At 45.8% G+C, this 57,671-nt stretch carries 39 protein-coding genes and 1 pseudogene (2 of these 40 cut by a window edge); 23 read left to right on the forward strand and 17 right to left on the reverse strand.

What is annotated here, in order from left to right:
* The 16 genes from KN811_RS12045 to KN811_RS12120 form a co-directional block, all read left to right on the forward strand.
* Positions 1 to 395, forward strand: the 3' end of a protein-coding gene (locus KN811_RS12045; RefSeq protein WP_247716474.1) for a gliding motility-associated protein GldE. Its footprint begins 940 nt before the window's first position; 395 of the gene's 1,335 nt are visible here — the last part of the coding sequence; its start codon lies off the left edge, out of view; its stop codon occupies positions 393 to 395.
* A gap of 66 nt (positions 396 to 461) precedes the next feature.
* The gene (gene gldD, locus KN811_RS12050) at positions 462 to 1,025 is read left to right on the forward strand and encodes a gliding motility lipoprotein GldD (protein ID WP_187963810.1); all 564 of its coding nucleotides are present in this window, start codon (positions 462 to 464) and stop codon (positions 1,023 to 1,025) included.
* 113 nt (positions 1,026 to 1,138) lie between these two features.
* Positions 1,139 to 2,338, forward strand: coding sequence for a glycoside hydrolase family 88 protein (locus KN811_RS12055; protein ID WP_187963811.1), 1,200 nt, complete (start codon positions 1,139 to 1,141; stop codon positions 2,336 to 2,338).
* 335 nt (positions 2,339 to 2,673) lie between these two features.
* Positions 2,674 to 3,705, forward strand: coding sequence for a LacI family DNA-binding transcriptional regulator (locus tag KN811_RS12060; protein WP_187963812.1), 1,032 nt, complete (start codon positions 2,674 to 2,676; stop codon positions 3,703 to 3,705).
* 241 nt (positions 3,706 to 3,946) lie between these two features.
* Positions 3,947 to 4,702, forward strand: a complete 756-nt coding sequence (locus KN811_RS12065; RefSeq protein WP_187963813.1) for a sulfite exporter TauE/SafE family protein — start codon at positions 3,947 to 3,949, stop codon at positions 4,700 to 4,702.
* A gap of 121 nt (positions 4,703 to 4,823) precedes the next feature.
* Complete coding sequence (locus KN811_RS12070; RefSeq protein ID WP_187963814.1) at positions 4,824 to 6,233, forward strand: hypothetical protein; 1,410 nt, start codon at positions 4,824 to 4,826, stop codon at positions 6,231 to 6,233.
* Positions 6,208 to 6,564 (forward strand): response regulator, encoded by a 357-nt coding sequence (locus KN811_RS12075; RefSeq protein ID WP_187963815.1) that lies wholly within the window; start codon positions 6,208 to 6,210, stop codon positions 6,562 to 6,564. Before KN811_RS12070 ends, KN811_RS12075 begins: the two co-directional genes overlap by 26 nt.
* A 4-nt stretch (positions 6,565 to 6,568) precedes the next feature.
* A complete protein-coding gene (locus KN811_RS12080; protein ID WP_187963816.1) occupies positions 6,569 to 9,115 on the forward strand; it encodes a hybrid sensor histidine kinase/response regulator in 2,547 nt (848 codons plus the stop codon).
* Between the two features lie 620 nt (positions 9,116 to 9,735).
* A complete protein-coding gene (locus tag KN811_RS12085) occupies positions 9,736 to 12,879 on the forward strand; it encodes a SusC/RagA family TonB-linked outer membrane protein (RefSeq protein ID WP_187963817.1) in 3,144 nt (1,047 codons plus the stop codon).
* 18 nt (positions 12,880 to 12,897) lie between these two features.
* On the forward strand, positions 12,898 to 14,547 hold the full coding sequence (locus tag KN811_RS12090) for a RagB/SusD family nutrient uptake outer membrane protein (protein ID WP_187963818.1): 1,650 nt from the start codon (positions 12,898 to 12,900) through the stop codon (positions 14,545 to 14,547).
* Between the two features lie 82 nt (positions 14,548 to 14,629).
* Positions 14,630 to 16,210 (forward strand): discoidin domain-containing protein, encoded by a 1,581-nt coding sequence (locus tag KN811_RS12095; protein WP_247716475.1) that lies wholly within the window; start codon positions 14,630 to 14,632, stop codon positions 16,208 to 16,210.
* A gap of 223 nt (positions 16,211 to 16,433) precedes the next feature.
* Positions 16,434 to 20,261 (forward strand): polysaccharide lyase family 8 super-sandwich domain-containing protein, encoded by a 3,828-nt coding sequence (locus KN811_RS12100; protein ID WP_187963820.1) that lies wholly within the window; start codon positions 16,434 to 16,436, stop codon positions 20,259 to 20,261.
* 10 nt (positions 20,262 to 20,271) lie between these two features.
* The gene (locus KN811_RS12105) at positions 20,272 to 22,254 is read left to right on the forward strand and encodes a heparinase II/III domain-containing protein (protein WP_187963821.1); all 1,983 of its coding nucleotides are present in this window, start codon (positions 20,272 to 20,274) and stop codon (positions 22,252 to 22,254) included.
* 4 nt (positions 22,255 to 22,258) lie between these two features.
* Entirely contained in the window at positions 22,259 to 24,412 is a 2,154-nt protein-coding gene (locus tag KN811_RS12110) for an alginate lyase family protein (RefSeq protein ID WP_187963822.1), read from the forward strand.
* A gap of 176 nt (positions 24,413 to 24,588) precedes the next feature.
* The gene (locus KN811_RS12115; protein ID WP_187963823.1) at positions 24,589 to 24,894 is read left to right on the forward strand and encodes an ArsR/SmtB family transcription factor; all 306 of its coding nucleotides are present in this window, start codon (positions 24,589 to 24,591) and stop codon (positions 24,892 to 24,894) included.
* 151 nt (positions 24,895 to 25,045) lie between these two features.
* On the forward strand, positions 25,046 to 25,960 hold the full coding sequence (locus tag KN811_RS12120; protein ID WP_187963824.1) for a DMT family transporter: 915 nt from the start codon (positions 25,046 to 25,048) through the stop codon (positions 25,958 to 25,960).
* Between the two features lie 170 nt (positions 25,961 to 26,130).
* On the opposite strand, the gene KN811_RS12125 is transcribed toward KN811_RS12120, so the two are convergent.
* Positions 26,131 to 28,200 (reverse strand): insulinase family protein, encoded by a 2,070-nt coding sequence (locus tag KN811_RS12125; protein ID WP_187963825.1) that lies wholly within the window; start codon positions 28,198 to 28,200, stop codon positions 26,131 to 26,133.
* Positions 28,201 to 28,307: 107 nt separating this feature from the next.
* A complete protein-coding gene (locus KN811_RS12130) occupies positions 28,308 to 29,630 on the reverse strand; it encodes a M16 family metallopeptidase (protein ID WP_187963826.1) in 1,323 nt (440 codons plus the stop codon).
* Between the two features lie 242 nt (positions 29,631 to 29,872).
* Here KN811_RS12130 and KN811_RS12135 point away from each other — a divergent pair, with 242 nt between their 5' ends.
* The 4 genes from KN811_RS12135 (at position 29,873) to KN811_RS12150 (ending at position 34,178) form a co-directional block, all read left to right on the forward strand.
* Positions 29,873 to 30,337: a DUF4199 domain-containing protein gene (locus KN811_RS12135; protein WP_187963827.1), complete on the forward strand. Its 465-nt coding sequence runs from the start codon at positions 29,873 to 29,875 to the stop codon at positions 30,335 to 30,337.
* A gap of 108 nt (positions 30,338 to 30,445) precedes the next feature.
* A complete protein-coding gene (gene rplU, locus KN811_RS12140) occupies positions 30,446 to 31,105 on the forward strand; it encodes a 50S ribosomal protein L21 (protein ID WP_187963828.1) in 660 nt (219 codons plus the stop codon).
* A gap of 74 nt (positions 31,106 to 31,179) precedes the next feature.
* Positions 31,180 to 31,440 (forward strand): 50S ribosomal protein L27, encoded by a 261-nt coding sequence (gene rpmA, locus KN811_RS12145; protein ID WP_187963829.1) that lies wholly within the window; start codon positions 31,180 to 31,182, stop codon positions 31,438 to 31,440.
* Between the two features lie 287 nt (positions 31,441 to 31,727).
* Positions 31,728 to 34,178, forward strand: a complete 2,451-nt coding sequence (locus KN811_RS12150; RefSeq protein WP_187963830.1) for a TonB-dependent receptor — start codon at positions 31,728 to 31,730, stop codon at positions 34,176 to 34,178.
* A 93-nt stretch (positions 34,179 to 34,271) separates the two neighbouring features.
* On the opposite strand, the gene KN811_RS12155 is transcribed toward KN811_RS12150, so the two are convergent.
* The 4 genes from KN811_RS12155 to KN811_RS12170 all read right to left on the reverse strand — a co-directional run bounded on the left by KN811_RS12155 (position 34,272) and on the right by KN811_RS12170 (position 40,862).
* The gene (locus KN811_RS12155) at positions 34,272 to 35,687 is read right to left on the reverse strand and encodes a purine-cytosine permease family protein (protein ID WP_187963831.1); all 1,416 of its coding nucleotides are present in this window, start codon (positions 35,685 to 35,687) and stop codon (positions 34,272 to 34,274) included.
* Between the two features lie 122 nt (positions 35,688 to 35,809).
* The gene (locus tag KN811_RS12160; protein WP_187963832.1) at positions 35,810 to 37,222 is read right to left on the reverse strand and encodes an FGGY-family carbohydrate kinase; all 1,413 of its coding nucleotides are present in this window, start codon (positions 37,220 to 37,222) and stop codon (positions 35,810 to 35,812) included.
* 110 nt (positions 37,223 to 37,332) lie between these two features.
* Positions 37,333 to 38,607, reverse strand: coding sequence for a sugar isomerase (locus KN811_RS12165; protein WP_187963833.1), 1,275 nt, complete (start codon positions 38,605 to 38,607; stop codon positions 37,333 to 37,335).
* A 146-nt stretch (positions 38,608 to 38,753) separates the two neighbouring features.
* Positions 38,754 to 40,862, reverse strand: coding sequence for a bifunctional aldolase/short-chain dehydrogenase (locus tag KN811_RS12170; protein WP_187963834.1), 2,109 nt, complete (start codon positions 40,860 to 40,862; stop codon positions 38,754 to 38,756).
* 456 nt (positions 40,863 to 41,318) lie between these two features.
* Here KN811_RS12170 and KN811_RS22125 point away from each other — a divergent pair.
* Positions 41,319 to 41,506: pseudogene (locus KN811_RS22125) on the forward strand (IS200/IS605 family transposase); the annotation flags it as partial.
* Positions 41,507 to 41,542: 36 nt separating this feature from the next.
* Entirely contained in the window at positions 41,543 to 42,472 is a 930-nt protein-coding gene (locus KN811_RS12180; RefSeq protein ID WP_187963835.1) for a DUF6807 family protein, read from the forward strand.
* 22 nt (positions 42,473 to 42,494) lie between these two features.
* Here KN811_RS12180 and KN811_RS12185 read toward each other — a convergent pair whose 3' ends face one another.
* The 6 genes from KN811_RS12185 to KN811_RS12210 form a co-directional block, all read right to left on the reverse strand.
* Positions 42,495 to 43,421: an alpha/beta hydrolase gene (locus KN811_RS12185; RefSeq protein ID WP_187963836.1), complete on the reverse strand. Its 927-nt coding sequence runs from the start codon at positions 43,419 to 43,421 to the stop codon at positions 42,495 to 42,497.
* A 262-nt stretch (positions 43,422 to 43,683) separates the two neighbouring features.
* Positions 43,684 to 44,892: a glycoside hydrolase family 130 protein gene (locus KN811_RS12190; protein ID WP_282097917.1), complete on the reverse strand. Its 1,209-nt coding sequence runs from the start codon at positions 44,890 to 44,892 to the stop codon at positions 43,684 to 43,686.
* 48 nt (positions 44,893 to 44,940) lie between these two features.
* Positions 44,941 to 46,764: a sodium:solute symporter family protein gene (locus KN811_RS12195; protein ID WP_187963837.1), complete on the reverse strand. Its 1,824-nt coding sequence runs from the start codon at positions 46,762 to 46,764 to the stop codon at positions 44,941 to 44,943.
* A gap of 924 nt (positions 46,765 to 47,688) precedes the next feature.
* Positions 47,689 to 49,293, reverse strand: a complete 1,605-nt coding sequence (locus tag KN811_RS12200; protein WP_187963838.1) for a RagB/SusD family nutrient uptake outer membrane protein — start codon at positions 49,291 to 49,293, stop codon at positions 47,689 to 47,691.
* A gap of 105 nt (positions 49,294 to 49,398) precedes the next feature.
* Complete coding sequence (locus tag KN811_RS12205) at positions 49,399 to 52,425, reverse strand: SusC/RagA family TonB-linked outer membrane protein (RefSeq protein ID WP_187963839.1); 3,027 nt, start codon at positions 52,423 to 52,425, stop codon at positions 49,399 to 49,401.
* A 527-nt stretch (positions 52,426 to 52,952) separates the two neighbouring features.
* On the reverse strand, positions 52,953 to 53,549 hold the full coding sequence (locus tag KN811_RS12210) for a Crp/Fnr family transcriptional regulator (RefSeq protein WP_187963840.1): 597 nt from the start codon (positions 53,547 to 53,549) through the stop codon (positions 52,953 to 52,955).
* Positions 53,550 to 53,796: 247 nt separating this feature from the next.
* Between KN811_RS12210 and KN811_RS12215 the strand changes: the two genes are divergently transcribed.
* Complete coding sequence (locus KN811_RS12215) at positions 53,797 to 54,327, forward strand: SgcJ/EcaC family oxidoreductase (RefSeq protein ID WP_187963841.1); 531 nt, start codon at positions 53,797 to 53,799, stop codon at positions 54,325 to 54,327.
* Between the two features lie 193 nt (positions 54,328 to 54,520).
* Here KN811_RS12215 and KN811_RS12220 read toward each other — a convergent pair whose 3' ends face one another.
* The 5 genes in view from KN811_RS12220 to KN811_RS12240 are tightly spaced (at most 40 nt apart) and all read right to left on the reverse strand, a layout consistent with a single transcriptional unit that may run on beyond the window.
* On the reverse strand, positions 54,521 to 55,498 hold the full coding sequence (locus tag KN811_RS12220) for an aldo/keto reductase (protein WP_187963842.1): 978 nt from the start codon (positions 55,496 to 55,498) through the stop codon (positions 54,521 to 54,523).
* Between the two features lie 27 nt (positions 55,499 to 55,525).
* Entirely contained in the window at positions 55,526 to 56,356 is an 831-nt protein-coding gene (locus KN811_RS12225; protein WP_187963843.1) for a hypothetical protein, read from the reverse strand.
* Positions 56,357 to 56,384: 28 nt separating this feature from the next.
* Positions 56,385 to 56,813, reverse strand: a complete 429-nt coding sequence (locus KN811_RS12230; protein ID WP_247716477.1) for a GNAT family N-acetyltransferase — start codon at positions 56,811 to 56,813, stop codon at positions 56,385 to 56,387.
* 40 nt (positions 56,814 to 56,853) lie between these two features.
* Positions 56,854 to 57,504, reverse strand: a complete 651-nt coding sequence (locus KN811_RS12235; RefSeq protein WP_187963845.1) for a CGNR zinc finger domain-containing protein — start codon at positions 57,502 to 57,504, stop codon at positions 56,854 to 56,856.
* Positions 57,501 to 57,671 carry the 3' portion of a dipeptidase gene (locus KN811_RS12240; protein ID WP_187963846.1) on the reverse strand. It continues 1,215 nt past the right edge of the window, so the window shows 171 of its 1,386 coding nt (coding positions 1,216-1,386); its start codon lies off the right edge, out of view; it ends in the stop codon at positions 57,501 to 57,503. The genes KN811_RS12235 and KN811_RS12240 overlap by 4 nt, the downstream gene beginning before the upstream one ends.

The following is a 57,671-nucleotide window of genomic DNA, read 5'->3' on the forward strand; positions in this document are numbered from 1 at the left end:
AAATGCACCTGGCCATTGTGGTAGACGAATACGGAGGAACCTCCGGCCTGGTTACACTCGAAGATATCATCGAAGAAATTGTCGGCGATATCAGCGATGAGTTTGACGACGAAGACCTTATTTTCTCCAAACTGGACGAAAACAACTACGTTTTCGAAGGCAAAACCGCCCTGAAGGATTTTTACCGGGTGCTGCGGCTCGAAAACGAGGACATATTCGAAGAAAAAAAGGGGGAGTCAGAGACCATCGCAGGATTTGTACTGGAAATCGCCGGTAAATTTCCCCGGGTACGGGAAAAAATAAACTTCCACAATTTTACGTTTGTCATAGAAGCCCTGGATGAAAAACGTATCAAGCAGATCAAGGTCACCGTTAACAATACCGTAAACAATTAGACCTCACGTTTACACGTTTAAAGGAATTACCTGCCACCTGGTCCGGCGGGAAAAAAGAACCCGAGAGTGAAGAAAAACATCCGTATTATATATGCCGTTGTAATAACATTGTTGCTCACTGCCTGCGGCAGGGACCCTATGCCCAAGCCCCAGGCCGTACTCCGGCTCGAATACCCCGAAGCCCGTTACAGCCCCGTAAAAACGGACTGTCCTTTTCAGTTCGAAAAAAACACCCTCGCCCTGGTGAAACATACGGGCAATTGCCGGTTCAATATCGAATACCCGGAGATAAAGGCCACGATATTCCTCACCTATATGCCCGTGCAGAACAATCTCAAATCCCTGGTTCGCGATGCGGAAAAACTCACTTTCGACCACGTGATCAAAGCCGATGAAATAGGCGTGGGCGGACAATTCGAAAACGAAGGGGAACACGTATATGGCAGGCTGTATGAAGTGGCAGGAAACGCAGCATCCCAGGCCCAGTTCTATGTCACGGACAGCACCTCCCATTTCCTCACCGGATCGCTCTACTTCAACACAAAACCCAATTACGACTCCATTCTCCCCGCGGCAGATTACCTCAGTAAGGATATCCGCAAACTCATGGAATCCCTTCAATGGAAATAAAAAAACAATACAATCGATTGTTTTTTGATGAAAATGTATATATTTGTTGTGTTCGACAACATGTAATGCATTTATATGCTGACCTATAAAACTAACCAAAACACGGTATTATTATGAAGTATAAGCTCGCCCTGCTACTCTTTACAGCCCTGGCCTGGACCGGCTGTTCCGAAAAGCCTTCCCAAAAAAAGGCACCATCCATCCTGGAACTCTCACAGGTCCATTATGATTCGCTCTATAAAACTATCACTCCCCTGAAGAACAGTGAAAAAATGATGCCCCGGACCACCCGCAACGGAAAACTGGTCACCGTAGGCATCTATGACTGGACCAGTGGTTTCTTCCCGGCTTCCCTGTGGAACCTTTACGGGCTTACCAAAGACAAAAAATGGAAAGACCGTGCTGTGGAATACACCGAAAAGCTCGATTCTATACAGTACTGGGAAGGAAATCACGATGTGGGCTTTATCATGGAGTGTACATATGGTAACGCCTTGAAATATATGGATTCCCCGGCGTATGATTCTGTCGTGGTACAGACCGCAAGATCACTTTCTGCCAGGTTCCGGCCCAATGCAGGTGTGATCCAGTCCTGGGAATGGTCTAAAAAATGGGACTGCCCCGTGATCATAGACAATATGATGAACCTGGAGCTTCTGTTCCACGCCACAAGGATCACCGGCGATTCTACTTACTACAATATTGCGGTTTCACATGCCGATAAGACCATAGAAAACCACTACCGGGAAGACAACAGCTCCTTTCACGTAGTAGATTATGATACCGAAACAGGAGAAATCATTAAAAAGAACACCCACCAGGGGCTTAGCGATGATTCTGCCTGGGCCAGAGGACAGGCATGGGGCCTTTATGGCTTCACCATGTCCTATCGGGAGACCGGGGATCCTAAATACCTGGAGCAGGCACAAAAAATAGCCGATTTTATTCAAAACCACCCCAATCTTCCGGAAGATAAAGTCCCCTACTGGGATTACAATGCCCCCGCTTCCAAAGACACTCCGAGGGATGCTTCTGCCGCTGCAATAGCCGCGTCTGCCCTTTACGAATTAAGCACTTTTGCAGACAACAAAAACGCACAAACTCATCAGGATTTTGCCAACCTTATCATGGAAAGCCTTCGTTCTCCCGCCTATTTTGCCAAAGTGGGGACCAATGCAGATTTCCTCCTCATGCATTCCGTAGGAAGCAAGCCCCACGATGTGGAGGTCGACGTTCCCCTGAACTATGCAGACTATTATTTTCTGGAGGCCTTGCTCAGAAAAAAGGACATAGACGGAGAAAACAAGTCCTGATCCGGTATATACTTCTATTGAGTTATACACATAGATACTATTCGTACTAAATATTCACAAGCAAATGATGAAACATCTGCAAACTCGTAAAATGAATGAGCATTTCAAAAGAGCTTGACTTTGTGACCTTTGTGCCTGCTTTGTGGCTCTTTGTGGTTTTCCCCTGTCATGGGCCTCATTTTACCACAGAGACTCACAAAGTAGACACAGAGTATTGTTTAGAAATTAAATGTATAACTCAATACTTCTATCTATGACAACAATTTACAGACAATTCTCTTTTTCAATCGGCAGATGGTAGTAAATTTACACCTCCCATCAGACAGTACACGATCATGAAAAAAGGGAATCCGACCATACACGAAATAGCCAGGGCTCTGAATATCAACAGCTCTACGGTGTCCAGGGCTCTGAACGACAGCAGCAGGGTAACCCAGAAGACCAAAGAAAAAGTCCTGGCCAAGGCCAAGGAACTTGGTTATCAGCGCAATCTCCTGGCCTCCAACCTGCGCCGGAGCCGCAGTAATACCATAGGAGTGGTTGTCCCAAGGATCTCGCGCCATTTCTTCTCCTCCACCATTGCAGGAATAGAAGAAGCCGCCTTTTCTGCGGGTTTCAATGTTATTATCTGCCAGTCTCTCGAAGCACTCGACCGGGAGCAACGCATCGTAAAAAACCTGATAGCAAACCGAGTAGACGGCATCCTCATTTCTGTCTCCATGGAGACCACGAACAGCAAACATCTCGAATACTTTCGCGATAACGGGATCCCCCTGGTTTTTTTCGACCGTCATTGTGCCGACATGCCCGATGCCAGCAAAGTTCTCATAGACGACCGCCAGGCCGCTTATGATGCCGTGACACATCTTATCGGCAAAGGCTGCCGGAAAATAGCTCATTTTTCAGGGCCCCAGGAACTGCGGATCTACAAAAACCGGCTAAAGGGATACAAAGAGGCACTCAGGGATAATCAGATAACCTACAACCCCAAACTCGTTCTCACCTCCAAGCTCATGGAAGCAGACGGATATGCATCTGCACAAAAGCTCCTGGAAAGCTCGAAAGATGTTGACGGTATCTTTGCAGCCAACGACGTATCGGCCATCGGCGCCATCAAATACCTGAAAAAACAGGGAAAACAGATCCCCGAGGACATGGCCATTGTAGGATTCAGCAACGAACCCATCTCAGAAGCCATCGAACCCTCGCTCACTACGATAGACCAGTCCGGATTTGAGATCGGAAAGATTGCCTGCGATCTGCTGGTCGACAATATCCGCAGCCGGGAAAGTACCGGAATACACAACAAAACCATCTTCATAGATACCACCCTCATAGAAAGAGGCTCTACCCAAAAGAACGGGTAAAAGATCTCCCGTGCCTTATCTCAAATTGTGACCAAACTGTACATAATTTACACACGTTGTATAATTATTGTATATCCCGTAAACGGTCAATCCGCCCCAAAACGTACAAAAATGAGATAAAAAGCTGTTTTGACCGTAAATCTTCACCTTTTAAAGTTAAAAATAACTTAAATAAAAAGCTACTGCACGCTAATTGCTAATCAATCCCAAAACTTAAGATGTTTTATTTAAACAAAGCCTGATGAAGATTATCATACTTATCATAGGTGGGTTCTTAATTTTTGCCCTGAGCACATTAAGTGGTGGTGGAGCGAGTTTATTGTTAATGCCACTCATCATCTTTGTGGTAGGGGCAAAATCCGTAGCACCTATAATGACCCTGGGAATTGCGATGAGCAGTAGTTCCCGTGTGTTTTTGTTCTTTAAGAATATTGACTGGAACCTGTTTAAATGGCTGTTGCCCTCTACCATTGTAGGTTCGGTTCTGGGAGCACGGCTTTTTGCTTCTTTGTCTTCGGACTGGATACAACTGATCATTGGTGTATTTCTCGTATTTACCGTGGTCCAGTTTTTTCAGAAACCCAAAGACGTTAAGAAGAGACACATTAAAACCTGGCATTTTGTACCCATTGGGTTTGGTATTTCGTTCTTGTCCGGGCTCATCGGTGGTGTCGGCCCTTTAATGAATTCGGCCTACATGAATTACGGAATGACCAAGGAAGAACTGATCGGCACCCGCTCTGCCAATGCCGTGGTACTTCACATCTCAAAATTAGCGAGCTATGCTTATTTCGGTTATATGACCGGAGATGTTTTGAAGTTCGGCATTATTCTGGGTATTACTGCCATTGTGGGCAATTATTTCGGAAAGAAACTTCTGAAAATGATCTCGGAACTGTTCTTTAGAAAAATTGTTATCACAACAATGGTCATAAGCGGTGTGTTAATGATTTACAAGCATAAGGATTTTATTCTGAACATTATTCATTCTATTTAATACAATCTGAAAATAACAGATATGAAATGTCCATAAGCAAAGCAAACATCCTACTGATCGATATGATTATTCTGATGAGCATTTCATATAACCTGATATAAACAAACAAAAAAACAGACAGATGAAACTGAGTATAACAGATCACGTACATTTGGTCGAGCCTGGTGATTTCGAACCCTCGGAGCACTGGTACCCCAGGGTTCTCAATTCAAATATTCATCCGCTGGTGAGTCATTTCCTGCATCTCACCACCGAACAGTACATAGAAAGATATTGCCGTTTAAATCCTCAAGCCAATCCCGGGGCATTGAAAGAGATATTGAACTATCAACCCCGGTATTTTAAGTGGTCGGGAACGGATATGATGCATATTACCAACAACATCGGAGCAAAAAAACTGACGGTCATAGAGACCAACTCCTGTCCCTCCGGGCAAAAATCCATGCCGCTTCTGGACCTGAATGTCGAACAAGGCGGTTATAAGCGATTGATCGAAGACACTTTTTTGCCTCAGGTTGAAAAACACGATGAAGAAGGGGCATTAGCCGTGATCTACGACAAGAACCCCATGGAAAATGTGGGGTATGCCTCTACACTGGCAGATGCATTCGGGGAAGATGTATATTTGGCAAAATTCGATAAGAACGACCCCGATCCACCCGCAAAATTCGAGGACAAAAAACTGTACATAAGATCGGAAAACGACCAGTGGATCCCTATCCGGGCCGCATTCAGGTATGTGACCCAGGAACCCTGGAACCGGATCCCTGTCGGTTCAAAGACCTTACTGCTCAACCCTATTGAAGCGTGCCTGGCCGGCGGCCGGAATAAATCTGAAGCCTTCCTGGCCTATTCAGACTTCAATGAAAAGTTCAAAGCAGACGGAATCGGTATCAACACCCCGGAAACTTTTCTGGACGTTGAACTGAATGACATCCCGGAATATTTCGAAGCCCTGGGTAAGAGCATGGTTATCAAAGTGCCCGACAGCAATGCAGGACAGGGGGTTTACACCATTACCTCAGAAAAGGAACTGGAGCAGGCCATGAAAGCGCTAAAGCAAAACCCGCCTGAGGATAAATATTTGATCCAGCAGCTCATTTACAGTAACTATATTGACGGAGCCGACAAGGAAAAGGCCTGGTATCACGTAGGAACGATCCCGGACAAGAAAAACCGCAGCTACGCTTTCGACCTGCGTTTAATGATGCATTACACATCATCCGGCATCCGCCCCCTGGCCATCTATTCGAGAAGGGCAAAATTGCCGCTTAACCAACCCATGCCCGAAGGTGCCGACTCCTGGGACCTTTACGGGACCAATCTCTCGGTAAAACAGACCGAAGGATGGTCTTACGACGATGAAAGGCTGATGTTGTATGATATTCGTAACTTTGCCAATCTCGGTCTGGGAATAGATGAACTGATCTCCGGTTTTATACAGTCGGCCATGGCAACTTATGCCATCGACCAGCACGCCATTAAAAAATTTGACCACGTAAATTATGAATTTGAAAGTATTAATAGTTGAGGACGATATTGTATTTTGTAAGCTGCTTACAAAATACCTGAATAACAATTCCGTAAACACCAACGACGCACAGTCTGCCGAAGCTGCAAAAAAACTTCTGGCAGCCGAAACGTTCGACTTTGTGGTGATCGATTACAAGCTCCCCGATGAGGACGGCCTGGCCGTACTGCAATGGATGGACCAGGAACATATAGAAGCCCGCAAGATTTTAATGAGCCGGTTTGAAGACGAAACCGTGATCCGGAAAGCTACCGACCTGGGGGTAAAGAAATTCATCAAAAAACCCATTAAGCCCAATGAGCTTCTGGAGCTTATCAGGGAGTTAAAATAATAGCATGTTTCGGCTGAAAGGAAAAGCGCTTTGGCTTTTTGCCATCATCGTTGTCGGGTTTGCCAGCGTAGGGGTTTACTTTTACATAAGCCTTCAGTCGTTAAATAAACAGGTAGAAGCCAGTGTTTACCCTCAGAGAAGGTCCGACTACCTCAAAAAGACCGCTCTGGATGTCAACAGGCTGAATAACCTCTATCTGGTCGATTCCATTAAATTTTCGCCGGAAAAGGTCGATTCCATCATCGATGCGATCGAACTGAACCTGGACTCCATAAAAACCGACTCTTACGACTCGGATATTCTGGACGGTAAAAAGCTCGATACCATTCCGAAATTGCTGAGGAGTGTTCAGAAAGAATATCTCGAGTTGGAGCGGATAAAGCAGGAGAGTGCATCGAAATTCATTAACGACCTCGAAAGCCTGCTCAGGAAAGAGCTTGCCGAACTGAAACTCAACAGCAAGGACTCGGTAGCTATTATCAGGCAAATTACGTCTAAGATATACGACCGTGCCATCGATGAGAACGACAACTTTACAGATGCAGACATCAGGAGCGAAAGGGGCAAGGGCTTTTTACGGCGGTTATTCGGATCTGACAACAAGGACGGAAAAAACGAAAAACGAGACGATCCTCCGGCCAGGGAGATCCCAAAAAGCCGTCAGGACACCCTCGTATCGACTTCCGTGGACACCTTATTGACGGCCCCTGTTTTTCAGGACTCATCCGAAATTAAGATCATTTCTGTTTTCGAACGTGTCCAGAAAAGGCAAATAAGCATACAGGAACAATTAAATGACAGGGAAAAACAGATCTTTCAGAAAAACCTCCAGGTCAGCAACTATATCGAAAACATCCTGAAAGAGCTTTTGTTTGAAGAAGTGAAAGCCTTTAACAGGTCTATCGACGACTTTTCCGAAAAGTCAAAAACACATCTCTGGAAATCCGGTATCATCATTCTCGTATTCCTGCTTATCGGCCTAATTTCCACTTTCGTGACCATCAAAGACATCAACAACAGCATTTATTATCAGAAAAAGCTCGAAGCCAGCGAAAAAAGAGCCCTGAGAGAGGCCGAAGAAAAACAAAAGTTCCTCTCTACCATGAGCCACGAATTGCGGACCCCGCTTACCTCCATCATCGGATATGTAGATATGCTGAACCAGAATGACGAAAATGTAAAGGCTATAAAGACCGCTTCGAACTATCTGTATCAAATGACCAACGAGATACTCGATATGGCAAAGATCAAAGCGGGAATTATTGACATCAAAAACGAGGCTTTCAACCTCAACGAAGTGTTTGAGATGATCCGGGACAACTTTGAACCCCTCATAAAAAATCAGGGATTAAAACCTGTCTTCAAATTCCCGGGAACACCTGTTTATGTCTTTTCAGATCAATACAGGATATTGCAGATCGTCTACAACCTGGTTCACAATGCACTTAAATACACAGAGAAGGGATCCATAGAAGTCCGTTGTGAACACCAGGTCATTGAAAACGGTTTTACCGAACTGAACATCGTGATCGAAGACTCGGGGATCGGGATGGATGAAGAAGAACAAACAACAATTTTCAAGGACTATCAGCAGGCAGGGACCCATAAAAATAAAATGAAAGGCACCGGGCTCGGTATGGGGATCGTAAAGAAGCTGGTCAAAGAAATGGGGGGACAATTAAAATTAAAAAGCGAACTGAGCCGGGGAACCCGGTTCGATATCCTTTTTACCTTTAAAAGTGCAAAGGCTTCAGATGTTCAGCTGCCGGAGAAAATACGGGAACTTCCCGCAGATGTCCTTCAGGGGAAGCGTATTTTTGCAGTAGATGACGATCCGTTGATCACCCGCCTCTATGAAAATATCTTTACAGGTTTTGGCGCTGAGATCACTACCGTTAACCAGGCCAAAAAAGCCAAAGATCACCTGCTTCAAAATTCGTACGACCTGGTTATTTTTGATATGAAAATGCCCCAGATGACAGGAAGCGAGGTCATGGATGCGCTGATCGAAGCCGGTGTAAAACTGCAAAGAAGCGTGATCTGTACGGCCAATGTGCTGCTTTCCGAAGAGGACAAAAAGAATTTTGACAAATTTGATCATCAACTTTTTAAGCCCCTGAAAAAACAGGATATCATCAGGTTGATCCTAAAAGCATTCGATATCCAAGATTCCCATAGCAGCGAAGAAGATAGTGCCAAAGCACCCGAAACCGGCCCCGGATGCCTATACAGCCTGGAAGACCTCAGGGCATACACCGGTGATGATGAGGAGGCACTCCTGGAAATGCTTCACCTATTGCTTTCCGAAAACAAAAAAGAACTGGAAAAACTCGAACAAACCATTGAGGCCTCAGATCTTGAAGAATGCGCAAACATCATTCACAAACTCTCATCGAGATTTGCCCAGCTGAACATAGAACCTCCCGTTGATCCCAAACAAACCGAACTCGATCTAAGGGATCAAAAAGACCAAAGTATTCAGCAGGTAAGGACCCTGTTTGAATTCTGGAATAAATGCAATGTGTTTCTGACGGGAAAATATAAAAAGTGATTTGAATTTTTTCGTATGATCTAAGGTTTAAATACTTAAGGCTCCCCTCTTCGTCTCAAGAGGGGAGCCTTATACTTTTCTAAAAAACTTAAATCACTTTACAATGACAAAACACAAAACCGCATTTCAGAAAACATAAAAACCCTACGCCGGCCCGGCTCGTCTCAGTCCACTTTTTACTTTCAGAAATTTCCGTTATATCCACAACGTAAAGCCTCTTTTATGTCCGGGGCAACACCTTTAAAACAACATCTGTTCCCGTTTTGGGGCACAGTATAAAAACAATCGATTGTATTTTGTTTGCCATTTTCTTGCATTTTATGTTTCATTATTATACATTAGCCACTCTTTTAAGACCAAAACTGTATAATCCAGAATTTTAAGTACCCTGATCAGCAAATAATCTGATTGGAAAAACAAAATGTGTTCGAACCTTAAGGATGTGGAAAGACATATGTGTGCAAACGATTGTATTTGTTTTGCCCCGTCCCTCATATGATCTTAATCCATAAGGCCCGGTACATTTTCCGGTACAAAGCCGCTTTATAGCGTGTTCGTTAACATGTGTCCTTGTGATACTTTTTTAAAACCAAACTAATTCATTCAAAACTGATCAAAACATGAAACACTTTTGCAGGAAATGGCACCACAAGCTGTGCCTCTTCATTTTGCTGTGCAGCTTTTCAGCGACCTATGCACAGACCACGGTAAAAGGTACCGTCACCTCCGAAGGTGACGGACAGCCACTGCCCGGGGTGACCATTATGGTAAAAAACACTTCTACCGGTGCAGCCACGGATTTTGACGGGAATTACGAGATCTCAGTCCCTGATAATAATACCATATTAGTATTCAGTTACATAGGATTCATTACCAAAGAGGTCCCGGTCAACGGGCAATCCACTTTAAATGTTCCCCTCGAGGAAGATGTTTCTGAGCTGGAAGAAGTTGTAGTAGTGGGTTATGGAACACAGAAAAAAGTAAACCTTACCGGTGCGGTCTCCACGGTAAGTTCGGAAGCCATAGAAGACCGGCCGGTTACTTCACTGGCCACCGCCCTCCAGGGCACAACTCCCGGTATGAACATCACACGAAATACAGGACAACCGGGAAACGAGGATCTAAACATTCAGATCAGGGGCGCGTCTTCCGTTAACGGTAATGTAGATCCCCTGCTCATCGTAGACGGGGTCACTGCCCCTCTGTTTACCCTGCAAACCATGAATCCCAATGACATTGAAAATATTTCGATATTAAAAGACGGTGCAGCTGCAGCCATTTACGGGTCGCGGGCCGCCGGAGGGGTGATCCTGGTCACCACAAAAACGGGAAAACCCGGAAAAACCGTCTTCGATTATACCAGTCAGTTATCCGTTTCCTGGGCGCTTAACGTTCCGGACAGGATGTCGCTCCTGGACGAAGCGCAATATTCCAACCTGGCCAGGACCAATGCCGGAGTAGGACTGGAATACAGTGACTTCGACCTGGACAACATCCGCAATGGCGTAGAATATGTAGTATCGCCAACCGATCCCACAAGTTATATTTTTTACAACCAGAAGAGTATTGCCGACCAGGTATTGCGAAAGCGGTCGTTAATGCAAACCCATAATTTCAGTGCAAAAGGAGGTACTGAAAAAGTAAATTACCTCTTTTCTGTAGGTTACCTCGACCAACAGGGAGTGTTCAAGGTTGGTCCCGATCATTTTAAACGATACAACATACGTTTAAATATGGGAGCCGAACTCACCAGGCATCTCTCTTTTAATTCTAAAATATCTTATGCCGTACACAACAGAGACATGCCTTCCAGAGGAGCGAGTGGCTACGGTTTATTGCAACAGGTCTACCAGGCCAGGCAGCGATTCCCCATTTTCACCCCCGAAGGCCGGTTGAACGGGGGAGCCGGATCATCCGGTAACAATACCTATGCGTACCTAACACAGGGAGGATATGAATACCGGGACATTGACGATGTAGACGGAATATTTACCTTCACCGCCAAGGATTTTGTAAAAGGCCTGCAGGTCAGAGCCATTTACGGGCGGAAATTTCAGTCACAGGATTATGAAAAATTCCAGAGAAAGGTCGATCTGTGGGGACGTTTTGAGCCTGTGTACTTTCTGAACAATCCCAACTCTTATGAAATGAAGAGGGCCATTGCCAAACAGGAAAATTTCCAGTTTCTGGTAGATTATGACCTCACCCTTGCCGAAGATCACAACTTCCATGTCCTTGCCGGATACCAGTGGGAAGACTTCCGGTTTGACAGGGTCATCTCTTCCGCCAACAACCTCGCAAGTAACGACCTGCCTTCACTCAGCCTCGGCGGAGACGATTCAGAATACAGAAACTCACAAGTGATCACTACACGGGCCATGCAGTCGTTCTTTGGCCGTTTTAATTACAACTACAAAGACAAATATCTGCTCGAGGCCACCATCCGGGGCGATCAAAGCTCTACCCTGGCGCCGGGACTCAGGGAAAGCTGGTTCCCTTCTCTATCGGCAGGCTGGAATATGCACAAAGAAGAATGGTTTGCCAATGCGCTTCCCTTCATTTCAGAATTCAAGCCCAGGGTTTCCTGGGGACAACTGGGCAATGCGCTCGTAAATGCCGACGATGAAGATATCGATGGATTCTACGACTTCGCCAATATGCTCGAAAGAGGTGACGGACTGGTCCTTGGCAATGCAGAAAACCGGGCTACCTACTTCTATCAGAAAACCGTGCCTTCGTCTACACTGGCCTGGGAAACCATAGAAACCTTTAATTATGGTTTATCCATGGGGCTGCTGAAAAACAAGCTACACATAGATTTCGACTATTATATAAAGCGCAACAAAAACATGCTGGTGGGCATTAAACTTCCCGCTACCTTCGGTGTTGAGCCCCCTCAAACCAACGACGGTGAATTAAAGTCCTGGGGATGGGAACTGGGCCTTAGCTACAAAGACAAGATAGGGGATGATTTTAACTACAACATAGGCTTTAACCTTTCCGATAACGACAATGAGCTGACCCGATACCGTGGCATTACCGTTGTCAATGACGGACTGAACGAAAAGGTCGAAGGATATCCCATAAACAGTATTTGGGGCTACAAGACAAGACCGGGCTACATAGAATCCCAGCAACAACTGGATGCAGCACCCTTTTACAACAGCCTCACAGGGATAGGAGATATAGAATACATAGACCGCAATGGCGACGGACTTGTCAATGCTGGCGACGGAACGGTAGAAGATCACGGAGACCTGGTGATGCTGGGTAGCACACAGCAACGTTATCTCTTCGGTATCAACGCTAACGCCCAATGGAAAGGTATTGACTTCAGCATGTTCTGGCAAGGTGTCGGCAAGAGGAATATAATACCTTCCACCTATGTATCCCAGGCTCTTGTTTATACCTGGATACAGCCCAGGGCCTATCATTCGGATTACTGGACCCCCGACAATCCTGATGCCGCCTTTCCAAGGCCGTATCTGGGAGGTAATCATAATTTCGTGAATTCTGACCGGTGGACACTCAATGCCGCTTACATCCGTTTGAAGAACGTACAACTCGGATATTCCATTCCCCAGGAACATCTGGACAAAATCGGCCTGACCAGGGCGAGGTTTTTCTTCTCCGGAGAGAACCTTTTAACCATGTCCAAACTGGGAGTGTTCAAAGGAACTCTCGATCCAGAGCAGAAAAACGACGTGAATTCCGATTATCCGTTTTTCGGCACTGTTTCCTTTGGAGTTAACCTTTCGTTCTAATCACAAAAAACTCACACTATGAAATTAAACAATAAAATAATAAGGATACTATTGCTCGTATCCGTATTAAGCCTTTCCGCCTGTGATGTAGACCGCATGCCGGAAACCCAGCTCAGCGATGACTCCTTCTGGGCCAGTGAAAATGACCTCAAGGCGGCATCAAACTATTTATACACTTTTCTTCCGAAGCTACCCGTAACCACAGATGTATGGTCTGACGATGCCATCGGTACAACCCCGAATAATATCAGTGACGGATCCCGGATCACCCCGGCTACATATGAAGACTATCCTATAAATGACTATAACGATTATAATGATCCGTATAAGTTAATAAGAGCCGCTAACAATATCATAGAAAAGGCTCCGAGAGTCGTGAAAGCAGGTGTGGATCAGCAAATCATTGACTGGTATATTGCCGAGGCCCGGTTTTTCAGGGCATGGGGATATTTTTCCCTGGTACAACGTTTCGGAGGAGTTCCTCTTATCCTGAAAACTCTTGCTGAAGATGCTCCCGAATTGCAAGAGGGTAAGGCATCCAGGGAAGAAGTACTAAACGTTATTTACGAAGACCTCGACTTCGCAGCTGAAAACCTGAGAGGTCCCGACGACCTGGAACCGGACACCGATTACGGCAGGATAACCAATACGGCCGCGCTGGCCTTCAAATCCAGGGTAGCCCTTTTTGAAGGTACCCGCGCCAAATATCACAGTTACGGGGATCCTGAAAGACACCTGACCCTGGCCAGAGAAGCAGCTAAAGCAGTTATAGAATCAAACAAACACGATCTGTTCGCCTCCTATTTCGACCTATATCAATACGAAAGCGAAGGCAGGCAAAACAAAGAAAATATCCTGGTCAGAAAGTACGGGCAAAGCCTGGGGAACAGCATTGTCTATCACAATGCACAGCGTAACCTCGAAACCGGGGCGGCCAATCCCACAAAATTCCTGGCAGATTCTTATTTGATGACCGACGGCCTGCCCATAAGCAAATCCCCGATGTACGAAGAGCCCACCAATACGGAAGAGGTGTTTAAGAACCGTGACCCCCGCATGGATGCCACCTTCTTTAAAAAAGGTGACCCGTATATTCAAACCATCCCGGTTTTCAATGTCCCTGTCCTTAGTTTTCACAAAACTGGTTATGCCAACAGGCGATACGCTAATATGGAAGACTGGAACAATTCCCGTTCCTATATAGACTATGCCATTATCCGCTATGCAGAAATCCTTCTAAATTATGCCGAAGCTGTATACGAACTGGACGGGGCTATAAGCGACAGTGATCTGGACATATCCATCAACAGGATAAGATCCCGTGCCTCCATGCCCGATCTCACCAATACCTTTGTCTCCACCAACGGGCTCGACATGCTTCAGGAAATCCGGCGGGAGAGAAGGGTAGAACTCGCCCTGGAAGGTTTTCGCTATTGGGACATTATCCGATGGAAAATCGCCGAAGATGTTTTGCCTCAGGACATCCTGGGAAATGTCTTTTTCGATGAATTCGGAACGGAGGTCATTCCGGAAGTCAATGAAGATAATATCATAGTTGTTCAGAAAAAATCGACCAGAACCTTCGACCCTTCCCGGGATTATTTGTGGCCTTTTCCAACGGACGAACTGGCTTTAAACCCCAACCTGGAACAAAACCCCGGATGGTAAAAACACCTAAACCATGCTGACCGGCCGGTTAGCATGGTTTATTCTTATTAATAACCAACAAAACCCAAAATCAATGAAAATCATGAAAAAAAAGTTCATCATGCTGTCTTTTGTGGCAGCAGCTATTGCAGGCTGTTCCAAAGACCATTTCAATGCTGCCGAAGTCGGGCCCGGTGCCGATAACCTTACCGCTAACCAGCCGACATTCAACAACGAGTTCAGTACACAACCCTACAAGCTAAACGTCATTTATTTTCTGCCACAGGACGTAGAGCCTTTTGCAGATTTTAAACGCCGTATCAGCACTATACTTTTGCAAACCCAGGGCTTTTTCGCCGAAAACCTGGAAAGGGAAGGCTTTGGAAGGACTTCCTTCGGCCTGGACCTCCTGGCAGAAAACCTGCTGAACATAGACACCGTGAGGGGAGAATATGCCCAGGATTATTATTCGTACTCCGGAGGCGGTTCTAAAATAATCCCCGAAATAGAACAATTCTTTGCCGAAAATAAACACCGTAAAAAAAGTGAACACACCCTTGTCATCGTCCCCTCGCGTTCCGGCGACCCTTTAAATCCCGGCGGAGTTCCGTTCTACGGGCTCGGCAAATATTGCTTTGCCCTGGATTATCCGTATATGGATGTCCAGTACCTCGGGCAGGATGATGTATACGGAAACCTGGCTACCAAATGGATCGGGGGACTGATACACGAACTCGGCCACGGCCTCAACGCTCCGCATAATAAAGAAAGAAAAAGTGAGCAACCCACCCTTGGAACAGCATTGATGGGTAGTGGAAACCACACTTATGGCAAAAACCCGACATTTATCACTGCCGCCTCTGCCGCTACCTTTGCCAATTCCCAGACCTTTAGCAAGGTAGAAAGGACTGATTGGTACGATAAAGTAACCCACAACCTCAGTAAACTAAACGCGAAGTTCGAAAACGGCAGTATCATTATCGATGGTCAGTTTAGTAGCGATCACACCGTCACCGATATTAATTTCTATCACGATCCGGCACCATCAGGAGGGAACAAGGACTACGATACACCCACCTGGACGGTTAAACCCGACGGGGATACTTTTCATGTCGTATCTCCTCTTTCCGACTTTTATACGCTGGACGGCCTTTACCAGTTAAGGATCCGTTTTTATCACGAAAACGGAAGCTCGAAGACCTATTCTTTTCAATATGAATTCATAAACGGAATTCCACAACTGGATGACGTTGTTATTAAAGAATTACTAAGCAGGGACGGCTGGAGCATTCTTGAAGCGGACAGCGAAGAAGATACCGGCGCCGCCGCCAAGATGTTAGACGGCGACCAGGGCTCCGTATGGCATACCGAATGGAAACAGACCCTCCCCAATCACCCTCATCATTTTGTGCTGGATATGGGAGCGGAAACCACCGTGGACGGATTTGCCTTTTTAAACCGGTCCAACCTCAACGGCGCCATTAAGGATTGCGAAGTGTTTACCAGTAACGACAATATAAACTGGACCAGCCAGGGCACCTACACATTAAAGGAACAAACCAGCTGGCAATACATTAAACTGCCATCAACAGCGTCCGCCAGGTATATGAAACTGGTTACCGCAAATTGTTACGGAGGTTTCAGCTACACCCACCTGGCAGAAATCGGAGCTTACTCAGATTAATATAAAAAACATGAAAATGTTTTGAGTTAGTTGTTTTTTACCATGCAGTAGGTGCTTTATTTTAAAGCGCCTGCTGTTTTTGCATTTCAATAATGAACCAAAAAACACACAGAAGAATGATTTCTTTTTAGCTTTATACTTATAAGGACTGATGACAGGTGACGGAAGACCGAAGTAACCATCCGCCACCTGCCACCCGTCTTCCAACCCAAAAATACACCACATGAAAAAAAACTACACTTTTATTATTTTAATCCTGCTCTCCTTCTCATTTATCGCATCTGCCCAAACGGACTTCGAGCAGATCATGCAGCAAATACGGGCGGAGAACAGTAAAAAGATCACCGATATTGCCGCCCTGGACAATACCGTTACCGGCCTCCTTTCCGACCTTAACGGAGACGGCTCCTGGCCGGACATCGACTACACCTCGACCTCCTTTACCGACTGGAAACCGGTGATACACTTAGACAGGGTTATTCATATGGCCAATGCATATACCACTTCCGGGAGTAGTTATTATCAGGATGCCAACCTTCATTCATCCATTCAGTCTGCCCTTAGCTTTTGGGACAACAGCGATCCCCAAAGTGGCAACTGGTGGTACAATCAGATTGCCTGTCCCCAGCGGTTAGGGCTTATGCTCATTGTCCTCAGGAGCGGGGCCATCCCTGTTGACAGTACGCTTGAAAATAACCTCATCACTCAAATGAACCGTGGCGACCCTGCCAAACAAGCCGGGGCCAACAAGCTCGACATCGCCCTGCACTACATCTACCGGGGCTGCCTTTCGGCAGACAGCGGGGTGCTTCAGACCGGTATCGACGAATCCTTTTACCCGCTGAGCCTCACCACCGCAGAAGGCGTTCAGCACGATTATTCCTATCAGCAACACGGACCGCAACTCTACATTGCGGGATACGGGACCGTTTTTGTAAATACCACGGTAAAAGTAGCGACCTATCTTGCGGGCACCTCTTATGCCCTTTCGGGATCAAAACTGGATATTTTAACAAATTTTATACGCAACACCTATACCCAGGTCATTCGCGGACAGTATATGGATTTCAGCGTCAACGGCAGGTCGATCGCCAGGAAAAACAACCTGCTTTCTTCGGGATTTGCCGGTACGCTCACAAAACTCAAGGACATTGACCCGGCACATATTGCGGAATACGACGACATTATCGCCCGCCTGAACGGCACTCAGGCTGCGGGCTACCAGGTCAATGAATTACAAACACAATACTGGCGGTCCGATTATGCCCTGTATAACAGCCCGGGCTATTCGTTTTCCGTACGAACGGCCTCTGCCCGGACCTCGAAAACAGAAAACGGTAACGGGGAAAACCTCAAAGGTTATTTCCTCTCCGACGGCGCCACCAATATAAGGGTTGACGGCGACGAATACTACAATATTTTCCCCGTATGGGAATGGAATAAGATCCCGGGGGTCACCGCGCCCGAACTGGCATCCATCCCCTTAAGAAGGCAATGGCAGGTACCGGGAACTTCAGGCTTTACCGGCGGGGTTTCCGATAGCATCCACGGCATCAAGGTATTTGCCCTCGACGAATACGGATTACAGGCCAAAAAGGGCTGGTTCTTTTTCGGGGAAGAAGTGGTCTGTCTCGGTGCCGGTATCCATGCCACGGCCGCAGAACCTATACTCACAACTGTCAACCAGGCACTGCTCGACGGAAACATCACCATCGGCCAAAACGGAAGCGCAACTCAGCCCGGTCCGGGAACACATACCTACGACAACACAGCAGACTGGGTGCTTCACGACAAGGTGGCCTATTTTTTCCCCGAAAAAGGAAAACTGACCGTCAGGAACCAAACACAGACCGGAAGCTGGGGCAGTATCAGTAATTCCTACACCTCCGACCCCGTTTCCGAAGATGTTTTTACCATGTGGATGGACCACGGAACCCAGCCTTCCGGTGCCTCCTATGCTTATATTGTTGTACCGGACAAAGAAACACAGGCCGAAGTCGAAGCCTATGACCCCAGCCAGATCAACATCATCGAGAATAACGAAAATATCCAGGCCGTACGGCACGAAACACTCGGCATACTTCAGATAGCCTTTTACTCCGCAGGGACTTATGAACGCGACTCCGTAAAAATAACTGTGGACAAACCCTGTACACTGATCGTTAAAGACACGGAATCTCCCGAAGTAACAATACATATCGCCGATCCCGGCCAAAGGCAATCCCTTATCAATGTATATACCGATTTCCCTGCGATAGAGAAAACCCGCCACTTAGCATGCGAAATGCCCACCGGGGAATACGCCGGATCGGGCAAGGCATTCACCGTTAACAGCGAAACTCCCGTATATGTCCCCAAACCGGGTACAGAGGTCGGGATTGCGCCTACGGACGATGCCTATGTGCGCGACGGCACCTATGCCGATGTCAATTACGGTACAGACAATGTTTTGATCGTAAAAAATGACGGGACCTCGTATGCCCGTGAAACATTTTTAAAATTCGACCTGGGACACATCGACGGAAAAATCATTGATGCCACCCTAAAATTGTATATTTCCAGTGCCAATACCAACGTAACATCCACACAATGGGAACTGAAATATGTAGGAGATGATACCTGGAACGAAAACAGCATCCTTTGGAACAACAAACCGGCAGCAAGCGAGGTCATAGCCAGTACTCCCGGACAATCCTGGGGAACTGCTGAATGGAATGTATCCCAAAAAGTGATCGAAGAATTTGAAAAAGACAGCATTTTATCCCTCCAGGTTTCCTCAACCGTGGCAGGGCCCACAACAGATGTGGTCTTTTATTCCAAAGAAACTTCTACACCCGACGTCGTCCCTGTCCTGGTACTGACCGTTGACAACAGCACCATCTCCAATGAAATGGAACCTGTGGACGACACTTATGTGAGAGGCGGTACTTATTCGGGTGAAAACTACGGAGCATCCACCGGTTTGGTCGTAAAAAACGACTCCGAATCTTACACCAGGGAAACCTACCTGAAATTCGACCTGTCGCAGATCGAAGGCGATATTGTAGATGCCCAACTGTCGATGTCCCTGATCGGGGCCAATACCGATGTCAACCTCACCTCATGGGACGTCAAGGCTATCGGGGATGACAGCTGGGACGAATCTACCCTGACGTGGAACGGAAAACCGGCCCTCGGAGCACTGCTGACCAGTGAACAGGGGATTTCCGGCGGTACTATGACATGGAATGTAACACAACAGACCATCCAGGAACACCAGGACGACAAAAGCCTGTCGCTTCATCTCAGCTCTACCTATCCGGGTGCCAAAACCGATGCTACTTTTTATTCCAAAGAAGCATCCGATCCAGGGTTAAGGCCAAAACTTACAATAAGAGTGGACAAGTGCTCCGTAAACCCTGTAACCGTAACCATCACCGGGGACAATAAAGTATATACCGGCTATAAAGACGCCAATTGTACCACCTTATCCGCAACAGCATCCGGGGGAACGGAAAACTACACTTACCTGTGGAATACCGGGGAAACCAGCAGCAACATACAACCCTGCCCCGACGAAACCACCACCTACACGGTTACCGTAACCGACACATCGGGCTGCTCGGCAACACAAAACTTTACCGTATACACCGAAAATGTAGCCGAGGAAAGCAGCGAAAAAGGAATGGACAGAATTGTGATTTGCTATAAAGGGCAAACCATATACGTGGCCCGGAATAAAGCGGATGATATGTTGCGCAAGGGTGCTACATTAGGAAAATGCGACGAAGAAAAAACTTCAAACACCGAAGCGGTCGTCTCAGCATCCGCATCGCCCAATCCCACAACCGGCCCGGTAGACATCCATATAGAGAATGAAAATAATGATATCGAAACCCAAATACTGGTTTTCAACAGCAACGGGCAATGCGTTTTAAAAAAGAGTACCCGTTTAAACAAGGGTTTCAATGATTTTTCTATCAATTTAAGCCATAAAAGACCAGGTATTTATTTCATTAAGATCCCCGGTGTATATCACGAAAATAATGCTTTGAAAGTTATTAAGCTATAAGAAACAAATCATGAGCAAATTTTTTAATTTCAGAAGTATAAAAGATCCAAAGACATTCCTTACTGTCTTTTTCCTGGTCAGTACCCTGTCTTTTCAGGCCCAGGAGAAAAGGGACCTCCTGAGTTCCATGCTGAACGGAAAGGAGAATCCCGTAGCTGCAACTTCATTTGCTCCTTTCGAAAGAGAAGAAATAAAAACATATCTGGAAAAACTTCCCGAAGAAAGTCAAAAGAAGATCATTTCCGATGCAGAGGAAGCTCTAAACTACAACTGGCCTGCTATCCCTGCCACGGCATACCTGGCCTTTAAACGTACGGGGGACAGGGAGGTCATGCAACAATACAGCCGTAAAAGGAGCTCTTCCCTGAAAAAACTTGTCCTGGGCGAGCTCCTGGAGCACAAAGGCCGCTTTCTCGATGCCATCGTCAATGGTTCCTGGGCCATCTGCGAACAGTCTACCTGGGTGCTTTCCGCCCATCTGCCCTCCCAGAAAGGAGGCGCGGGGATCCCCAATATAAAGGAGCCTATCATAGACCTGGGTGCTGGTGAAATTGCCAACCTGCTGGGATGGACCTATTATTTTTTCAAAGATGAATTTACCGGGATCTCCCCTTTCCTGAAAAAACGGATCCCTGATGAGATCAAAGATCGCATCATTATCCCCTATCTCGAAAGGGACGATTTCTGGTGGCAGGGATTTAAAAAAGAGAGCTTTGTAAACAACTGGAATCCCTGGTGCAACTACAATGTTATGGCAAGCGCCCTGCTTCTCGGAAGTTCTCTCGACAATGATACCCGCAACGAAGTTATCGTCAAAAGCATGCGCTCCGTAGATAAGTTCATCAACTATTACAAGGACGACGGCGCTTGTGAAGAAGGTCCCGCCTACTGGGACCATGCCGGGGGCAAAATGCTCGAATACCTCGAATTGCTGAAAAATATTTCAGGCGGAAAAATAACACTTCAGGACCATCCGCTCATTCAAAATATGGGCACTTATATTCTCAATGCCCACATTACAGACGATTACTTCGTGAATTTTGCTGATTCCCCCACAAGATTACAGGCCGATCCCGGGATCATCTATCGCTACGGAGAATACATTCAAAACACCCCCATGAAGCAATTCGCTTCCCTGATGGCCCGCCAGACCGGTTTTTTCACCAATCCCGCTAACAAAAGCCTGGACAGGACGCTGCACAACCTGTGCAATTATCAAAAGATAAAGGACACTCCGTCAGATAAAGAAAATACCCTGGCCTTTTGGTTTCCCCAGACAGAAATTGCAGGAGGGAGAACCCACAAAGCCCCCGGAAAAGGTTTTTTCTTTGCCGCCAAGGGAGGTTATAACGACGAAAGCCACAATCACAACGATGCGGGCAGCTTTATACTCTATCACGAAGGCAAACCACTACTGGTAGACATAGGTGTGGAAACCTATACCAAAAAGACCTTTAGCTCCGAAAGGTATGAGATCTGGACCATGCAGTCCGGCTATCACAACCTGCCGGAAATAAATGGTGCCTCCCAGGCCTACGGAAAAAATTTCAAGGCCTCGGAAACCACCTTCCGGAACAGCAATTCCGAACTCCGCTTTGCCCTGGATATCGCTTCGGCCTATCCCGATGAAGCCGCGTGCAATTCCTGGAAACGGACCTACACCCTGAAACGTTCTTCTTCTCCGGAACTCCTTATACGGGATAAGTTTGAACTGCGTGAATCCCGGAAGGGCAATGTACTCCACTTTATCTCCGCCCTGGCCCCAACGGTCGAAAGCGGCGGAAAAATAACACTGAAAGAAACAAAGGATAAAAAAGTTGCACTTTACTTTCCGGAAAGTATCTTTGAGGCCGCCGTAGAAGAACTGCCTCTCGAAGATCAGAGATTGCTGAAGGCCTGGCAACAGGACAAACTGTACCGCATTGTACTGAAAGCCAAAACTCAAGAACTGAACAATACCTGGGAATACAAGATCAGGGAAGAAAAACAATAATCGTATGAACAAGCTCTACACTACACTGCTACTCTGTATTTTTTTCGGACTCGTCAAGGCCTCCGCCGGCCCGGGAGATGATATTTTTAAAAAGCTGAACCCGGACAACCCTTCCCTGAAACCGGTAAAGGCATACTACGATCAGGGAGAGCTGCAACATGCCCGAAAAGCATTGCTGAACATTTTCCGTCAGAAAGAAAACCTCTATATCCGGGTTTCCCCGGCAGACCGGTCTTACATCCGGGACCATTATAAAGAAGAAGTCCGGACTTCCATAAAAACCGCAGATGAAGTACGAGACAAATACTTCCTGTTCCGCTACGAATGGGATATGGAAAAGACTACGGAGCCCTATCAATTTAAAAAAGAGATCGACTGGTATGCCGAACCTTTCGGGGACGAAGAGTGGACCTTTATGCTCAACCGGCACCGTTACTGGACCGATCTCGGCAGGGCGTATTTTATTACCGGAAAGGAAAAATACGTCAAAACCTTTGTAGAACAGGTCACCCACTGGATAGACCAAAATCCCATACTGGAAAGCAATCAGTGGAAATCATGGCGACGCATAGAGGCCGGTATCCGCGCCGAAAACTGGATCAAAACCTTCGAACTGGTCAAGAACTCAAAACATATCACCCCCGAATTTCTCGAAAAATTCCTGAACGCCCTCTATATCCACGCCGAATTTATTGACCAGGGCTACAGCCGTCACTCACAAATGAGCAACTGGGGGGTGTTGGAATTTCACGGACTTTTTAACCTAGCTGCCTTCTTATCGGAATTCAGGGATGCGGAAAAGTGGCAGCAGAGTGCCATTGCCAGGCTCAACACCTGTATCCAAAACCAGATCCTGGAAGACGGCACGCAGTGGGAACAATCCCCCATGTACCACAACGAAGTGTTTCACTGCTACCTGAACACCATACTGCTCTCGCAACGAAAAAACATTGCACTTCCCGAAACCACACTGCAAAAAACAAGGGACATGGCCTATGCCGATATCGAATGGCAAAAACCAAATTATCACGAGCCCCTGCTGGGCGACAGCGACGACAATGACCTGCGTGCCCTGTTGACCACGGCAGCCATTGTTTTCAAGGACAAGACCATAAAGTCCCGGGCGCATAAGGAGCTGGATTACGAGAACTTCTTTGTTTTCGGGACAAAAATGCAGAAAGAATACCGGGACATGGTCATACAGGAACCGGATTTTCTGTCGGCCTACCAGCAGAGTTCCGGAGACCTTTATTCGCGTTCTTCCTGGAAAGAAGACGCCTATTACAGCAGCTTTCACATAAAACGCCTGGGGGGAGGGCATTCTCACGACAACCTGTTGCATTTCACCCTTTTTGCCAAGGGCAGGGATTACCTCATCGACGGGGGCCGCTACACCTATGTCAACAATAAATGGCGAAAGTATTTTAAAGACAACAGTGCCCACAATACCCTCGGGGTGGACGGCCTGCCCAATAGTGAATATGGGAGTTCCTGGGGCAATTCGTACGAAGCCCGGTCAGAAGGGGCCTTTACCCGGATCACCGAAAATTACGACTATGCCGAGGCCATCAATACTGCTTACCTGCGACTGAAAGACCCGGTATGGATGAAAAGGCAAATGCTCTATCTCAAACCCGATGTATGGCTACTGGTCGATAGCTTTCACGGAAAAGAAGAACACACCTATTCCAGCTATTTTAACTTCCCGGACAAACAGGTAGAGGTCCGGGATGGCGGATTATCCACCACACTTGCGGACCACAACCTGCGTATACAGCCGCTAAACGAGCTTTCCGTACGGCTGGAAGACGCCTGGTGGTCTCCGGAATACAACTTCAAAACCCCTGTTAAACGTGCCGAACTTTCCAAAAAGGAAAAGGGCTTTGCCTCCTTTATCACCTTGTTGTACTTCCCGGAAAAGGACAAACTGAAGTATGAAAAAGTCCCGGTTTATAACAGACAGGACAAAATTGTTCCCGACAATGAAGCCGAAGCCGTGAAAATAACCCTGCCCGGAAAGGAGTACACCCTGGTCGTGGCACACCGGGCATCGAAAGGCCTGAACACCTTTTTACTTGTGGATGACCAGGTACTCTCGGGCGAAGTGATCCTGATGGAACAGGAAGGAGATACCCGGAAAATTCATGTCATTAAATAAAGAATAGAACTAAAAAACCCTTTACGTCAACCTGGATTTATTTCAGGTTCTCATCCCCGACTGCCCCAAATGGGAATGGGATGCTGAAATAAACTCAGTACAAGGTTGACGCAAAGGCCTTTCATTTTTTTATCAACATATCGATATATTTCGATATATAATTATATATTTGCGTCATGGATCTGGATATTGTAGAAATAAGCAAAGTATTGTCTAACCAGGCCCGGGTGGATATCCTCACCTGGCTGAAGGATCCGGAGAAGCATTTTCCGCCTCACCGGGAGCTCGGCCATTTTAACGACGGTGTTTGCGTAGATCACATCCGGAGAAAGGCGGGACTGTCGCAGTCCACCATATCGCACTATCTCAACATGATGTATAAGGCGGGGCTGATCGCTCCTACCCGGTACGGCAAATGGACCTATTTTAAAAGAAACGAGGAAACCATACAGCAATACCGGGAAGAAATAAATAACATCTAAATTTTTTTGCCAAATACATCGAAATATCTCGATTTATAGATTAGTTAAATGTAGTACAAACAATAATATTCATTGAAAAAGAGCAAGAAAGCAGATTAAAATCAAATAAAAACTGCGCACTTTTGCATAACAAACCTCATAAACTTGCATCATGAACTCAGGTAAGAACAACAAGTGGCTGCTCCTTTCCCTCCTTGCCCTGATATGGGGAAGTTCATTTATTCTCATCAAACTTGGGCTTAAGGGATTGACTCCCATAGAACTGGGATCGTTCCGGATACTGTTTGCGGCTTTATTTCTAATGGCCGCAGGTTTTAAAAGCCTGAAACACATAAAAAGGCATCAGTGGAAATACATTGTTATCACGGCTATTCTGGCCACTTTTATCCCGGCCTATTCTTTCGCCATTGCACAAACGGAGATAGACAGTTCCGTAACAGCCATACTGAATTCCCTCGTTCCGTTGAACGCCCTCCTTTTAGGTATTCTTTTCTTTAAGGCGGGATTTCAGAAGATGCAGGTCATCGGCGTTTTTATAGGCCTTCTCGGAAGTGTTCTGCTCATTTACAACGGCGCCATGATGCATCCGGACCAAAATTACTTTTTTGCAGGTTTCATCATTCTCGCCACCATATGTTATGCCCTAAATGCAAACATTTTAAAACGACACCTGGAGGACCTGAGCTCATTGAGCATTGTTACCGGAAATTTCCTGGTACTATCTGTTCCCGCCCTGGCCATACTCCTCTTTTCCGGTATACTGGGCCATATTAACACCCCGGAGACGCTGACTTCCATAGGGTTTATTTTTGTACTGGGGATTATAGGCACCGGGATAGCCAATATCCTGTTTTTCCGTTTAATACAGATCTCTTCCCCGGTGTTTGCCACCTCGGTGACTTACCTTATCCCCGTAGTAGCCTTCATCTGGGGTTTCCTCGACCACGAAAAAATGAATGCCCAGCAATTGCTGGGGGCAGCTATTGTTCTGGTAGGGGTTTACCTCTCCGGAAGAAAGGTTGCCAGTAAAAAGGCTAAAGCCGTTTTCGGGAAGAAGTTTTCCTGAGCAGATCTTCTGTTAAACACTTCTCGATATGGATTTCCAAGTCACCAAAAGTGGCTTGGAAATCCTACCAATGACGTCTTTTTCGTAACAATATGAATTGCAACAACATAAACAACTGTCACGTCGAGCCCTTCAGCTTTAAATGATGGTCACCTTGTTGGCGTTAACCATTATTCAAAATCTGCATCGGTAACGCCTTCGTTGATCTTCACTTCCGTTGTGATGAGTTCCAGCTCCATACCCATTCCCGTATCCATTATGGTTTTAAATGGAATTTTTATGCCTTCCACATCGCGGTAATCTTCGAATGTCAATGTCTGGGTCATTGATTTCCCACCACCTGCTTCCACAGTTATGACCTGGGACACTTTAAGGCCCGAATCCACATCGAAATACAGGATGGCTTTATCGTTTTTAACCACGTAGGCATCCTTGCCATTCACCTCTTCTATTCCTTTTATCTCAAGACCTTCCTGGTTGCGCAGCATCAATTCGGGGAAGGGGTATGCGTTTTCTTTGGTCTGCTCCAGTCGCTCTCCTTCCAGTTCTTTTCGCTGCCCCTGCATTACTATATAACCACTCTCACCGTTAAACACCTGTTTGCTCACGGTAGTTCCCATCATAGAGGTTTCTGCAAGGATTTTTCCGTCTGAGGTATTCTTGGCTACGATCTCCAGGGCCATTCCCTGCATGGTCCCCGAGGCTTTGGAAAACATGCTCTTTACCGACTTCAGCTTTTCCTCACCTCCGATAGCCTGGATATACTTGTTCAGTACAGACTTTACGGTAACACCCGGATCTACGGTTTTTCCTTTTGGTTTTTCCGCAGGATTGGCGTATTTGTCAAAATAAAATATGGGGATCTTCTTTCCTTTATACTGTATTTTTTCGAGATTCTCCGCAATCTGGCTTGCTTTACCGGTGACCACTATCCTGGCATTTTTTCCTTTAAAATATTTTTTCGCCGCCGCAAGTACCTGGTCTTCGGTTACCGCATTTATTTTTTTGATATAGGTCTGGAAAAAATCCTTCGGAAGCTGCTGGGTCTTTGTCTGCAGGGCATATCTTGCAATAATTTCGGGCTTTTCCAGGTTCATTACAAAATTGCCTACATAATCGGCCTTAGCCACGACCAGCTCCTGCCGGGATACTTTTGCGGTGGTGATCCTGTCTATTTCTTCGAGAAAGGCTACTACGGCACTGTCGGTAACCTCATTCCTGACACTGGCCCATGCCCGGAACCTGGAAGTTGTCTGGCGGTCGGCACTAATACCGGAATACGCACCATAGGTATATCCTTTATCCTCACGAAGGTTGAGGAACAACCGCGCCTCAGCTCCGCCTCCCAGTATCTTGTTGGCCAGGAGGACCGGGAAATAATCCGGATCGGACATTTTAAGTGCTGCCAGATTTTCCACAGCGATCTCAGATTGTACGGCATTGGGCATATCCACCAGGTTGATCTGGGTATATTGCGCATCTGCCGGTTTCGGAAATTCCACTACCGGAGGAGCGGTCTTTGCCCATCCGTTGAAATATTTTTCTACCTGCTTGCGGATATCGGCAACCTTTACATCGCCCACAATAACCAGGTAGGCATTTTTTGGCACAAAATAATTGCTGTAAAAGCTCTTTACATCCTGAAGGGATACGTTGTTTACGGTTTCCCGGGTGGCAAATTCCCCCTGAGGGCTGTTCCTGCCATACGCCAGGGCAGCCTCTACTCTTCGTGCCGCAGAGGTTACACTTTTTTCATTGGCCTTGAGGTTTTCGAGCAGCAGATCCTTTTCCTTGCCAAACTCTTCTTCCTTAAAGTCGGGATGCAGGGCAGCATCGGCCATGAGTTCCAGTATTCGCCCGGAATACTTGGACAATCCCCTGGCAAACGCACTGGTAGGGCCGAAATTCATACTCGCCCCCATATAGTCTACCTCATCGTTAAATGCATCCTTGTCTATGTCCACAGACCCTTTACCCAGCATATTCCCCGTAAGGGCTGAGACACCTGCTTTTTCCCCTTCGGTAAAGGGAGGATTGTCTATCGTAAGGGTATAGGAGATCCTCGGCAGCTTATGATTTTCCATAACAATGACCTTCAGGCCGTTGTCCAGCTCAAAAGTAGACGGCACCCCCAGGTTGATCTCGGGCGCTGGCCCGGGCTTGGGTTGCTTGCTCCTGTCTATTTGTGCCTGTAAGGCAACTGTACTTATGAATAATATGGTAAATAGTAATCGTTTCATCTGTTTAATTTTTTTGGGGTCGATCGTCAGGTCTCCGAAATATGTTTCCTCATCTTCTGATTTCCGACCCTTCGGTTATGCTCAGGGCATCACTTCTGACTTCGTACTTAGTTTTCTCCTCCTTCTTTGGGTACATAATCCAAAAGCAGCCTCTGATCGGGTTTGAGGTATTTTTTGGCTACTTCCCTGATCTCTTCCCTCGTGATGGAACGATAGATCTCTATTTCTTCGTTTATGAGTTTGGTGTTCCCGTACAGCAGGTAGTATCTGGCCAGGGAATGAGCTATACCTTCAACACCCGAATTGGCATTGACAAAACTGTTCTCGAACTGGTTCTGCAATTTTTCGTAATCCCTTTCCGAAATAAGTTCCGTTTGTAATTTTACGATCTCCTCATCGATCTCGGCCACAAGGTCGTCCAGAGAAGTTCCTCCGAGCGGGAGCGCATAAATGATATAGGCCCCGTAATCTTCCAGGGAATAATTAAAAGCACCTACCTCCATGGCTTTTTTCTCCGTATCGACGAGCTTCTTGTACAACCTCGATGATTTTCCGTCACTCAATACAGACGATATCATATCCAGCACATAGGCGTCTCGCTCTTTCATGGAAGGTGTCCTGTAAGCGGTCAGGATCGCAGGCACCTGTATGTTGGGATCTTCAAAACGGGCTCTTTTTGTTTGGGTAATGGGGTCTTCTTTATAATGGGTTCTGGAAATATCTTTCCCTCTCGGAATGGGCCCGAAATAATCGGCGATCATCTTTTTGGTCTTTTCCTTATCTATATCACCCGCAACGACCAGGACCGCGTTGTTGGGTACATAGAATTTTTTGTTAAAGGCCAGGAATTCATCCAGCGTAGCGGCATCCAGGTGCTCCATGGATCCGATGACAGGCCATCGGTAGGGATGCTTGCTGAACAAATTTCCGAACAGGGCCGAGGCAAACTGTCCATAAGGTTGATTATCCATCCTCAACCGTTTTTCTTCCTTGACCACTTCGTTCTGCGTATCCACTCCTATCTGGTTGATCACCGGGTGCAACATCCTTTCAGACTCCATCCACAGGCTCAGTTCGAGGTTATTGGTTGGAAAAACCTCGTAGTAATATGTTCTGTCCTGAGTGGTATTGGCGTTGTTCTTACCCCCGTTGGCCGTAACGATCTTAAACCACTGTCCTTTTTTTATATTGTCCGTTCCCTCGAACAGCAGATGTTCGAAAAAATGGGCAAAACCGGTCCGTTCCGGGTTTTCGTCCTTGGACCCCACATGATACATCACTGAGGTAGTCACCAACGGGGCTGTATTGTCCTGCTGCAGGATAACGTGAAGGCCGTTATCCAGGTCGTATTCCTCAAAATCCACTTCCTGGGCTGTCACCGAAAAAAGTGAGGCCGCCAGCAAAGCCATGGGTAGAAGTCTTTTCTTCATAGATGTTGTGTTTAAGTTTTATGGTTGCTTCCGCAATACATTTATATTTTATTGTAAATGAAGGCCGGGGGCATCTCATATACAAGATACATGCTGTATCTTGGTATTGGTATAAAAACGGCTTAAAATGTTACAGATTTTTCCTGTTTCCCTTGCTTTAAAGCATAAAAATAACAAACATTTTACCTTAATCCCGTATTTTTTTGTAACTTAATACCTCAAATCCAATAATTTATAAGGTTATGGGCTCAAAACACATCCCCCTCAGGTATGGCATAGTGACGGCTATTGTTTTAATTGCCTATTTTCTGATCGTTAAATTATTTAACCTCCACGAAAATATATGGCTCCGCTTGCTCAACGGGGCTATCGTAGCCTATGGCATCTACGCTTCCATCCGCTATAAACGCCTCGTGAAGCGGGAGAAGTTCGACTATTATGCCGGAGCAACCACCGGGGTACTCACCGGTTTTATTGCCACGCTTATCTTTGTTTTGTTCATGGGCGTATACATGTTTCACCTGGACCCTGCTTTTCCGGAAAAAATAATGAACACCTGGATACAAGGCTATAACCAGGGGCCGGGAATACTGCTCTTCATTATCGCGGTCGAAGGATTTGCCTCTACCGTGGTGCTCACCCTTGCTTTTATGCAAAAGTTCAAGCCCAGCTGGAACCTTTCCAGGAAGATCCCCGAAAAGGCATAAAAAATTATCGTTACCCATTTGCTGTTTAATGAATTAGGCTTATATTTGCACCCGCCTTTGCGTATGCATGGGCTTTAACGATAATTCAATTTTAATATCAAGAACGCTATGTATGCAATTGTAGAGATAGCAGGGCAGCAATTCAAAGTTGCGAAAGACCAGAAGGTTTTCGTACACCGCCTGGCAGAAGATGAAGGAGCGAAAGTTTCTTTTGACAATGTTCTTCTGCTGGACAATGAAGGTGACGTAACCATCGGCGCCCCGGCTATAAACGGCGCTTCTGTAGAAGCCAAAGTAGTGAAGCACCTCAAAGGTGACAAGGTAATCGTTTTCAAAAAGAAAAGGCGTAAAGGCTACAAGGTTAAGAATGGCCACAGACAGGCCCTGACCGAGATCGTTGTTGAAAACATCCTCGCTTCCGGTGCAAAGAAATCGGCTCCTAAAAAAGCCAAAGAGGAAAAGGTAGAAAAACCTGCAACCAAAAAGGCCCCGGCTAAAAAAGCCGCTGCTAAGGCAGACGACCTCAAGAAAATAGAAGGTGCCGGCCCAAAAGCTGCAGAAGCATTGGTTGACGCAGGGATAGACACTTTTGCTAAAGTGGCCAAAGAAAGCCCGGAAAGACTTCACGAAATCCTTAGTGAAGCGAGCTCAAGATTGGCGCATATCGTCACCGATACATGGCCGCAACAAGCGCAGCTCGCTGCGGACGGCAAATGGGACGAATTGAAAGAATTACAGGATAAACTGGACGGAGGTATTGAAAAATAACCCCGCATAAACAAAAGTATAACCCACCCCTTGTTTTTATCAACAGATAAAACAAGGTTAAAAACCGAACAAAAATGGCTCACAAGAAAGGTGTAGGTAGTTCCAAGAACGGTAGGGAATCAGAATCCAAACGTCTTGGTGTAAAGATATACGGAGGGCAGGCTGCAATTGCCGGAAATATCATCGTTCGTCAACGTGGTACAGCCCACAATCCGGGTGAAAACGTGTACATGGGTAAAGATCACACCCTGCACGCAAAAATTGACGGTATTGTAAAATTCGAAAAGAAAAGAGGCAATAAGTCTTTCGTTTCCGTGCTCCCATTCGAAGCATAAGAAGATTTCTTTTCGCAAAAGATCAACCCTTCTGTCATAACATCGGCAGAAGGGTTTTTTTATTTGTTTCCTCTTCTTCAGTCTCCTTCCATTAAAAATCCGCTCGTGCTTTCTTCTGCTATGAAGTTCTCTTTCCCGAAAAGACAGAAAAAGTATACTTCGCAGAATTAAAACTCTTGGATACAAATATTTACATCATATAAATTATACGTGAAAAAGTTTTGTTCTTAATCTTCCCTTAAATACTTTTGTGCTGTTTAAAATAAATCTAAATAAAAACAGCGTTGATGAAAAGACTATTCCTTTTTATAGCCATTCTGGGATTTTCCGTAACGGCCCTGGCACAAACAGGAACTGTGAGAGGTACTGTTACTTTTGCCAATAACACTCCCATTGAATATGTTACCATCACTATCGGCCAGAACGGCACCGCCAAAGGTGCACTGACCAACAACCGTGGCGCTTATGAGATCACCGGGGTACAACCCGGGGCTTATCTGCTCAAGGCATCTTCCGTAGGCCTGAAAACACGGGAAATACGGATCGTGGTAAGAGACAATGAAACGACAACCGTCCCCAATATTGTACTTACAGAACAGCAGGAAATGCTCGACGAGGTGGTCGTAGAAGGCCATAAGGCCAATAAATATGCCAAGAAAGAAAGTGTTTATGTATCCAAACTGCCTTTAAAGGACCTCGAAAACCCGCAGGTATTCAACAGTATTGGAAGTGAACTCCTCGAAGACCAGGTGGTGACCGATTTTAACGATGCCCTGAAAAATGCCCCAGGAATCAGCCTGTTGTGGGAACCCACCGGCAGGGGTAACGACGGGGCCGGATATTTTTCCATCCGCGGATTCGCTGTACAGCCTACCATGGTCAACGGCCTGCCCGCCCTGACCAACGGGAGTCCTGATCTGGCCAATACCGATCGTATAGAAGTCATCAAAGGCCCATCGGGCACACTTTACGGGAGCAGCCTTATTTCATACGGCGGGCTTATCAATATCGTCACCAAAAAGCCCTTCGATACTTTCAGGGGAAATATTTCATATACCGCCGGAAGTTATGGCCAGAACCGGGTTACCGTAGACGTGAATACCCCGTTAAACAGGGAAAAGGATATTTTTCTCCGGGTAAACAGTGCCTACCACACACAGAACAGCTATCAGGACGCCGGGTTCCGAAGGTCGTTCTATATAGCTCCCTCTCTTTCCTACCAGGTCAACGACAGGCTGTCCTTCAACATCAATACCGAAATATACAACGGCAGGGCCACAAACCAGACCATGCTTTTCCTCGACCGGGGAAATCCGCTGAAGGTTCACAATATCGATGAATTGAATTACGACCACAAGCGGTCCTATACCAGCAATGACCTGTATATCGATAACCCTACCTTCAGTTTACAGGCACAAATGAACTATAAGATCAATGACCAGTGGACTTCACAAACCTCATTTTCTTCGTCTTCCACCAAATCAAGCGGGTATTATTCTTATCTGTACGAAAGTACAACAAGAGCCGAAGACGATGCATCTACAACGCTGGATGACGGTATTGTCCTGACAAGATACCTGAGCAAACAAAATTCGGAAACCGTAGGCACCGATATTCAGCAAAATTTTATCGGGGACTTTAAGATCGGTTCCCTGCGCAACAGACTTGTTGTAGGACTGGACTATCTGAAAACCGATGTATCCGACAACAGCAGTCCGTACACTACAAACGGATTGGTCTATATAGGTACCGACATCGAAACTTTTAACAGGGATATCCTGGGTATTGACGACCCGGAAAATTTCACTGATGACACCGGGGTACTCACCCAGGCCGGAACGGATGCCCTGCTTGCCAATTCCCAGATAAACCCTTCCAGAACAGTACAGGAAGTGTTCAGTGCCTATGCTTCTGATGTGATAAACATCCTGCCCGAGCTTTCTGCCATGGCAAGTCTTCGTGTAGACCGTTTCTGGAACGACACCTTTAACCAGACCACATTTTCTCCCAAGTTCGGGCTGGTCTACCAACCTGTTCTCGACAAGGTCTCCGTATTTGCCAATTATATGGACGGCTTTACCAACCTGGCACCCCAAACCGAAGTGACGAACGGCAACAGGACCATGAGGTCTTTCAAGCCCGAGCACGCCAATCAGTTTGAAGTGGGGACCAAATTAAACCTGTTCAACGACAAGTTCACGGCAAGCCTTAGCTATTACGACATCAAAGTGACCGATAAAACACTCCGCAACGACATCGATGGCATTAATTATTACTATACCCAGGACGGAGAGCAAAGAAGCAAAGGTTTTGAAACCACGATCAACGCCAATCCGGTACCCGGGTTAAACCTTATAGCCGGTTATAGCTATAACGACAGCAAATTAGAAGAAGGTGCAGTCGATTTTAAAGGCAGAAGGCCAGAAGAAGCAGGCCCTGTAAACATGGCCAATTTCTGGGCCGGTTATCAGTTTACCGGGGGTAAACTGGAAGGTTTCGGTGTAGGTTTCGGCGGAAATTACTCCGGCGAGAACAAGATCATGAACAGGAACCTCTCCGGAACATTTACGCTTCCGGAATACACTATTCTCAATGCTTCCGTATATTACGGCATTAAGGATTTCCGTATCACCCTGAAGATAAACAACATTACAGACGAGGAATACTATAAGGGATGGTCTACCCTTAACCCACAGTGGACAAGGACGGTATCGGCCAACTTTTCCTATACGTTCTAAAAAGGTTCCATCCCCTGAAAAAATAAAACCCTGCCGGTATTTTCCTTCTGGAAAAACGGCAGGGTTTTTCACACCAACTAACTCAGCTTTACACTATTTTTTCTGAAAATACCTGCTAAAAATCAAAAACAATACGCCGCAACAAACCCATGTGGGCAGGGTGACGAAAGACAGGAATACATCGAATTTGAGGGAAATAAAATAAAACACTGCAAAACTGATGATCCACGCCATAAAAACGGCTGTATTGAACCGCACCTTTTCCTTTTCGGCATAGAATCTCCGTACCCCGAAGCGGTCGGCAAAAAAGTGTTCAAAGACAATGATAGCTCCAAAAGGCGCGAGGATAAACCCGTAGAGCGCCACAAAATCCAGCAGTTTCATCGCTATGGCCGGGAAAAGTCCGGCAAAGGTGGCTATTCCGCCGGCCAGCAGGGTTACCTTAAATGTAGATACCCTGGGCATGACCGCCTGGAATGCAAGCCCTGCACGATAAATGGTCGGGTTGGCCGTAGTCCACCCGGCAAGGATCACCGCTATAATGCCGAATATCCCTATCGTATTGTAGGCCAGTGGCCCGGGAGCCACGGCAGGGGCTTCTCCTGCTGCCAGGATAGCCTGTACTTCCGGGGAACGGAGATAGACCGCATAGATCAGCGCTGCCGCGATCCACGCCATATAATGGCCTACATACATCCCGGCGGCCGAAGTCCATCCTACCGATGCTTTTTTAGCATAGCGGAACACACTCAGGTCCGACATGCCTATATGCATGGCCGCATTGGCAAACCATGACCACAGCACCACATGCCAGAACGTATATTTTACCTGTCCCGGAAAAGGTTCTGAACCTTCTCCCCATATATTCCAGAAGTCGGAAAAGCTCGAAATCCCTAACTGGCCCAGTGCCACAACACCACAAAGAAGAAAGGCCAGTACGATCACCGGTGACATCCAATTCGCTGCCTTCGAGACCGTATCGTATCCCCTGGCGGCAATTACAGAGATAACCAATCCTATGGCAATCACGATCACGATCCACGTAATTCCGTTAGGCATGGTATCCGTCAGCCTCGGCATTTCCATATTAAAAGGTATGCCCACCGCCGTAGCCGATATGGTGATCATAGACCCGGCGAGAAAACAGAACAGAACACCGTTGGCCAGGTTATACCCGGTAACCAGGTTTTTTCCGCAAATCTTTTCCAGTTGATAGTATAGGGTCCACCTGTATTTTACGGCGATCTCTGCGGTCAGGAACCGCCAGCTCAGCACCGCCAGGAGGTTGCCTATTAACAATCCTATGATAAGGTCAAAAGCACTTACACCGGTGGTCAGGAACAAAGGGCCAATAACAAATTCGGTCCCTGCCGCATGCTCGCCGGCATACATCCCCAGGAAACTCTTCCAGCCTTTCCAGCGCGATTCGGGAACCGCTTCCCTTTCGTATTCCCCTCCGGTGGAGGAAGCCAGTTCCAGTACTTGTTCTTCTGCATGCGTTTGTTCCATCGGTGTAATTATTAGTTGTTATTGTTTTGGTTGCAGGTTGCAGGTTGCAGGTTGCAAGTTGCAGGTTAAAATGACAGACATATTAAAACTGGTAACCGGCAACCCGCAACCGGCACACACCCTTATACCGCATCTCTTTCGGGAGAAAGCAGCAGGGGAGCCAGTTTTTCCATCTTATAGGTTTTCTTTAAAAATTTGGGACCCGGTTTTTCTTCGGAAATGACCATGGCCGCCCCCAGGGCAGATCCCAGCGAATTTTTGGTGGTTCTGACCTTAAAATCCTGGAAATGATAGGCCATGAGCTTTACAAAAACATCGTTGTCGGTAAAGCCGCCGTCGATAAAGATCTTGTTTATGGTACTGTTTCCGATAGCCCTTCGCGATGTTTCCACCTGCAGTTCCATCAATTCTATCATCAACTGGTGGAACGCTTCCTCGAATGTAGAGAACGGGGCGAGGTCGGTCTTGTTCAGTTTTTTGCGCCGGAGACGTATTCCTTCGAACTTAAAATGCATAGAAGAATTGGAAATGAGCCTCTGGTATAACCGTTTGTTGAATTTCACTTCCCGGTGATAACCATATGCTTTCCCGTAGTATTCTCCCAGCTTTTTTACCTGTATTTTATATTCGTTTCCCATAAAAAATCGGGTGGCCTTTACTCTTTTACCGTCGGTGCGCATGTAGTTAAGGCAATTGTTCTCTACATCTTCTACGGACAAAGGTTCCTGATTGAACGGGTTAAGGGAGATACTCCACGTCCCGGTAGACACTAGCAGAAAAGGCTTTTTTTCACTCAAAATATAAGGAAGAAGCGCAGCCGAGCTGTCGTGAATGCCCACTCCTATTTTTATCTTCCTGCGTTTATAGGTCATGCTGAGACTGGTTTCAGAAGGAACTATGGGAGGCAGCTTCCGGTCTATTTCTTCCTTGTAAACCCAGGAGTGATAATCGTTGGTTTTGTAATTCCAAAGCCCCGTATGACATCCAATGCTGGTATAATCGCTCAGCGGGATCCCGGTAAACAGGTAGGACAGGTATTGCGGGAAATGGAGCGAATATTTTATTTTTTTGAATATTTCGGGTTTGGTTTTCTTTATCCAGTACAGCTGCATCCCGGAATTGAGCATCCCGGCCTGCGGTGAAGCTGTTTCGGTGGCAAATGACAGGGTATCACCGTAGGTATCGTAAAATTCTTTGGCAACCTCTTCAGGGACAGGCTTGGTATAATTATAGAGCGGTGTCAGGACATTCCCTTTTTCATCTACATGGACAAAACTGGCCCCATAACTGGAAAAATTGATGGCCGTCACCTTATATTCCTCGGCGTGAAGAATACGGTCCAGCATTCCTTTCAGCCATTGCTGTAACTGCTGCAGGTTTTCGGCGGGATAGCCGTCTTCATCCACCATTTCGTCCAGCAGGGTATATTCCCTGTACACTTCCTTGAAATTCTTGTCGAACAGGAAAAATTTCTTGTTGGTCTTCCCGATATCAAAAACGGCAGTTACTTCGGTTCTTTTATACGTCTTTTCCATACTAAAGATTGATGGGAGATTGATCCCGCTGCGCGGGAAGATTGAATGAGATTGGAATGTTTAAGATCAATCTTCTTCAATCTTACAGATCCATAAACGAGATCAGTTCCTTAAAGTCCCGTGGCCCTGACTTTCATTCCTCTTTCTTCGATCAGTTGCTTTCGCACCTGCAGGGATCGATAGGCTTCCAGCGGGTGTACAGCCGCTCCCGACCTCATGCGGGCTTCTTTCAACAGGGGCCTTACATCCGTACGGTAGGCTTCCTGCAGTATCTCCTGGCACCCGGCCACATCTCTGGTCTGCTGGGCCTCACGAAGCGCTTCACGGTCTACCAGCAGGGCCTGGGCATAGGCAACAAGAATAGCGTCGAGCGACTGGATAAGGTCCTCCAGCGGGTCCTTGATATTGTGACTGGCATCGATCATCCAGGCCAGTGGTGGGTTTTGCGGATTGTTTTCCATACCGTAGACCAGTTCGTTAAAGATAAGGAACAGGGTATACGGTTTTATGGCCCCGACCGTCAGGTCATCGTCGCCATACTTGCTGTCGTTAAAATGAAACCCTCCCAGTTTTCCCTTCATCATCAGGGTGGCTACGATCTGCTCTATATTGGTATTGGGCAGGTGATGGCCCAGGTCTACCAGGGTAAACGCCTTTTCCCCGCAGGCATTGGCCAGCATGAATGAAGTGCCCCAGTCCTGGATCACGGTACTGTAAAAATTGGGTTCGTAGGGTTTGTACTCGATCAGCAGTTTCCAGTCTTCGGGCAGATGCCCGTAAATGGCTTTAAGGCTGTCTTCGGTATGCTGAAGTACGGTCTGGAAGTTGTATTGTCCCGGGAAATTAGCCCCGTCGGCCAGCCATACGGTAAGGCTTTTGGACCCCAGTTGTTCTCCTATGCGGATCACTTCTATATTATGTGCTATCGCCTGCTCCCTGGCTGCCTTGTCAACACTGCTCAGGGAACCGTGCCTGTAACTTTTCCCGGCCCCTTCCTGGTCCTGGAATGTATTGGAATTCATCGCGTCGAAGACTATCCCCAGGGAGTTTGCCAGTTGTTTTACAGCGTGTATATCTTCGGGAATGTCCCAGGGAATATGCAGGGATACGGCCCCGGCGGTTTTGGTCAGCTGGTGCACCAGGCCGATATCTTCGATCTTCTGTTCGAGGGAGCCGGGTTCTCCTCCATAGGAAAACCGCCCGAAACGGGTTCCCCCGGCACCCAGTGCCCAGCTCGGCAATGCTACCTGGAAGTCTATGAGTTTGTTTATGACCTTTTCAGTCAACGATCCGGAAAAAACAGCCATAAGATTTTCCAGCTGGCGCTTGTGTAAATCGCTGTGCTTTTGGTTCAGGTCGGCTATTTGTTGTTGGTCAATTTTCATGTTTTACGGGTGTTCGGGTTGCGAGTGTTTGGGTTTGTTTTCGGGTTTTAAGTAAATATCCCCCTCCCCCCTTCGGGACCTCCCCCCGAGGGGGATTTATCTTTTAACCCAATTATCTAATTTATCTCATTGCCAAATTAACACATTTATCTCACAAAAGCATTGGCCATTCCTCCATCTACATTGAGGGTATTCCCGGTGCTTTTATCCAGCAGTCCCAGCAGGGCATAAACGGCATTGGCAATATCTTCGGGGCGGATGATCTCATTCAACAGGTTCCGTTTGGCGTAATGTGCAGGCAATTCCTCTACGGATATGCCATATGCTCTGGCCCGGCCTTCGGCCCATTCGCCTTCCCATATTTTGCTTCCGACGATAACGCCGTCTGGATTTACGGTGTTTACCCTTATTTTATCAGTGCCCAGTTCGGCAGCAAGCAGACGCGACATGTGTTGTTGTGCTGCCTTTGCCGTACCGTAACCTACATTGTTGGGCCCGGCTACCAGTCCGTTTTTGCTGGCTATATTGACAATATCCCCGCCAAATCCCTGTTTTTTCATAATACTAACACCTTCTTTTGCCATGAGAAACTGTCCTTTGACCAGCACATCCTGTAACAAATCCCAGTCTTTCTCAGTGGTATCGGCCAGTGATTTGGAAATGGCCAGCCCGGCAGAATGCACTACGATATCTACGCCGCCAAAATCGACAGAGGCCTTCCGGAATGCTGCTTTTATAGATTCTCCTTTGGTCACATCACATACAGAAGTGGAGACTTCGTCCTTTTTATAGGTCTCCTCTGCTTCCTCTAATAGTTTTTTATCCAGGTCCGTAAGCACCACATTGGCACCTTCGGACACGAGCTTGTCTGCTATGGCCTTCCCTATACCTCCTGTTGCCCCGGTAACGATAGCTACTTTCCTGGACAGTGGCTTTTCTGCTGGCATACGTTGCAGCTTGGCTTCTTCCAGCAGCCAGTACTCTATGTCAAAGGCTTCCTGGCGGGGCAGAGAGGTGTATTCGCTGATGGCCTCGGCACCGCGCATCACGTTTATGGCATTGATGTAAAACTCCGATGCCACCCGGGCGGTCTGCTTGTTTTTAGCAAAAGTAAACATTCCCACACCCGGCCACAGGATCACCACGGGATTTGCATCGCGTATGGCAGGGCTGTTATCCCGCTTGCAGGTTTCGTAATATGCTTTGTATTCTTCGCGATACTTTTTAAAAGCAGGTTTTAATTTTTCAAGGATCTCCTCCGGATCGGGCAGTTCTGTTCCCGCATCCAGTGGCAATATCAACGGTTGTATCTTGGTACGGAGAAAATGGTCCGGGCAGGATGTTCCCATCGGGGCCAGCTTATCCAGATCGTGGCTGTTTACAAATTGCAAAACTCTTTCGTTATCGGTAAAATGGCCTATCATCCTCTTTTCGGAAGAGCACAGGCCGCGAAGGAGTGGTGCTATGGCTGCCGCCTGGTCTTTTCGTTTTTCCGGCTCCAGGCTTTTTGTCCTTTCGCCTCCAAAAACTTTTCCCCTGGCCTCGACTTTATTTTCTATATAGGACGAAGCCATTTCTATAACTTCTAGGCTGTTTATATAACAATCATAAGAGGTGTCTCCCCAGGTAAACAGTCCGTGGCTTTCGAGAACGATACCGCGTATCCCGGGATTATCGGCAAGGCATTTCTCTATTTGCAGCCCCAGGTCGAACCCGGGACGCTGCCATGGCACCCAGCCCATACTGTCCCCCCATATTTCACGGGTAACTTCCCGGCTGTCCTTCGCCGCTGCCACGGCGATCAGGGCATCGGGATGCAGGTGATCGATATGCTTAAACGGCAACAGACCGTGCAATGGAGTGTCTATGGATGGTGCCTTACTGTCCAGGTCGTATATACAATGATTAAAAAGCGCCACCATTTCGTCTTCATATTCCAGGCCCCGGTATACTTTTTTCAGGGCGTGTAATTTATCTACATACAGCCCTGCCAGTCCGCTATGGGTGAGGCTTCCAATATCTCCCCCGGAACCCTTGATCCACATGATCTCGGTTTCCTCTCCGGTGAGCGGGTCTTTTTCCCGGGTCCGGCAACTGGTGTTCCCTCCTCCGTAATTGGTGATCCTGAGGTCTGCACCGAGAAGGTTGGACCGGTATAACAACAGGTCCACTTCGTTCCCTTCCATGGCAGTGGCCTTTTTCTCATCCCACAGGTAGTTGACATATTTAAAATCCTTCTTTTCCAATATTTTCATCGGTTTTCATTTTTTATTTCCCAAAGCACAACCAAATGACCTTAGATCTTTTTACAGTCATCCCGGAATGGCTTGTTCAATGGGTTAAGATTTACTATTCAAGATATGGACGAAAATATATCTTATGTGCAAAACAACCATCCTGTGCTGTGCTGCTCAAAAACATAAATATAAAATTCCTGCGGGATTTTTTTTGAGGTATGCAATAATATAACAAAGCGGGAGGATCCGGGTGTCTCACACACGAACAGATGGCATATCTGATATTAATGACAGTTTGTTATAACGATTGCTAAATGATTGATTTGGAACAGAAATCTTATATTTATAACCAAAAACATAACAGCTCAAAACATTTACAAACAAAATATGGGTTCCGGAACCTATTCCCAATTATATATACAGGTGGTCTTTGCCGTCAGCCTGATCTCTCCTTCCCGGGAAAAGAGGTTTACAAAATTTGAATGGCAGGAGGGATATGGTGCATTTTCCTATTCACATTCGGCTTTGGACCATGTGATCGCATATATCAAAACCAGAAAGAACATCATAAACGAAGATCATTTAAAGAAGAATACATACGTTTTCCCGAAAAATATCAGGTAGAATACCGGGATGAATACCTGTTTAAATGGATAGAATGACATCCCCGGAAAAATATAGCCTTAAACGTTTTACAAATGACATCCCAAAAAAATGTAACATCCCTTATCATTGCCCTACTGGCCTGTATTCCAATATTCGCACAGGATTTGCGTTTTGAGGAAAAAAACGGCACATTAACCTTATACGAAGACCATTTGCCCCGCTTTTCCTATCAAAAGGAAACCCGATCTGAAAGCGGACAATACCCGAGGGCAAACTACATCCATCCACTCTATGGAATGAACGGGGAAAACCTTACGGAAGATTTTCCCGAAGACCATCCGCATCACCGGGGTATCTTCTGGACCTGGCATCAGCTTTTTGCAAAGGGTAAAAGAGTGGCAGACCCCTGGTTATGCGAAGGGATCCGCTGGAAAGTGGATAGCGCCCTTACCGAAATCCGCGATAATTCCGCAACTTTAAAGACCGTCGTCTATTGGCTGACCGGTGAAGGCCCGGACGAAGCAGTTATCAAAGAAGAGGGCCTGATCTCCTATGTCCGCAGGGAAGATCATTATGAAATCGACTTTGATATTACCCTGACCGCTCTTGTAGATGGTGTACAATTGGGAGGGTCTGAAGACGAAAAAGGGTATGGGGGATTTTCCGCCCGCATCAAAACCCCGGATGTCTTTACATTTTTTTCGGAAAAAGGTAAAGTAATTCCTGAGAACACACCTGTAAAAGCAGGCGGATGGATAGAGATTATCCCCGATCATGACCCGGATCAAAAAGAACAAACCGGTATCGTCCTAATGTGTCATCCGGCTAAGCTGCCCTCTTTCCGGGGGTGGATACTGAGAAAGCACCAAAGCATGCAAAATGCTGCTTTTCCCGGCAGAGAGCCGATCGCTATCCCCAAAGAAAAGCCCCTGAGATTCCGGAACAGATTGGTAGTACATCAGGGGACTTTGGACAAAGATGATATAAAGCAGATTTACCGCGACTTTGTGAGATCACGGTAGAATGATCTTTTTATATATGGAATTACAACAATTTATTCATTTTCAGCCAGCGTTCCAGGGCTTCCGGCCAGGAAGATTCCGTATTGTCGGACCTCCCCATACCATAACCGTGGCCTCCCTGGCGGTAAATATGCATTTCTGCAGGGACCTGATGGTCTTTTAATGCCAGGTAATAGCGTATACTGTTCTCCACCTGAACGACATTGTCATCTGTGGAATGGACAAGGAATGCGGGAGGGGTATCTTCTTTTACCTGAAGTTCATTGGAGAAGCGTTTAACAAGGTTCGGTGAAGGATGTTCCCCGATCAGGTTGGTCCTTGAGCCTTTATGGGCTATTTCCTGGTCCATTGAGATCACGGGATAAACAAGCATGGAAAAGTCGGGCCTGGCGCTTACTGCATCCCCCGGTTCGTACACTTCTTCAGAAAAATGTGTGGACACTGTGGAAGCCAAATGTCCTCCTGCGGAAAATCCTATGATCCCGACCCTGTCTGTCTTTATATTCCATTTCGCGGCATTCCTACGGATGATACGGATGGCTTCCTGCCCGTCCTGTAACGGCCCTATGCTTTTATCTTTCATTATGGCATCGCTGGGCAGGCGGTATTGCAATACAAATGCAGCGATACCCAGTTTATTGAACCATGCGGCAATGTCTCTTCCTTCGTGGTCAATGGCAAGGGCAGAATAGCCTCCTCCCGGACAGATCAGTATGGCGGTACCATTAGCCTTGTCCTTTGCGGGAAGGAAGATTTCCAGGGTCGGGTCCGTTACTTTTTTTATACGGGGAGATTTTCCGTTATTGGCATATGCGGTCTCTTTTTTGTAGTCCGGGTTGCCCATTGCTCCCGGAATGGTTTCCGGCCATACTTTTATGGTGGTATTCTGGCCGTGCGATATTGTTGTGGACAATAATGTAAAAACAGAAAGTATCAAGCAAATTTTCATGGTTTAGGTTTTTCCGTATAAATATACATTAAACCATAGAATCCCAGTTAATTTTTCAATGAACTCATTTAAACTTTTTCCAATTGGCTGTAAAATGATCTTCGTGTCCATTATGAAAAACCACAAAACGATGTCCTGAGTTTGCCTGCACTGAGCGTGGTACACTGAGCCTGCCGAAGTGACAGAGTTTTGAATAGTATAGCTCAAAAAAGTATTCCGGCGCTCCTCTGAACTGTTTTTTCAGGGTGTTAATAACAGGGGCTTATGCCCGGTCCCGGAACAATTCTTTATTTCTCTCTATCTGTTCTACGATGGTGCGTACGGACCCGGCTGAAGTAAACCGGTCTGTGGGTGTATTTTTCACATAATCCAGTAATTGGTCTATGTGCGAAGTCACCACATGGCAGCGCGTATCGGAAGAAGCGTAGTAGATGAACACCCGTCCGTCTTCTTCCATGATCCAGCCATTGCTGAACAGTACGTTAGATACATCTCCGGTGATCTCCCGCTCGTTTGGAGCCATAAAATAACCTCCCGGCTGGTAGATGACCCTGGAGATATCGTTGAGATCGGTCATGAACATATAAAGGGTATACCGAAGCCCGGCTGCTGTGTTCCGAACGCCGTGGGCAAGGTGGAGCCAGCCTTCTTTTGTCTTCAGCGGTGCGGGGCCCAGGCCGTTCTTTAGTTCATATACGGTGTGGTATACTTTTTCCTGTATGATCTTTTCGTCTTCCACAACAGGATTGGTGATGTCTTTTATATAACCCAGGCCTATCCCTCCACCATTACCGACCTGGATAAAGCCGTCCTGGGGACGGGTATACATAGCGTACCTGCCATTGACAAACTCCGGGTGGAGCACTACGTTGCGTTGCTGTCCCGAATCGGATATCAGGTCTGGCAGGCGCTCCCAGTTTTTCAGATCTTTGGTCCTTGCAATTCCGGCATTGGCCACAGCAGCTCCGGTATCAGACCCGGGAGCGTCGGGGTCTTTCCGTTCCGTACAGAACACACCATATATCCAGCCGTCTTCATGTGCCGTGAGCCGCATATCGTAGACATTAACATCGGGATCGGCTGTTTCGGGAAGTTCTACCGGGTATTCCCAGAACTCAAAATTATCGATGCCATTGGGGCTTTCTGCAATTGCGATAAACGATTTTCTGTCTGCTCCTTCTACCCGTACGGCCAGCAGGTATTTGCCATTCCATTTTATGGCACCCGGATTAAAGGCGGAATTGATCATCACCCTTTCCATACCGTAGGGATTGGTCACGGCATTAAGGTCGTACCGCCACGAAACAGGTACGTGAGCCGCGGTTACGACGGGATCCCTGTATCGTTGAAAGATACTGTTACTGCTTTCCAAAGGGACGTTGGATCTTTCTATAAGTTTCCGGTGATCTTCCATCAGGGCATCGTAGTTGTTTATCTTCCTGCTTTCCCCGGCCTGGTTTGTATGGTTCATATTTTTATCTTTTATTTCCTGATCTTGTTTTTTTATCGGGGCGGGATATCATCCGTTCTTCCCTACCTTATCCCACCAGTTTCGCTTAAGGATCATAAGACAGGCGGCAAGAAGGCCGAGTGAAATAAAAAGAGGGATTTCTTCCCGCATGATGAGGTATAACGGAACGACCACCAGCAGGGTTTGTGCTACGATACCGATCGCTACGTTAAACATGTCCCTTTTAAAATTCCTGTTCTTCTCAAATTCCGGGTCTTCGGCTATCACCTTTTGGTAAACGGGCTTCCAGAATCCCCAGGGATTGACCTGCTTATAAAAGTTTTTCAGGGTTTCTTCGTCAGTCGGCGGGGCGGAGTAGGTGCCTATAATACTGCCCAGAAGCGAGATGACCAGGATCACGGGAAAATAATACAGGTCGAGCATATCGGTCACCATCGGGAATATGAGCGCGGGGATGATCCCGGAGAGCATCCCCCAGAAATATCCTTCGCCGTTAAACCGCCACCAATGCCATTTCAGCACGTTGGATATCACGTAGCTCCCGTACAGGGCAGAGACGATCCATTGCAGTATGGAATTTACGTCCTGTACAAAAAAACCGAGGATCACACTTACGGTAACCACGAGTATCCCTGTAAGATAATTGATCCGTCTGATCTGGCGGGCACCAGCGTGTTTGTTAAAGTATTTCAGGTAAATATCGTTGACCAGGTAGGCCTGTGCGGCATTGAGCGTCCCGGCGAAGGTGGACATAAATGCCGCAAGAAGACCGGCCAGCAGTAAGCCCAGAAGGCCTGTCGGGACAAACTGGCTTATGGCCGAGGGCAGTATCCTCTCAAAATCGATCACCCCGGCCGACTCCAGTTGCAGCTGATCGTAAAAGAGAATGGCGAGCACGGCAAATCCGCCGATCATCAGGTAGCGGGCCGGCAGCAGGGCCACATTGACAAAAGCACTCATCTTGGCCGCTTCTCTCGGGGATTTTGTTGAAAGTATTTTTTGCATATCATAGTTGGGCGCCGGCCCGGCAAGACTGGCCAGTATGCCCTTAAAGGCCATGAGCATAAAGAATATGCCAAAAAGGGAATAACCGTCAGATGCGATCTTCCCATTCATCTCGGTGATGATCCCGGACCAGTCCAGGTCCAGCTTCCAGCCAAAAAAGGGATCGAGCCAGCCTTCCGGCGTCTCCAGGGTATGGCTCCCCAGGGCATTCCAGGCAATATAACCTATGGCTATGGCAGAAACGGTCATGATGGTATATTGCAGCAGATCGGTCCACACTATACCGGACATTCCCCCCATAATGGTATAGAAAACAGTAAAAAGCGTAAAAATGATCCCGTAAAAATGTGGAATATAGGCCTCGGGAAGATCAAACGGGAGGTACGGGCTTACCCATTCCCAGGGAATGAAGATCTCAACAAATTTTCCCAGGCCGATAAAACCATAGGCCAGGAACCCGAGGCAACTGAGAATCGCAAACACTACAATAATAGTGTGCGACCATTTCCCTCCCTTTCCATCGTGAAACCGGAACAGTATCCACTCCGCCCCCGTAGTAACATTGGACCTCCGCAGCCAGGCCGAGAGGTATACCATAAGGAAAACCTGGTTAAATACAGGCCACAACCAGGGGATCCAGATGCTTTTCATCCCGTAGACCACGGTAAGGGCCACCAGCCACATGGTCCCGGAAATATCGAACATCCCTGAGGCGTTGGACAGTCCCAGCATATACCAGGGCAGTGATTTTCCACCCAGCAGGTAGTCGTCCTTACTCTGTTGTGCGCGTTTGCGCAAAAGAAGCCCGATGATCACGGTTCCGGCAAGGTAGGCGACAATGATCCATATATCTGTTGCTTGTATCATAATGGTTCTGGAGTTCCGGGGCCCCGAGGCCCCGACACAGACAAGCACCAAAAGTAGCGCGGTTTTTTATTTTTGATACATAGGATTTTGTCATTTTGTGATAAAATCTTACCACCCGGACCGGGCACCGCGTACATTTTATATTGACAAAGCGACCCCACCGGGGGATCATTGCAGGAGAAATCTATAAATGAGGGTCAACTCACATCTAACCGTACTATATCATTTTATCTTTACACAGGAAATATCTTCGGACCTTATAAGAATCTCTATTGCAGTTTTTTAATAAAAAGCCACCTGTATTTACACTTTACCGTATTAATCCGCTTTTTATCGAAATAATTATCCGGGCATAAAAATTCGGTATACTTTAGAGTCACCATAGCATAAGTAGGTTAAGTTCATGGTAAGATTTGGGGCAAAAAAGGTGGAGTTTTACTCCGCCTTTTTTATTTGGTGAAATTTTGATTTGCTTATATCTTCTTCGAGGCAAACAGGTTCAGATATTCATCAAAAACATATAATCTTCTAACCCTGCCATTTCCTTCCTGGAAAGGGTGTATAAAAGATTGACAGGAGGTTGATCCGGCTACGCCGGAAGATTGAACGAGATTGAAATATTAACCTCAATCTCCTGATATTCCGGGGATCATTTTACAGTCAATTAAGGAAAGTTTAAACGGGTTTACTATAAAAATTCAGAGAGTTTCTCTATTATTACCTTATTATACAAAATGATACAAAAGGTAAAATAGCAATACTTCTTGTTTTACTTAAAAAACAAAAATCTACAATAAATTTGCTCGTTTATGTTATGTGATATACAAAAAAGCCCAAACAATATTTCTATCGTTTGGGCCTATAATACAGAATATCTGGCTGAAAATGAATTAATGTATTATTTCCATTCAGATTGTGATGCAGTTAAAAATTACCTCCTTCGACATCCCACCATAACCGGGTTCCCCCGTTGTCAGGGCCTTTGAGGAAGCTCAGGGCCTTTTCGAGTTCAGACGCATTGTTTTGCCGCTCGCTCTGGGGGAAGGGAAGCCTTCGTATAAAGGTTTCCGAAGCGATGTTTCCTCCGCTGTTATTGATAACCACCGGGAAAAGTTTCGGATACCCGGTCCTTCGGAATTCACTCCAGGCTTCTGCCCCGTTGGGATAGATAGCGAGCCATTTTTGCGTGATTATCTTTTCCAGTTTTTCTTCATTTGTGGCCGCACCTTCCCATTGAATGGTTGCATTGCTTAAATAAGGAGAGCCTTCTTCTACATTGTTCTCATCATTTTTCGGATCGACATAAGGTTGTGGCCGGCTCTCCGCATTGGCTACATAATCTTCGCTTCCGCCAAGTCCGTATTGCTCGAATGAGCTTTTTATACCGCTTTCATAAAAAGACCTGGCATCTCCTCCCATATTCCAGCCCCTCAATGCGCCTTCTGCACGCAGGAAATACACTTCGGCGGCATTCATCCATTGTATTTCGGGTTTTTCGATCAGGTCTCCTATGGCGGAAAAATCCTGATACGTTCCTTTGGAGTCGATCGCTATCCCGCTACGGATCCCCTTGTATTCTCCCTCGTATTCCTTAGAAGGTTTGAAGTATACTCCAATTCGGGGATCGTCATATCCTTTTAAGAAGGATTCCATCGGGGCTCCCATACGGGTGTCGAGCCACTCGGTAGATATGATCTGCAACGGATGTGCCCGGAAACTTCCTTCGGAAACAATCAGTAAATTATCGCTGTTATCTTGTATAACACCATATTTCTGGTTGACGGCCGATTCTGCCTCGGTCCTTGCCCTGTCCGGATCTACCTTGACGATCCGCATGGCCAGACGAAGGCGGAGGGAATTGGCAAACCTTATCCACGCTTCATATCCGCTCTTTTTATAGGTAGAAATGTCGAAACGCTCAAATTTCCCGGTATCATCGCCCTGTGCGGCCGATTCCGTCAGTATGCCCACAGCTTTATCCAGATCCATGAAAAACGCATCATACACCTGCTCCTGGGAATCGTATGGTATGATATTGTCGGACTCTCCTTTACCATACTGCGAATATACCATGGGGCCATAAAAATCTGCTACCCGGTGCATGGCGGCTACCCGGAGAATAAGTGCCCAGGCATAAAATTCCGGGAATTTCTCTTCGCCCCCGAACTGTTCTACTTTGAGTACCCGGGCCATGACCTCCCGGTATCCCTTGTTCCAGGTCTCCTCATTCCAGCTCGGGATCAGGGCGTAATTCGTGTTATTCTGGTTTCCGTTAAAGGGGTTCGGGGACATCATGTACCCGGAAAACACATCGGCACTGAGGTTGGTCCCTACCTGATATGAATTTTCCTGTGCGGGTATCCCCCATTGCAAAAGAGCGCCGCAGAGCGTCCCCATCAGGTTGTTGTCCTGCTCGAATTCTTCATTTGTAAATCCGTCCGGATCCTTATTGAGATCGTCGAAATCACCGGTACATCCCGTAACCAGTAAAACAATACTCATCGATATGACATATAGTGACTTTTTCATGTGTATATTTTTTATTTGTTTTTCAACGGTCACATGGAACACCCATATTCATGCTTGTTTGTGTTAAAGGAAATTTTGTCATGGGTGTTTCATCTGGTAGCCTTTTTAGAATGTTATATTAAAGTTAACCCCCATACTCCTGGTGTTGGGAACGGAAAATAATTCCACACCCTGAAACTTGTTTCCGGTATTTAGTGTAATGTTAGGATCGAAGGGGGCATCCTTGTAGAAGAAAAATAAATTTCTCCCTATGACAGAAACTTTCAGGGACTTGATAAAATGATCTTCCGGCATCTCAAAAGTATATCCCAGGCCGATCTCCCGCATTAACACATTGGTAGCATCATATACATATTCGGAACCTACACCGTTACGGCCGCCTATGGTATTGTAATAGGTCTGGGCATCGATCTGACTCACCGGGGTCCCGTCTTCCATAACGGCATTAACATCGACTCCTCCATAATCCCTGGCCTGTGCACTTCGCTGTGACACTCCGTACTGGTCCAGGTAAGCCTCGGTTAAACTCATTACTTCGCCACCTACCCTGGCATCGATCAAAAAGTTCAGGGTAAAATTCTTGTAGTTGAACTGGTTATTCCAGCCCAATGTCCAGTCCGGATTGACGTTTCCTACCTCTGAATAATCCTCACTGATCCTGGGGCTACCGTCCGGGTTCAGGATCATACGTCCCTGATCGTCCTTTACAAAAGTCTTGCTTTCTATTACACCAAACGGACGTCCTTCTACAATGGCATACCTGTAAGTGTCGGAAGTACTGATATTTGCCCTGCCGTTAAGTTTGGGGTGTATATTCTTTACAATATTTTCGTTGGTGGCAAAATTGAACTGGGTGTTCCAGTTAAAGGTTTCCCCGGCTATCGGCTCTCCGGAAAGGGAAATTTCATAACCGGTATTCTGTATATCCCCGGCATTGACCGCAAAGAAGCTAAAGCCATTGGGATTGGTAGAAGGTGCTTCTATTTCAAAATATTGATTTACGGTATTAGACCTGTAATAGGTGAAGTCCAGGCTCAACCTACTGTCAAAGAACCTCGCTTCCAGGCCGAGTTCATGCGATTTTTGCCTTTCCGGTTTCAGGGGCTGCCCGTCGAGCAATCCTACGGTCGGGAACGAAGGTACGCCAGCCGTGATGGTTTGTACAGGAGTGGTTATAAAAGCGGGGATATCGTTCCCCACCTCGGAATATGAGGCCCTGACCTTTAGGAAATTCATAAATTCTGGCAGGGTAACCATTTCACTGATCAACCCTGTAAAACCGACAGAAGGGTAGAAATAGGAAATATTCCCTCCGGAATTTACCAGGGTGGAAGACCAGTCGTTCCGGGCCGTGAAATCGAGATACAACATGCTCTTATAGCCCAGGTTGATACTGGAAAACACGGATTGGATCTCCTTCCTGGAATCTGTTTGTTTATGAGAAGTCCCGGAAGGGTTTAAAAAATTATCTACATTGAACAGGTTGGCATACCTTAAAAGCCCGTCAAAGGACACTCCTCTTCCGAAAGTATAGCGGGTGACACTGGACCCTAAAGTGGCACTGACATCAAAATCGCCCATCGTACGGGATATCACGGCGAGTATATCGGCATACGTCTGGGTATTGGTGTTTTCGCTGTACATATACCTTCCGAACTCTCCGCCCAGCACTCCCAGGGTACCGGCATATATCCTGCGGTCGAATGTATTGAACAGCCTGTCATAGCTAAGCCTCGATTTGAATGTCAACCAGTCGGTCGCTTTATAATCGAGTTTTACGGACCCTACCAAACGTTGATTGTCTTCTTCCGAACGGTTTTTATTGAGTATCCAGTATGGGTTTTGCTGTTCGTTTTCCAGCTGCGTCCAGTTTTGCGTATACAGGTTTCTGCTCTGATCAAAAACTGCGTAATTATTTTTGTAATCGTTATAATCCAACCCTCTGGGGAATAAATAAGCCCCGTTTATGGGATTAAAATAAAATCCTGATACCGGGCGGTTGGTCACACCCTGGTCAGACAGGGTAATATTGGCATCTACTTTTAAGGCCCCGTCAAAGAAATCGGCTGTTTCCCTGAAATTAAAGGTGTGCTTCGTAAGGGAGTTGGTAGGTACTACTCCCTGTACATCCGTATAGGAATAGGAAAAATAAGTCTGTGCCTTTTCATTACCGGCAGACATGGTTACGGAATTTATAGAGGTTACTCCCGTATTAAAAAAATCTTTCATATGATTGGGAGACGCTCCTTTTACTCCCCACGATTGATAGCCGGCATTGCCGTTCTCATCCAATGCAGTATAGGAATACTGGGTCTTGGGCAGGTTTATCACTTTATCGAAAGTCGTATTGGAAGAAACGGTAACGGTTGTTTTTCCGGCCTTTCCGGATTTGGTGGTGATCAGGATCACCCCGTTTGCTCCCTGGCTACCGTAAAGTGCAGATGCGGAAGCCCCGCGCAAAATGGACATGCTTTCTATATCGTCCGGGTTTATGAGGGACAAGGCATCACCGGTATCGCCACCCCCGAATACGCTTTCTGCTCCTCTTCCTCCATCTGGTGTGTTGAGCATGGGTACTCCATCTATAACATACAGCGGCTGATTGCTCCGGGTCGATGAGTTTCCCCGCAACACCACCTTTACCGAACCTCCGGCCCCTGCCGAACTCCGGTTGATCACAACTCCGGCAGATTTACCGGCAAGGCTGTTTATGGGGTTCACTTCCTTGACCCGGGTCAATTCGTCCGAGCCTATTTCCTGGGAGGCATAGGTCAACGCCTTTTCATCCCGTTTAATCCCGAGAGCCGTCACTACAACCCCTTCTAACTGTTGTGTATCCGATCCGAGAGAAGCATTTACAGTCGTTTCTCCCTGCACCGGGATTTCCAGGCTTTTATAGCCCAATGCCGAAAATTGAAGTATGGCACCCTCCGGAACCTGCAGGGTATAATTTCCGTCAAAATCCGTCGCTGTTCCGGTCGTAGTGCCTTTTACCACAACATTTACTCCGGGAAGCGGCGCTCCGTCCTGCTTGTCTGTTACGGTACCAGATACTGTTTTGTCCTGTGCCCATAGTATGTTAAGATAACATACACAACACAGCCACAAGAAAAGTACTCGTCTTTTTTTCATAATGATCGCTTTTTAGCAAATTGCAATTGATTTAATACGGCCATAAGAAGTCCTTTCTCCCTTTTATCGGCAACCTGATGTCGGCCCATAGAAGAGAGCTTCCGGACAATGGCTTATTTACTTCATCAAAATAAACGGAGATAGGTTGGTGAAATAGTGATTCGGTTGAATTCACTTATAAATATTTTCAATATAATTTTTAAACGAAAAATATTTTAGACAGATAACAATAATGCGAAGATGAATAACAAGCCGAAATCGATGATATATTCCGGGTTTTACCAAACCTTAACATAAATATAAATTTTTAGAAACTTCAAGAAAAAACGCAACCACTTATCAAGAAGTCATTGCGTTTAAAACCAGAGTTGACCACTTCCGGGCTTCTTCAGATTATGAGAATTCTGCTGTTTTGATCTGTGATATCGGACAGCTATCCCGGTCAACGGGAAAACCCAAAGTCATGCCGAATACAGTGCAATGGTTTTACAGGTTGCGCCTGACGCGGTTACCAAAGGTAACTGACATTATTTTGTTAGCTGATCATTTCTTACACGACTCAGGGTTTCCCTGCTTATATGCAGATATTTCGCCAGGTCGGTTAACGATATGTTCTGCAACCAATATTTGCGGTTTTCCAGAACATACATATACCGGTCTAAAGGAGATTTAAGCGTTAATATCTCATAGTGTTCCCGTTTTTTCCTGATCATTTCCTGTGATAAATCGATACAGAGCTGCAACAAATCGGGCTCATTTTTAAAAGTATCAACCATTTTCTGTAACGGATATTTAATTACTGTTGCGGCAGTCAGGGCACTAATTGAATAGGGTAAAGGAGATTGTTGATGTATGTCATTCCAATTATCTATATATTCATTTTTAGTACAAAAACCCGATATTCTTTCATTCCCCTTCTCATCTATATAAAACAGTTTAAGCCAGCCATCAGCTACAAATACCCCATAATCCAGGGGTGTTTCGCTATGAAATAACTTTTCATTTTTTTGAAGGCTTTGCACTATTGAAATCCTTTCAAGTTTTTCCCAGTTTTCACTTTTAACATAGGGGAATTTTAAAGAAATACTTTGATGAAAATCATGAATAAGTTCACTGCTGCTCATAATGATATTGATGATAACTATAAAATAAAGATAAGGGTTTTAGCCGGCAGATCCATGTTTTTTAAGTGTTGAGCCCGCTTAAACTTTTTCCGATTATTGTTTAAGTTTTCAAAATAAACCAGGATAATCCCGATGTAAAAAAACTGAACAAATTTATTATTATGTGATTCTGATCACAGATCATGGTCCCTTAAGGCCATAACTTTGTCTTAAAAGTATCATATCCCGGGATTTGAAAAATCAGACTATGAAAGCAAAACAATTTAGCCTTCTTATATCGTCCTTCTTTTTAATTTTTTTAAATGCAGGTTCTACCGCTTCCTTTAATAAAAGCGGGAAAAACGATTTTAACAACAATAAAATTTTAGAAATGAAAAACGAAAAAATGATCCATAATGTATTTAAAACGTATGTCGATTTATGGAACAAGCACGATATGCCGGGTTGGGGAAAATTATTTACTGCTGATACTGACTTTATCACATGGTCGGGTGTGCGGTTTAAATCTAACCGGGAAAATATCGATAATCATCAGAAAGCCCATGAAATTTTAAAGGAACAGGGCCAAAATATGACTTACAAACTAACCCTTTACGATATTGGTTATATCGGCAATGATGTTGCATTAGTACATGCTGGTTGGGAATGGTCCGATTTTAAAACTGATAAAGGGAATGAAAACCGCACGGGTATATTAACAATGCTGATGATAAAGGAACATGAGTCCTGGTTAATCCGGGCAACCCAAAACACCAGAACCGATAAGATCCCAAAATAAATTGTAAAGATTTTCATTTCACTGCTATTGTGCAAATTAAATGGTGAAACTTAAAAAGACAGCCCGCAGATATCGCAGATAGGCGCTGATTTTATTGCTTTCTGCGGAAATCTGCGTCATCTGCGGGAAAAATACTTGTCCATACGTTCCCCAAAATACCCGGACCCGGGGCCTATGCCATATGACGTGATTTTTATACTTCCTCTGCCCGGTCTGTTGCTTTTGCAGGGGCTAAAGAAAAATTTGACAGTATATTTCTCAGATCGGGGGTCATTTCTATATCTAAAGAGCTTATTGCGGATCTCAACTGGTCTACATTCCGGGCTCCGACGATAGGAGATGTGATGGTATTATGATGTTTTACCCAGGCAATGGATAAAGCGGCCGGATCATAGTCATTTTCTTTGGCAAATTTTAAATACTTTTTAATTGCCCGGTCATTCGTTTCATCCATATAGCGTTTCTGATACATTTCAGTCATTTCCCCTCCAATGGTATACCTGCCTTGTACCTCTTTATTGTTCAGGTATTTCCCGGTCAATAAACCCCCGGCTAATGGACTATAAGTAACTACGCCCAATCCCTCATGCTGTGCCATGGGTAAAATTTCGGACTCGCACTGCCGCTTTAGTAAATTATACATCGGTTGAATGCAGGCCACCGGAGCCAGATTGTACAACCTGTTTATGGAAATAGCCTTCATAACCTGCCAGGCTGCAAAATTACTCAGCCCTATATATAAAACCTTTCCCTGCCTGATAAAATCATTAAGTGTGGACAGACTTTCCTCTAACGGGGTTTCCGTATCAAAACTGTGCAGGTAGTATACATCTATATAATCCGTATTTAGTCTTTTAAGGCTTTTTTCAAGTTCTTTGGTCAGATGGCGCCGGCTTAATCCCTTATCGTTAATATTGTTTCCTGTAGGATAGTATGCTTTTGTAGCCAGGACCACTTCGTCCCTATGCCCGTGAATCAGCTTTCCCAGAATTCTTTCCGATTCGCCTTTGGCATAGACATTGGCACAGTCAAAAAAATTAATTCCTTTGTCCCTGGACAATGTGTATAATTTATGGCACATGGTTTCATCTGCCCCGTCACCAAAGGTCATGGTACCCAGGCATAATGATGAAACTTTTAATCCTGTATTTCCCAGATTTTTATATTCCATTTTTGGAGTGTTTTAATTGAAGCCCTTTTAAACTTCATTGATTAATTTTAAGATGGACACCTTAAAAGCGTTGATAAATGCCTCTTTTTTATCCGCATTCAAGGCATTTAATGACAGATATGGGTTTAGGTCTTCCAATTCTACCAATTGTAGTTCCCCGTTTGGTAGCCTGCAACCGTCAACACGCTGAATACCGTGGGTGATCGTATTCCATTCAATAAATTTCTTTGAAAATTCTAAATCTTCCGCGATGGGGATATATTCTTTCAATTCCCATCTTTTGGATTTGTCCGGGGCATATAAAGCATACTGAAAGGTTTTATCTATATAATAAAAAGACACTTCGTATTTAAAATCTATAAAGGGCTGGATAACAAAGTTATTCAGGTTCGATTTTTGTAATTCCCCGTAAGTGACTAACTTCATACCAATGGAATCCGCACCGTTTTTCAGCTTCAGGATATATTTTTGTGTTGTCGGTAGCCTATCCATATCCAGGAGTTTTTCAATGGTTGGTATCACTGGATAACCGGCTAGGGTCAGATCAATCAGGTGTTGTTTTCCTTTCATATCCCCATGGCCGGTCAACGAATTATATACAGGTGTACCGGACAAATTCATCCTTTTGACAAAATCGTCATACTCCTTTTTGTAATACATAACAGAACCGGTATTTCTGAAAATAACCGCATCGGTTAATTGTTCATGTTTTTTGGACTGGGTTGGGTGGCAAATAAGGATTTCGAAATCGTCTTTTAACCGGGAGGTTATATAAATATCTTCTTCATAGTAATTTCGCCCTTTTGCCTCATAGTAAAGATCCGTTAAGTACAACAAAGAATGTTTATCATTTTTCATTTTAATTCCTGTTCTTCAAATTCAATTTTTACAACTTTGTGTTTAAATCTTCCCTGTGGTCTATATCGAGGTATTTCATTTTTATGTTGCACCTGGGAGAGGTTATTTTACCGTCCACCACATAAAAACCCAATGAACGGTACATGGATAAAGCAGTAGTCATCTTACTGGATGTTTCAATAACGATCTGACCGGCTTTTTTCGCTCTGGCTATTTGTAATAACTTATTCACGATTTGTTTTCCAAATCCATTGCCTCTATACGCTTTTGCTACATAGATCTTTCTTAATTTAAAGCAGCTTCCGGTAACTTTCAGTAATCCCCCGGTAGCTATAATTTCATTTTCTTCATTAACTCCTATTAAAAAAATCCCGTTATTGGCATTGTACACTTTATCGATATTCTCCAGATCGACTTCGGAAGTTTGTGGCAGGTATTCATAACCGTATTCTTTCAAACAGGTGGTGACCAACTTTTTAATGAGAGGTGTATCTTTATTATTCGCTGCCCTTATTTTCACTCTTCCTTCGTTTATTAAACTGATTTACTTTATACCTGTTGCCACAATCTTCCATAACACACCATCTTCGGCTATTATTACGACTAACATCTTCATAAAGCCAATGGCAGGAAAAACATTTTTTAATTCTTTTCAACTTTACCTGTGTCAGGACCTCTACTGCTGACAGCACTATCTTATCCGTTAATCTCTGGGAGAGATCTACTTTTTCTGAAATTTCCAAATGGAATTTTAATTTGTTTTCTACGATCATGTTTTTTGTATAGGCATTTGAAACGTGCTGGTTAAAGATTTTCAAATCCTTTTCAGAGGGGCTTTTAGCATCAATTATTGCTACGAATATTCTGTTTAGTAATTCTCTTAATTCAATAAGGTCTGTAAGGTATTTTTCCTCGCCGTTCGGCATATTTAAGATCTCCGTTTTCAATTTTTTTACCTGATCTTCATCAAAAACCTTAACCAACTGTGTCCAGATCAACAAATTGTCGAGACTGTCTAACCACTCATGCGGTAAATCCGTATCTCTCCAACTGATCGTATTTACAAAATCAAAACAGAGATTTCCGCCAATAACTTTATATGTACCACCATAGTTCCCGGGGTTCAGATTTTTTTCTTTCTTTTTCATATTGAAGTATTATCATTTTTATAAATATCTGAATAATATTTATAAAAGTACAGAACGGTTTCAATGCCCCTGGTGAAATTATAAAGGCTAAAACTCTCATTGGGTGAATGCAATGCATCTTCATCCAGACCGAATCCCATTAATATCGGATCAATATTCAATTCGTT

The organism is Sinomicrobium weinanense (assembly GCF_018863395.1).
Taxonomy (GTDB): Bacteria; Bacteroidota; Bacteroidia; order Flavobacteriales; family Flavobacteriaceae; genus Sinomicrobium; species Sinomicrobium weinanense.

What these genes read in the sequence shown, in the direction of transcription:
- KN811_RS12055 (WP_187963811.1), top strand. Translation starts at nt 1,139, where the DNA reads ATGAAGTATAAGCTCGCCCTGCTACTCTTTACAGCCCTGGCCTGGACC.
- KN811_RS12060 (WP_187963812.1), top strand. Translation starts at nt 2,674, where the DNA reads ATGAAAAAAGGGAATCCGACCATACACGAAATAGCCAGGGCTCTGAAT.
- KN811_RS12065 (WP_187963813.1), top strand. Translation starts at nt 3,947, where the DNA reads ATGAAGATTATCATACTTATCATAGGTGGGTTCTTAATTTTTGCCCTG.
- KN811_RS12070 (WP_187963814.1), top strand. Translation starts at nt 4,824, where the DNA reads ATGAAACTGAGTATAACAGATCACGTACATTTGGTCGAGCCTGGTGAT.
- KN811_RS12075 (WP_187963815.1), top strand. Translation starts at nt 6,208, where the DNA reads ATGAATTTGAAAGTATTAATAGTTGAGGACGATATTGTATTTTGTAAG.
- KN811_RS12080 (WP_187963816.1), top strand. Translation starts at nt 6,569, where the DNA reads ATGTTTCGGCTGAAAGGAAAAGCGCTTTGGCTTTTTGCCATCATCGTT.
- KN811_RS12085 (WP_187963817.1), top strand. Translation starts at nt 9,736, where the DNA reads ATGAAACACTTTTGCAGGAAATGGCACCACAAGCTGTGCCTCTTCATT.
- KN811_RS12090 (WP_187963818.1), top strand. Translation starts at nt 12,898, where the DNA reads ATGAAATTAAACAATAAAATAATAAGGATACTATTGCTCGTATCCGTA.
- KN811_RS12095 (WP_247716475.1), top strand. Translation starts at nt 14,630, where the DNA reads ATGAAAAAAAAGTTCATCATGCTGTCTTTTGTGGCAGCAGCTATTGCA.
- KN811_RS12100 (WP_187963820.1), top strand. Translation starts at nt 16,434, where the DNA reads ATGAAAAAAAACTACACTTTTATTATTTTAATCCTGCTCTCCTTCTCA.
- KN811_RS12105 (WP_187963821.1), top strand. Translation starts at nt 20,272, where the DNA reads ATGAGCAAATTTTTTAATTTCAGAAGTATAAAAGATCCAAAGACATTC.
- KN811_RS12110 (WP_187963822.1), top strand. Translation starts at nt 22,259, where the DNA reads ATGAACAAGCTCTACACTACACTGCTACTCTGTATTTTTTTCGGACTC.
- KN811_RS12115 (WP_187963823.1), top strand. Translation starts at nt 24,589, where the DNA reads ATGGATCTGGATATTGTAGAAATAAGCAAAGTATTGTCTAACCAGGCC.
- KN811_RS12120 (WP_187963824.1), top strand. Translation starts at nt 25,046, where the DNA reads ATGAACTCAGGTAAGAACAACAAGTGGCTGCTCCTTTCCCTCCTTGCC.
- KN811_RS12125 (WP_187963825.1), bottom strand. Translation starts at nt 28,200, where the DNA reads ATGAAACGATTACTATTTACCATATTATTCATAAGTACAGTTGCCTTA.
- KN811_RS12130 (WP_187963826.1), bottom strand. Translation starts at nt 29,630, where the DNA reads ATGAAGAAAAGACTTCTACCCATGGCTTTGCTGGCGGCCTCACTTTTT.
- KN811_RS12135 (WP_187963827.1), top strand. Translation starts at nt 29,873, where the DNA reads ATGGGCTCAAAACACATCCCCCTCAGGTATGGCATAGTGACGGCTATT.
- rplU (WP_187963828.1), top strand. Translation starts at nt 30,446, where the DNA reads ATGTATGCAATTGTAGAGATAGCAGGGCAGCAATTCAAAGTTGCGAAA.
- rpmA (WP_187963829.1), top strand. Translation starts at nt 31,180, where the DNA reads ATGGCTCACAAGAAAGGTGTAGGTAGTTCCAAGAACGGTAGGGAATCA.
- KN811_RS12150 (WP_187963830.1), top strand. Translation starts at nt 31,728, where the DNA reads ATGAAAAGACTATTCCTTTTTATAGCCATTCTGGGATTTTCCGTAACG.
- KN811_RS12155 (WP_187963831.1), bottom strand. Translation starts at nt 35,687, where the DNA reads ATGGAACAAACGCATGCAGAAGAACAAGTACTGGAACTGGCTTCCTCC.
- KN811_RS12160 (WP_187963832.1), bottom strand. Translation starts at nt 37,222, where the DNA reads ATGGAAAAGACGTATAAAAGAACCGAAGTAACTGCCGTTTTTGATATC.
- KN811_RS12165 (WP_187963833.1), bottom strand. Translation starts at nt 38,607, where the DNA reads ATGAAAATTGACCAACAACAAATAGCCGACCTGAACCAAAAGCACAGC.
- KN811_RS12170 (WP_187963834.1), bottom strand. Translation starts at nt 40,862, where the DNA reads ATGAAAATATTGGAAAAGAAGGATTTTAAATATGTCAACTACCTGTGG.
- KN811_RS12180 (WP_187963835.1), top strand. Translation starts at nt 41,543, where the DNA reads ATGACATCCCAAAAAAATGTAACATCCCTTATCATTGCCCTACTGGCC.
- KN811_RS12185 (WP_187963836.1), bottom strand. Translation starts at nt 43,421, where the DNA reads ATGAAAATTTGCTTGATACTTTCTGTTTTTACATTATTGTCCACAACA.
- KN811_RS12190 (WP_282097917.1), bottom strand. Translation starts at nt 44,892, where the DNA reads ATGAACCATACAAACCAGGCCGGGGAAAGCAGGAAGATAAACAACTAC.
- KN811_RS12195 (WP_187963837.1), bottom strand. Translation starts at nt 46,764, where the DNA reads ATGATACAAGCAACAGATATATGGATCATTGTCGCCTACCTTGCCGGA.
- KN811_RS12200 (WP_187963838.1), bottom strand. Translation starts at nt 49,293, where the DNA reads ATGAAAAAGTCACTATATGTCATATCGATGAGTATTGTTTTACTGGTT.
- KN811_RS12205 (WP_187963839.1), bottom strand. Translation starts at nt 52,425, where the DNA reads ATGAAAAAAAGACGAGTACTTTTCTTGTGGCTGTGTTGTGTATGTTAT.
- KN811_RS12210 (WP_187963840.1), bottom strand. Translation starts at nt 53,549, where the DNA reads ATGAGCAGCAGTGAACTTATTCATGATTTTCATCAAAGTATTTCTTTA.
- KN811_RS12215 (WP_187963841.1), top strand. Translation starts at nt 53,797, where the DNA reads ATGAAAGCAAAACAATTTAGCCTTCTTATATCGTCCTTCTTTTTAATT.
- KN811_RS12220 (WP_187963842.1), bottom strand. Translation starts at nt 55,498, where the DNA reads ATGGAATATAAAAATCTGGGAAATACAGGATTAAAAGTTTCATCATTA.
- KN811_RS12225 (WP_187963843.1), bottom strand. Translation starts at nt 56,356, where the DNA reads ATGAAAAATGATAAACATTCTTTGTTGTACTTAACGGATCTTTACTAT.
- KN811_RS12235 (WP_187963845.1), bottom strand. Translation starts at nt 57,504, where the DNA reads ATGAAAAAGAAAGAAAAAAATCTGAACCCCGGGAACTATGGTGGTACA.